Annotated in this window: 35 protein-coding genes and 1 pseudogene (1 of these 36 running past the window's edge); 12 read left to right on the top strand and 24 right to left on the bottom strand. The window is 62.1% G+C overall.

Features of this window, described 5'->3' with window-relative positions; all coding sequences use genetic code 11:
• Together G3N98_RS04885 and G3N98_RS04890 are read right to left on the bottom strand one after the other, a co-directional pair.
• On the bottom strand, positions 1-996 hold the 5' portion of the coding sequence (locus G3N98_RS04885; RefSeq protein ID WP_206147436.1) for an efflux RND transporter periplasmic adaptor subunit. The gene continues 123 nt to the left of window position 1, outside the view; the window shows 996 of its 1,119 coding nt (coding positions 1-996); its start codon is at positions 994-996; its stop codon lies off the left edge, out of view.
• A gap of 29 nt (positions 997-1,025) precedes the next feature.
• Positions 1,026-1,613 carry a TetR/AcrR family transcriptional regulator gene (locus tag G3N98_RS04890; protein ID WP_206147437.1) on the bottom strand — a complete coding sequence of 196 codons (588 nt, stop codon included), beginning with the start codon at positions 1,611-1,613 and terminating at the stop codon, positions 1,026-1,028.
• An 81-nt stretch (positions 1,614-1,694) separates the two neighbouring features.
• On the opposite strand from G3N98_RS04890, the gene G3N98_RS04895 reads away from it, so the two are divergent.
• On the top strand, positions 1,695-3,095 hold the full coding sequence (locus G3N98_RS04895) for a TolC family protein (RefSeq protein ID WP_206147438.1): 1,401 nt from the start codon (positions 1,695-1,697) through the stop codon (positions 3,093-3,095).
• A gap of 99 nt (positions 3,096-3,194) precedes the next feature.
• On the opposite strand, the gene G3N98_RS04900 is transcribed toward G3N98_RS04895, so the two are convergent.
• Positions 3,195-5,615: an AsmA family protein gene (locus G3N98_RS04900; protein WP_206147439.1), complete on the bottom strand. Its 2,421-nt coding sequence runs from the start codon at positions 5,613-5,615 to the stop codon at positions 3,195-3,197.
• 255 nt (positions 5,616-5,870) lie between these two features.
• Between G3N98_RS04900 and G3N98_RS04905 the strand changes: the two genes are divergently transcribed.
• On the top strand, positions 5,871-7,676 hold the full coding sequence (locus G3N98_RS04905) for an alkaline phosphatase D family protein (RefSeq protein ID WP_206147465.1): 1,806 nt from the start codon (positions 5,871-5,873) through the stop codon (positions 7,674-7,676).
• A 16-nt stretch (positions 7,677-7,692) separates the two neighbouring features.
• On the opposite strand, the gene G3N98_RS04910 is transcribed toward G3N98_RS04905, so the two are convergent.
• Entirely contained in the window at positions 7,693-7,839 is a 147-nt protein-coding gene (locus G3N98_RS04910; protein ID WP_076841491.1) for a DUF3096 domain-containing protein, read from the bottom strand.
• A 927-nt stretch (positions 7,840-8,766) separates the two neighbouring features.
• Here G3N98_RS04910 and G3N98_RS04915 point away from each other — a divergent pair.
• A complete protein-coding gene (locus tag G3N98_RS04915) occupies positions 8,767-9,642 on the top strand; it encodes a phytanoyl-CoA dioxygenase family protein (protein ID WP_206147440.1) in 876 nt (291 codons plus the stop codon).
• An 831-nt stretch (positions 9,643-10,473) separates the two neighbouring features.
• Entirely contained in the window at positions 10,474-11,811 is a 1,338-nt protein-coding gene (locus tag G3N98_RS04920; RefSeq protein WP_241025744.1) for an aminotransferase class III-fold pyridoxal phosphate-dependent enzyme, read from the top strand.
• Between the two features lie 305 nt (positions 11,812-12,116).
• Here G3N98_RS04920 and G3N98_RS04925 read toward each other — a convergent pair whose 3' ends face one another.
• The 5 genes from G3N98_RS04925 to G3N98_RS04945 form a co-directional block, all read right to left on the bottom strand.
• Positions 12,117-12,413, bottom strand: a complete 297-nt coding sequence (locus G3N98_RS04925; protein WP_206147441.1) for an EthD family reductase — start codon at positions 12,411-12,413, stop codon at positions 12,117-12,119.
• Positions 12,414-12,464: 51 nt separating this feature from the next.
• Complete coding sequence (locus G3N98_RS04930; RefSeq protein ID WP_206147442.1) at positions 12,465-13,154, bottom strand: hypothetical protein; 690 nt, start codon at positions 13,152-13,154, stop codon at positions 12,465-12,467.
• Positions 13,155-13,358: 204 nt separating this feature from the next.
• The gene (locus G3N98_RS04935; protein ID WP_346779064.1) at positions 13,359-14,507 is read right to left on the bottom strand and encodes an MFS transporter; all 1,149 of its coding nucleotides are present in this window, start codon (positions 14,505-14,507) and stop codon (positions 13,359-13,361) included.
• 244 nt (positions 14,508-14,751) lie between these two features.
• A complete protein-coding gene (locus G3N98_RS04940) occupies positions 14,752-15,630 on the bottom strand; it encodes a phytanoyl-CoA dioxygenase family protein (RefSeq protein ID WP_089429440.1) in 879 nt (292 codons plus the stop codon).
• A 21-nt stretch (positions 15,631-15,651) separates the two neighbouring features.
• Positions 15,652-16,509, bottom strand: a complete 858-nt coding sequence (locus tag G3N98_RS04945) for an NAD(P)-binding domain-containing protein (RefSeq protein WP_241025745.1) — start codon at positions 16,507-16,509, stop codon at positions 15,652-15,654.
• 778 nt (positions 16,510-17,287) lie between these two features.
• Between G3N98_RS04945 and G3N98_RS04950 the strand changes: the two genes are divergently transcribed.
• Together G3N98_RS04950 and G3N98_RS04955 are read left to right on the top strand one after the other, a co-directional pair.
• The gene (locus tag G3N98_RS04950; protein WP_089476732.1) at positions 17,288-17,917 is read left to right on the top strand and encodes a TetR/AcrR family transcriptional regulator; all 630 of its coding nucleotides are present in this window, start codon (positions 17,288-17,290) and stop codon (positions 17,915-17,917) included.
• Positions 17,918-18,497: 580 nt separating this feature from the next.
• Positions 18,498-19,097: a TetR/AcrR family transcriptional regulator gene (locus tag G3N98_RS04955; RefSeq protein WP_206147444.1), complete on the top strand. Its 600-nt coding sequence runs from the start codon at positions 18,498-18,500 to the stop codon at positions 19,095-19,097.
• A 142-nt stretch (positions 19,098-19,239) separates the two neighbouring features.
• On the opposite strand, the gene G3N98_RS04960 is transcribed toward G3N98_RS04955, so the two are convergent.
• Positions 19,240-20,700, bottom strand: a complete 1,461-nt coding sequence (locus tag G3N98_RS04960) for an aldehyde dehydrogenase family protein (RefSeq protein ID WP_206147445.1) — start codon at positions 20,698-20,700, stop codon at positions 19,240-19,242.
• 566 nt (positions 20,701-21,266) lie between these two features.
• Here G3N98_RS04960 and G3N98_RS04965 point away from each other — a divergent pair.
• The 5 genes from G3N98_RS04965 to G3N98_RS04985 all read left to right on the top strand — a co-directional run bounded on the left by G3N98_RS04965 (position 21,267) and on the right by G3N98_RS04985 (position 29,088).
• On the top strand, positions 21,267-22,247 hold the full coding sequence (locus tag G3N98_RS04965; RefSeq protein ID WP_089429436.1) for an aminotransferase class IV: 981 nt from the start codon (positions 21,267-21,269) through the stop codon (positions 22,245-22,247).
• A gap of 400 nt (positions 22,248-22,647) precedes the next feature.
• Complete coding sequence (locus G3N98_RS04970) at positions 22,648-23,967, top strand: DUF1329 domain-containing protein (RefSeq protein WP_241025746.1); 1,320 nt, start codon at positions 22,648-22,650, stop codon at positions 23,965-23,967.
• 16 nt (positions 23,968-23,983) lie between these two features.
• Positions 23,984-25,690 carry a DUF1302 family protein gene (locus G3N98_RS04975; protein ID WP_206147447.1) on the top strand — a complete coding sequence of 569 codons (1,707 nt, stop codon included), beginning with the start codon at positions 23,984-23,986 and terminating at the stop codon, positions 25,688-25,690.
• A 7-nt stretch (positions 25,691-25,697) separates the two neighbouring features.
• Positions 25,698-28,097: an MMPL family transporter gene (locus tag G3N98_RS04980; protein ID WP_206147448.1), complete on the top strand. Its 2,400-nt coding sequence runs from the start codon at positions 25,698-25,700 to the stop codon at positions 28,095-28,097.
• A 16-nt stretch (positions 28,098-28,113) separates the two neighbouring features.
• Positions 28,114-29,088, top strand: a complete 975-nt coding sequence (locus G3N98_RS04985) for a YCF48-related protein (protein ID WP_241025747.1) — start codon at positions 28,114-28,116, stop codon at positions 29,086-29,088.
• 195 nt (positions 29,089-29,283) lie between these two features.
• Here G3N98_RS04985 and G3N98_RS04990 read toward each other — a convergent pair whose 3' ends face one another.
• From G3N98_RS04990 to G3N98_RS05055, 14 genes are all read right to left on the bottom strand, one after another.
• A complete protein-coding gene (locus G3N98_RS04990) occupies positions 29,284-29,973 on the bottom strand; it encodes a response regulator transcription factor (RefSeq protein ID WP_206147449.1) in 690 nt (229 codons plus the stop codon).
• 563 nt (positions 29,974-30,536) lie between these two features.
• A complete protein-coding gene (locus G3N98_RS04995; RefSeq protein ID WP_206147450.1) occupies positions 30,537-32,165 on the bottom strand; it encodes a choline dehydrogenase in 1,629 nt (542 codons plus the stop codon).
• 222 nt (positions 32,166-32,387) lie between these two features.
• A complete protein-coding gene (locus G3N98_RS05000) occupies positions 32,388-33,338 on the bottom strand; it encodes an alpha/beta hydrolase (protein WP_206147451.1) in 951 nt (316 codons plus the stop codon).
• Between the two features lie 32 nt (positions 33,339-33,370).
• A complete protein-coding gene (locus tag G3N98_RS05005) occupies positions 33,371-34,861 on the bottom strand; it encodes an NAD(P)/FAD-dependent oxidoreductase (protein WP_206147452.1) in 1,491 nt (496 codons plus the stop codon).
• A 339-nt stretch (positions 34,862-35,200) separates the two neighbouring features.
• Entirely contained in the window at positions 35,201-36,184 is a 984-nt protein-coding gene (locus G3N98_RS05010; protein ID WP_206147453.1) for an alpha/beta hydrolase, read from the bottom strand.
• Between the two features lie 12 nt (positions 36,185-36,196).
• Positions 36,197-37,660 carry an NAD(P)/FAD-dependent oxidoreductase gene (locus G3N98_RS05015; RefSeq protein WP_206147454.1) on the bottom strand — a complete coding sequence of 488 codons (1,464 nt, stop codon included), beginning with the start codon at positions 37,658-37,660 and terminating at the stop codon, positions 36,197-36,199.
• A 52-nt stretch (positions 37,661-37,712) separates the two neighbouring features.
• On the bottom strand, positions 37,713-38,879 hold the full coding sequence (locus G3N98_RS05020) for an iron-containing alcohol dehydrogenase (protein WP_206147455.1): 1,167 nt from the start codon (positions 38,877-38,879) through the stop codon (positions 37,713-37,715).
• Positions 38,880-38,908: 29 nt separating this feature from the next.
• On the bottom strand, positions 38,909-40,390 hold the full coding sequence (locus tag G3N98_RS05025; protein ID WP_206147456.1) for an NAD-dependent succinate-semialdehyde dehydrogenase: 1,482 nt from the start codon (positions 40,388-40,390) through the stop codon (positions 38,909-38,911).
• A gap of 1,078 nt (positions 40,391-41,468) precedes the next feature.
• Positions 41,469-43,184, bottom strand: a complete 1,716-nt coding sequence (locus tag G3N98_RS05030; protein WP_241025749.1) for an AAA domain-containing protein — start codon at positions 43,182-43,184, stop codon at positions 41,469-41,471.
• A 37-nt stretch (positions 43,185-43,221) separates the two neighbouring features.
• Positions 43,222-43,596, bottom strand: coding sequence for a hypothetical protein (locus G3N98_RS05035; RefSeq protein WP_206147458.1), 375 nt, complete (start codon positions 43,594-43,596; stop codon positions 43,222-43,224).
• A complete protein-coding gene (locus tag G3N98_RS05040) occupies positions 43,593-44,828 on the bottom strand; it encodes a hypothetical protein (RefSeq protein ID WP_206147459.1) in 1,236 nt (411 codons plus the stop codon). Before G3N98_RS05040 ends, G3N98_RS05035 begins: the two co-directional genes overlap by 4 nt.
• 5 nt (positions 44,829-44,833) lie before the next feature.
• Positions 44,834-46,849 carry a hypothetical protein gene (locus G3N98_RS05045; protein ID WP_206147460.1) on the bottom strand — a complete coding sequence of 672 codons (2,016 nt, stop codon included), beginning with the start codon at positions 46,847-46,849 and terminating at the stop codon, positions 44,834-44,836.
• Between the two features lie 475 nt (positions 46,850-47,324).
• Positions 47,325-48,554 carry a hypothetical protein gene (locus G3N98_RS05050; protein WP_206147461.1) on the bottom strand — a complete coding sequence of 410 codons (1,230 nt, stop codon included), beginning with the start codon at positions 48,552-48,554 and terminating at the stop codon, positions 47,325-47,327.
• A gap of 157 nt (positions 48,555-48,711) precedes the next feature.
• Complete coding sequence (locus G3N98_RS05055) at positions 48,712-48,978, bottom strand: hypothetical protein (RefSeq protein WP_206147462.1); 267 nt, start codon at positions 48,976-48,978, stop codon at positions 48,712-48,714.
• A 1,039-nt stretch (positions 48,979-50,017) separates the two neighbouring features.
• Here G3N98_RS05055 and G3N98_RS05060 point away from each other — a divergent pair.
• Positions 50,018-50,734: pseudogene (locus G3N98_RS05060) on the top strand (hypothetical protein); the annotation flags it as partial.

Here is a 50,734-nt window from a genome sequence, read left to right on the forward strand (position 1 = left end):
GACCCGCCCATCCGGCAGCAGTTGCCCGCCCGTGCGGATCGCGCGGCGCTTCAGCGTCTGGCTGGCGCCGTCGATGACGAAGACGCTGCCTCGGCCGGCTTCCGTGCCGGCCATGACGGCCGTCGCCGGCAGCGTGATGTCATGCGCTTCACCGCGCGGCAGCGCCACGGACAGCACGCCGCCACTGCGCAGCCCGGAAGGGGTGCCCTGGACCCGGAAGATGGCTTGCACCAGCGAACCGTTGTCGCTCCGGCCGGACAGCCGTTCCATGGTCAGCGTCACGCGATCCGTGCCGCTGACCGCGTGGGCTTCGGCGCCGGGTGCAAGCGTCGCGGCGATCGTGTCCGGCAGCATCACGACGGCTTCCAGCGCGCGGCCGGCCTCCATCTGCAGCACGCTCTGGCCTGCGGCGACATCCACGAACGGCTGGACCTGACGCGCCACGATTTCGCCGTCGAACGGGGCCGTGATGCGCGTGAACGCGAGGTCGCGCCGGGCGCTCGCCACCGCGGCCTCCGCGACACCCAGCTGGCTCGCGGCCTGCTGATGCGATGCCTGTGCGGCCTGCAACGCGGGCGCGGAAATGATTCCGTCGCGGGCGAGTTCCTCCTGCTGACGCAGGTGGGTACGACGCTCGGCCAGGGTCGCGGCGGCGGCCGCACGATCGGCCGTCGCCCTGTCGAGCCGCCAGCGTGCCGGCGACTCGTCCAGGCGTGCGAGCACCTGCCCGGCCCGGACGCGATCGCCCACGTCGACCAGCATCGCGACGACGCGACCCGACGACTCGAAGCCGAGGTCGGTGCGCTGGCGCGCGCGCAGCGTCGCGACGAAGGTGTCGGCGTGCGCCTGGCCGGCACCGCCGGCCACTTCGACCTTGACGGGCCGCGGTACGTCGGCAACCGGCGCGGCGGAGGGCTGACATGCCGACAGCAGCGTTGCCGAGACGAGCGCGCAGAGTACCAGCCTGCCCGCTTGAGGCATGGAACGGGAATGCATCGTAAAACCTTCGAAATGAATGAGGGAGCTCAGGGAAGCTTGCGAATCGCGCTTTCCAGCGTGTCGCGCAACACTTGGCGCTGCTCCGGCGTAAACCGGTGCAGGTTGAGCACTTCGAGCAGGGCGATGCCGTCGAGGGCGACGACCAGCGCGAGCACCTGCCCCGCATCGGGGCCGCTTTGGGCAACCCGTGCATAGCTGCGCGAGTAGAAATCCCGCACGGGACCGGCCAGATGCGGATACGACGACGTGGCGGCCAGCAGGTTGGCCAGCAGCAGGCGGCGGTCTTCCGGCATGTCGAAGGTCAGCTTCGACAGCTCGGCCATCGACGACTTCAACGGCTTCGCGGCATCGTCCGCCTCACGCGTGTCACGTGCCTCCTGCGCCCGCAGGTCCAGCATGTCCAGTTCGCCGACCACCCGCTCGATCAGCGCAGCCAGCAAGTCGTCGCGCGTTTTGAAATGGTAGACAAGGCCTGCTTTCGTGACCTTCGCGGCAGCGGCCACGGCTTCAATGGTCAGGTTCTGGATACCCTGGCTGGCCACGAGCTCGGCCGCGGCATCGAGAAGACGGTCGCGCGAACTGCTGCGGCCGGCTCGTCGCTCGGAAGTCGACATGGTGCATCTCCTTGGGATTGAAACTAAACTATACGTACAGTATAGTTTCACGAACTCCATGTCAAGACTCAAGGTAAATCCATGACGACCGTTGTTTCCCGCCCTGTTTCCGCGCACCGAGCGCTGACCTGTCTTGCTCTTGCCGCGACACTCGCCCTCGGCGGCTGTGCGATCGCCCCGCCCAGCCACGTCGCCACGGCGCCCGCCGTTGCGGCGCCCTCGCAATGGGCCGAGACATCGCCCGGGAAGCAGGGCACCGTCGGCGACATGTGGTGGCGGGATTTCGGCGATCCGGTGCTCGATCGACTGGTGGACAGCGCGCTCGATGCCAATCGCGACCTGAAGATCGCCGCGGCGCGCCTCGCGCAGGCGCGCGCGCTCGGCGACAGCGCCGAGGCGGAGCGCCGCCCGCGGCTGGATGCGATGGCGCGCGGCGAGCGCGGACGCGAAAACAGCGTCGATCCGCGTGCGGAGCGCAGCGGCGTCGGCTTGCGTGCCGCGTGGGAAGTCGATCTGTTCGGGCGCGGTGCGTTGCTGGTGGACGCCGCACGGTCCGACAGCGCCGTCGCTCGCGAGGCGCTCCGTGCGACCCGCATTGCGCTGGCCGCGGACGTCAGTACCGCCTACTTCGAATTGCGCACGCTGGAGCGGCGCTCAGCGCTCAAGCGCGAGGCGCTCGAGGTTGCGCAAAGGCAGGCGGTCGTGGCGGAGCGCAAATTCGCCGCGGGCCAGGTGACGGCGCTGGACGTCGAACGCTGGCGTGCCGAACTGGCGCAGGAACAGGCGTCGCTTGCCCAGCTCGACGGCGAACACCGGGTACGCTTGCATCAGCTCGCGCTGCTCGTCGGCAGCCCCCAGGCGCCCGAGCTCGGCGCGCAAGCCGTGCCGGCCGCACTGCCCGCGCCGCCCGCGACGGTGTTGCCCGCCACGCTGCTCGAGCGCAGGCCCGACGTGCAGCGTCAGGCGCGCGCACTCGACGCCGCGCTCGCCCGTGCCGGCGCCGCCCGGAAAGAGGTCTATCCGCGCCTTCAGATCGAGTGGGCGGGGACGAAGGAAAGGCTGGCCGCGGTCGGCGATGGCGCCGCGCCTCGCGTGGCCGTCGGCTATGGCGTGTCGGTGACGCTGCCCATCCTCGACGGTGGCCGGATTCGCGCCAACGTCGCGGTACACGATGCGCGCGCGCAGGAAGCGATGGCCGAATACGAAAAGGCCATGCTGGCGGCGCTCGTCGACGTCGAGACGAGCCTGGCCCGGTGGTCCGCATCGGATCGCTCGATGCAGGAGTGGCAACGCGCCGAGGCGGCCGGAAAGGTCGCCGCACACAATGCGGCCAGACTGTATGACGCAGGCCAGGCCGATATGAGCGATGTGCTCGCCGCGCGCCACGCGCACCTGCGGTCCCGCGACGCGCTGGAAACGGCAATCGGCGCGCAATGGGAAGCCGCGGTCGGCCTGCGCCGCACCTTTGCCGGGGCCGTCTAGGCGGCCCGGCCGACGCGGCCGCGACGCTTGCGTACCGGCGACGCGTGGTGGGGCACCCGCGTCGGCGCGAAGCGTCCGCGTTGCTACCGCACACCTCACTCACTTCCCATGCCGAAGTTCGCCACCCACCGGCGCGGAAGCCGAAGAAGCCGCCGACGGCGCATTCATGTACGCCGGCGCCGCCTTCGTCTTCTGCCGGACGCCCGGCGGTGGCGCGACCGGGCGCCGCTCCATGTCGGCCAGCATCTGCCCGCACGGCAACGGGCGGCTGCGCCCCGGCTGCAGCAACGCGAGCAGACTGGCGAGCGGGTTCAGCAAGCCCAGCCCGACCGCGGCCCCGCCCCGCGCGATCAGCGCGCCCGCCTTCACCCCGACGTGCGGTTGCTTGAACGATCCGGTGACGTACAGCGGCGAGCGTAGCGATATCACCCGGAATCCCTTGGTATGCGGATGGATCGTCAGGTTCATGGTCTCGTCCCGCAGGTTCACGTTGCCGTCCATTGCGATCACCGCATCCTCGGTGTCGAGCGCGAATACGCGCGAGTCGAGCACGCCGTTGGTGGCCACGAAGTCGGCCACGCCGCAGTTGATCTTCACGTCGCGTGTGCCGAACAGTTTCTCGTACACCACGTTGGCGACGTTCAGCCCCGCGGCTTCCATCAGCAAGAGGCTCACCGTGCCGTCGGTCACCAACGTCTTCACCTCGCCGTTGGAAGTCGCGGCAAGCGCCGCCGGCGAATTGCCGGTGGCCGACAACGCGGCATCGCCGTTGACCTCGCCGAGCGCCGTTTGCATCACCGGGAAGGTCGGGAACAGTTGCTTGAGTTTCAGATGCCGCGCCTGCAGCGAGAACCGCCCTTTGAGCGGTACGCCGCTGCCGTCCAGGTGGATGTTCGACGCGAGCGTCCCGCCCGCGACACCGAAGTTCAGCGGGTTGAGCGTCAGCACGCCGTCCTGCATCACGATATGGGTCGACAGGTCGGTGATCGGCAGGCTCGCGGTCTTGACGATGCGCCGACCGGTGAATCGAACGTCGGCATCGATCTTCTTCCAGCGGTCCGTGCGAAATGTCTCGACCGGCAACGCCTTGTTCGCGGGCTGGGTGGGCGCGGCCCCCCGCCGCGCCTTGCTGGCATTCGTGTCGGCGCCGATGAGCGGCGCGAGGTCGGAGAACTGCAGCAGCCTCGACTCCAGCGTGCCGGACAACAACGGCCTCGGTTCGCGCGACACGTACACCAGCGTGCCGCCGAGATCGCTGCCGCCGACGCGTCCCGTGAAGTTCTCGTACTTGAAGACGTTCCCGGACGCCCGGAACTGGCCGACCAGCCGGCCGTCGGTCGCATAGGGCGAGGTTTCGGGCAGGGTGATGCCCGTGACGTCATACAGCTTGGCCATGCTGGTGCCCGCAAGCCACAGCCGGAGATCGACCGCGGCCAGGTGAGACGGGTCCGTCAGCGTGCCGACGAGCGCCAGGTGCGTATCGCCGAAGCGCAAATCGGCCTGAACCGGAAACGGACGTTGCGCGCCCCGCACATCCAGCAAATTGCCGATCTTGCCCGTGCCGGCGACCTTGCCCTTCTTGTAGGTTCCCTTGACGGACCAGCCAATCGTGTAAGTGCCGACGCCGGTGGAGGCCGCGGGCGCCGAGGCCGCCGCGCCCGATGCGGCCGCTGCGGGGGCGTTCGATACCGCCGCCGGGCCTGACGCAGCCGGGGCGATCGCGGTGCCGGAAGTCGTCGCCGCAGCATGCGAAGCAGCGGCCAGGGCTTGCGAAGCCGCTGCCGATGCGCGTGACGCCGCTTCGGCACCCGATGCAGGCACCACCGGTTGCGCCGCACCCGCGTGCGCCTGGGCCGCGAGCTTCTTCTGACCCGCCGGGCCGACGGCCCGTGCCGATTCGTGGTGCGCCAACGCCTCTTGCTGTTTCATCACCGCGTCGAACGGGATCGGCTGGCCAAGCGTGTCGATCACCGCGCTCAGGTCGAACTGCTTCTGCTGGTCGTAGTACCCGAGATTGCCTTGGGCAAACGCGATCTCATGCAGGTCGAGCGCCCATCGGCCCGACTGGGCGGGCTGCTTGAACTTGAACGTCCAGTTGGCTCGCCCGTCCTTCAGGCGCTCGAGGTCGACGGACGGATTGACCAGATCGATTGCCGGAATCACGATGCGGCGCGCCATCAGCGGCAGCGCCTCGACCTCGAAACTGATCGCATCCAGCGTGACGAAATACTTCGTGCGCGCCCAGTCGGGGTTGGCGATCGTGACATTACGTGCGACGAATCGTGGCCAGGGCACCCATGCGCGCCAGCCGTGCTCGCTCGCGGGCCGACGCCACCCGACCTGCAGGTCGCCGTTGATGGCGAACTGCCGTCCGATCGCGTCCGACACCTTGTCATCGATCCAGGGCCGGGCTCGATTCCAGTCGAACGTCACGATGACGATCACCAGCGCGGCAAGCGCCAGGGTGACGCTCACGGCAAGCCACGCGGCCGCCTTGCCGACGCTGTGGCCGATGTGCATTGCTCACTCCCCCAGTTTGCTGCCCGGTATCCAGCAAGGCGCGTTCCTGCATACACGCGCCTTCCGCCGGATGGCGTGCGGGAAGTCGAAAATGGGGTTCGCACGACTTTTCAGTCGTCGCTCTTCGCAGTAATGTTCCGGATCGACTGCTCCCCTGCCGCGCGCTGCGGGGGCAGTGGCAAGCTTGTCCGGCGCGAGAAGCGGGCGCCTGCCGCAGCGCTTCCCGCATCCACGGGATGTCGATCGGGAGGATCAATGGATCGTCGCCATTTCCTCAAGTCGTCGGCTTTTTTTACCATTGCGGCCGCCGCCGCCGTCACGCACGACGTTTCACCGGCGGCCCTGCCGGGCAGCCCTGCGCGCAAGAACCTCCATCGATTCCCGCAAGGTGTTGCAAGCGGTGATCCGCGCGATCACTCCATCGTGTTCTGGACGCGATGCGTTCCGGTATCCAGCGGCGTGCAGCACGACGCAAAAGGCGCCGCGCGCGCAGTACCGCTACGACTCGAAGTATCGACGCGGGCGGATTTCTCGACGCTCGTCGCCCGCGTCCCGTTGCGGGCGCTGGCCATCCACGACTTCACCGTGCGCGCGAAGGTGACGGCCTTCACGCCGAAGACCACCTACCACTACAGGTTCGTCGCCGGCGACGACGTCAGCATGACGGGTGTCGCGCGCACCGCGCCGGCGGCAAACGAGGCCAACGAACGGGTTCGCTTCGCGTGGCTCACCTGCCAGGACTGGAGCGTCAACCACTGGCAAGCGATGACGCTGCTGGCCGACGAGCGCGACCTCGATTTCGTCGTGCACGTGGGCGACTACATCTATGAAACGGTCGGGACCGCTCCCCCCGGCCGCGCCGAGCCGGCGCATCCTCCGCTGCACCTGAGCGGCGGCAAGCTGCTCGCGGACGGCCGCGCGTATGCCGAGACGCTCGAAGACTACCGGACGCTCTATCGCACCTATCGAACCGATCCGCGCCTGCAGACGCTGCACCAGCGCCTGCCGATGATCGCGATCTGGGACGACCACGAATTTTCCGACGACTGCTGGCAGGACCATCAGGTCTACACCAACGAGGAGCGGCAGGAAACCGGGCGGCGCCGCAGCGCCAGTCGCGCGTGGGCGGAATACATGCCGGTGGATTGGGACGATGTGCGCTTCGAGCCGGACAATCCGTCGTACACGAACATTCGCATCTACCGCGATTTTCGTTTCGGCATGCTGATGCATCTGGTGATGACGGACGAGCGGCTGTATCGCGACGACCACGTCGTGAGCGAAGCCGCTGTCGCACGAGCGCACGGGCACGACCCGGTGCATGGGGACGACGCAGCCGGCTCGCGCTACTTCGTCAAGCAGGACGTGCTGCAACGCGACGAGGCGCGCGACACCCGGCAGCTCGGCCGCCCGCCGTCGATGCTCGGTCCGGAACAGACACGATGGTGGAAAACCTTGATGAAGGACTCGCCGGCCACCTGGAAGGTATGGGGCAACGAAGTGATGTTGAACCGTCTGTGGTTCGTGATGCCGGGCGCACCCGGGACACCGGCGGCCCGCCTCGTGGTGGATTGCGACGCATGGGACGGCTATCCCGCGCACAAGCACGAACTGCTCGCTTACTTGCGGGAGCACGGGATCCGTAACGTCGTGGCGATCACCGGAGACCTGCATGCCTTTCAGGGCGGCGTCGTGCGCGACGATCCCGATCCCGCGACGGGGGTGCCGGTCATCGTCGATTTCGTCTGCGCCGGCATCAGCAGCATGTCCTTCTACACCTACCTGAAAGCCGCGTGGAACGGGACACCACTCGCGTCGATCGTGGCGACCTCGGCCCGACTCGACCGCTTCCTGATGGCGAACAACCCCGATCTGTGCCACGCCGACCACGACGCGCAGGGTTATGCATCGGCCACCGTCACACCGGAATCCTTTTCCGTCACGTTCAACAAGGTGAAGCCGTTGAACCCGGACGGCACCGCGCCCGCGGATGCACTGCTTGGCCGCACGCGATTGACGGTGCCCAGGGATTCAGTCGAGGTACGCGTCGACCCTGTGTAGACGCCGACGCGGCGCGTCAGTGGAAATGTCCGCCGAAAAGCCCAAGCAATCCAATGACGATGAGGTAGATTGCGACGATGTAGTTCAGCAGGCGCGGTACCACCAGGATGAGAATCCCGGCGATCAGCGAGACCAACGGGCTCCAGTTCGTGAATGTGTGCATGGCGTTGCCCTCATGACAATAGATCGCGAAATCGCTGGGTGAAGCGCCTCGCCGAAACACGACGGGCATGTGTCGTGCAGCGTTTCATTGCGGGGCGGAGCGATTTCCGTGCCTGGCTCAGCGCGCGAGCTCCTGTGAAAATACCGGCATGCGTTCGAGCCATGGCGCTCGCGCATCTCTCACGGCGCTTCGTCGTGCAGAAGCCGTCACGCGTCGCGATGCCGGGACAGAATTGACAAGGGCTTGAAAAATCGTCCGCGGATCCTGCGTCGGTCGCCGCGCAGCGGCGCCGGGGAAGGATGTCGATCGTGGCGCACGCAACGGCACGGGATGCGACTCCGTACGCGAACGCTTATGACGAGCAAGCAGCTTGCGTGCCCGATCGCCTGGTTCGCGCCACACCGGGCCCGTATGCGCGAGCCCGAGCGTAAGACTGAACGTGTCGAGGAACGTCGTCGCCGGCGTGGCCATTCGATTCCGAATCACGTCTCGCCACACCGCGTCAGGCGTGATCACAACTTTCGCATGCACGCCGGAACGACCGCTCTCCTTTCATCCGCTACACCATTCAAACGCGACGGGTTAACCATGATCGACCGTCGAAAAACGCCATGTTAACTTCCTCGATCATAAGACTTGGTCAATTGACCTGATTCGTCGCGAATACTCCGGCTCACCGGAAAACCCGGCGAATGCGTCCATGTCTGTCGCTTCCGGGATCATGTACTGGACGACCCGGAGGTCGCGACAACGTCGGGAACACCGTGCGTGCTCCGTCAACGGGCGTGGCAGGAACGTATAGCAGAAAGCGAAGGCATACGCAGTCAAATGACTCAGTCAAAAATTCGACTTGAGGTCTGGATCACCACCCGAATCAGAACGTGACGCCGCGTCTGATTTACCCGTCCACGCAACTTTGAGGCAAACATGAACGCCAATATTCAGAACATTCAGGACGCGCTCCCCACCGTCCCCAAACAGACCAGCGCGCAAGAGATCGTGTCGCTCATGAATCAATATGGTGGAGTCCGGATCAAGAATTATCTGACCCGGGAGCAGGTCGCGAACATCAATCGCGAGGTCGATGCGCCGCTCGAGCGGCTTCGCGAAGGGTCGTCGCACGACAACGAACTGATCAAGGAATTCCACGGCACCTATACGAAGCGCCTGACGAACATGGTCACGCACAGCAAGACGTTCGGGGATGTTCTGGATGACGAACTCTTTCATGAACTCGGCGAGGTGCTCTACCGTGAAGAGTCCGGCGACTGGTGGCTTTCGACCGCGCAGGTCATCGACATCGGCCCGGGTAACACGGCACAGATGCTGCATCGCGATGTCGGAAATTTTCCGCCCCTGTGCGCGCTCGGCGTCAACGGGCCTACGGTATTCACCAACCTCATGATTGCGCTGACGCGCTTCACCGAGGAAAACGGCGCCACCCGAATCATTCCGGGAAGCCAGAACTGGGACGAGGATTACTTCAACAGCAAGGGCACGCCCGACATGACCATTGCAGCCGAGATGGACGCCGGCGACGCATTGCTGTTCAGCGGCAAGGTGATCCACGGTGGCGGCGCGAACGTGACGAAGAACGAGCGCCGGCGTGGGCTCACGATTCCGATGCAACCGTCCTACCTGACGCCGGAGGAAGCGTATCCCTTCATCGTCGAGATGGACACCGTACGACGCCTGTCGAAACGCGTTCAGCGAATCATCGGCTTCCGCTCGCAATATCCGGCCGGCACGCCGGGCCTGTGGCAAGTCGACTACGACGATATCGCGACGCATCTTGGCCTCTGAGCCACGAACAGACGCCTGCATCCGTCCGGGAGGGGGATCCCCCTCCACGGATTCCGTGATGCGCATGCGCGGGCCACGACAGCATCATCGCCAGCGAAACACCCCATGAAGATCGACCTGACGAATCGCGTTGCGATCTTGAGAACAATGCGGGGATTGCGCGCCTTTCCGGGGATGGCCCTCAAGAATCGACTTTCTATTGCACCTCATCCAACTCAGGAGCGTGATCATGGTGAAGCGTTTATTTGTCGCAATCTCCCTCGTTGCCGGGTTACTTCTCGTACTCAGCCCGGGATTCATGGTTCTCTACCATATCGAGCACTACGACTCGAGCCAATAGGCGCCATCCGGAAAGATCGAACATGCGGGCGTAGCCTCGTGCGCGGATCGTGTCGAACGCGATCCGCGTAGCGCACTGCTCGTGCTTCGGATGCTCCGACTGCATGGACCCGTCTGCCCCTGCCATGCGCGCACCGTGCGCCTGGACACGCCTGTACACACCGCTGTCTCCCGCGGCGAAATCTTCTCGCGGAAGTCCACCGCCGCCGCCGCCTCGCCTCCTCCCCCATCGCCGTGGCATGCCCGGCATGACATTGATCCACTGCCGCGAAGCACTAGTGGAAAACGCCAATTTCAGTCTGGACGACATTTATGGACACTAGACTCGGTCAAATGACCAAGTCTCGTGAAGCGACGACAGGCACCCAGGCGCGTAACGCAGCGTGGCTGCATTCGCGAAGCGAGGTTGGTCGGCGCGTCGATCCAACAACGAGACGCGAGATTTCGGATGCGGCATTCCCCAACATTCCATGGGTTCAAATACCAGGTCAAATGACTCAGTCAAAAGACTTGATATCGGGTCTGACGTTCCGTAAACGAATTTTTCACAAGGAGTCGAGCATGGACAGGCTGGCAAGGAAGAACGAGTGGTTCGCAAGAGCCGAAAAGGTCATCCCGGGCGGGATGTACGGTCACCAGAGCGTCAAGTATTTGACGGAAGATTTCCCGCTGTACTTCGCGAAAGCGAAAGGGTCCCATCTCTGGGACGTCGACGGCAACCAGTACATCGACTACGTATGTGGCTACGGCACGAACCTGTTCGGCTACGGCAACGAGCGGATCGAGCAAGCCGCGGCCCTCCAGTTGCAGAAGATCGACACGGCGACGGGCCCCAGCGAGGTGATGGTTCAGCTTGCCGAGGCGCTCACTCAACAGGTCAGCCACGCCGATTGGGCGATGTTCTGCAAGAACGGCTCGGACGCTACCTCGATGGCCATGGTGATCTCGCGCGCGTATCGCGAGAAGCGGAAGATTCTCGTGGCGCGCGGCACGTACCATGGTGCGTCGCCGTGGAACGTGCCCTATATGACGGGGATTACCAAGGAAGACCGCGCTCACGTCGTCTACTTCGAGTACAACGATCTCGAGAGCCTCAATGCCGCCGTCAAGAGCGTCGACGGTGACGTAGCGGCCATCTACGCGACGCCGTTCCGGCACGAAGTGCTCTACGATCAGTTTTTCCCGTCGATCGAGTACGCGAAGGAATGCCGTCGCCTCGCGGACGAGCAGGAAGCGCTTCTGGTCGTCGACGAGGTCCGCACGGGGCTGCGCCTGTCGCGTGATTGCTCGTGGTCGGACTGGGGCGTGCACCCGGACCTCAGCTGCTGGGGCAAGGCCATCGGCGGCGGCTATGCGATCGCGGCGGTGCTCGGTTCGGACAAGGCACGAGAGGCCGCGACGAACATTTTCGTCACGGGCTCCTACTGGCTCTCGGCCGTGCCGATGGCCGCGGCCATCGAAACGCTGCGCCTGGTACGAGAAACGGACTACCTCGAACACACCAGGCGGTTGGCGGACACGCTGCGCGCGGGCCTCGCCGAGCAAGCCGAGCGGCATGGCTTCGAACTCAAGCAGACCGGGCCGAGCGTCATGCCCCAGATGCTGTTCGCGGGTGACGACGAGCTCGTGTCGCGCGGGCGGGCGTGGACGTCGGAAGTCATCAAGAACGGCGCCTATCTCCACCCGTGGCACAACATGTTCTTCACGGCGAGCCATACCGACGAAGACATCGCGCGTACGCTCGAGGCGACCGAAACGGCGTTTGGCGCGATCAAGCAGAAGGCGGTGGCAGTGAGCCGCCTGGATATCCTGGACACCGTGCAGCGTTGATGCCGGATGCTGGATGAGCCTTCGGCCTGCGGCCGAAGGCTGTATTGCCGAGCGCATTCGTCCGGCGTCAAAACCCTGAGCGGCCGCGCGGGCAATCGATACGCCCGGCCTCAGGCCAGGCTCGATCCACTCCCGAACCGCGTCTTCGTCAAGTTCCAGTCGGTCTTCCCGCCCGCGGCCCACCGGCATTCTGCTTCTAAGGTCTTGTTGCTTCGTCGTCAAGGCCCGAGTGCATCGGTCCACGCGGACACTTTGTCTCAGACCTTCTTGCCCTCGTAGACCAGGTTCGGTCGTCGACGACTCGGTCAGTCGCCGGCGCGGAAGATCGCCGGTTGAACGTTGGTGAAGTTCCGCACATCGCCGACCACCTCGGCTGTTCTGGCCGAAGCCAGCGCGGCGTCGATTCCAGCCTGATCGCTGAAACGCAATAGCGTGACGCAGGCAAAAGGCTGCGGACCCGGCGCCGGAAACAGCACCTCCACCGACTGCAGCCCACATTCGCCCCACGCCGCCCGTACGAGCGACGCGTGGGTGGCGAGATAGTACTCGCGGTCAAATTCCATACCCGCTACAGCGGGATAACTCACGATCAAGGTAGCCATATCCGATCTCTCGCATGAAGAATCAAATACATTCCCGCAGGAACGCGACAATTACTGCGGCTTTCGCTCCAGGCGACCAAGGGTATAACCTCGAATCAGATTCCCTTCCTTTTCCTGCACCCGTTCCAGCGCACAATAGGCGTAATACAACGAGACTGACATATAAGACCAAGAAAGCAATGCAAATATATAGAAAATCATATGGTCGCCGTCGCCAGGGATAGGGTAAAAGTCGTAGACGCTCGCAATAATCTGCGTGGATACGAGTGTCAGGATCACACCCGCAGCATTACGATACTCTCCGGCATTCGCCAGTTTCTTGACAACGTAAATGAGGTAAAGCGAGAACAACGACCACATCACCAGATAGAAATACGGCTTGGGCCCAACCATGAAATCCGCGGTCCACAAAATAACCGTCCCCACCAGCGCCCCCACCGCATACGCCACGTCGCCGACCATCGATGGTTTATATCGATGCGTAACCGACATCATGCCCGCAACGATGATGATCGGCACGCCGAAGCCTCTTGAAAAGGCGTCGCAGAAAAGCGAGATACTGAAAAAGATCGCCTTGCCGGTCAAGGCATTGATCATCAAATTCGTTGCCGAGAACGTCACGACCAGCGACTCGAATCCGAGAAGGCCGTTGCGCTTCCCGAAATACTTCACGCCACAAATGAACGAGGTCACGATCAACGCGAGATCAGCCAGGCAATAAAGATAGAATTTGAGTTCCATGAAAAAACTCCGTGATCGTCGAGATATTTGTCTGCCGCCATGTTCGTCATCCACGTTCACGGCAGTTTTTTGCGCTGCCTGTCGACGCGAGAGGACGCTTCCGGGAGATGCCTGCTCCGCACCGGCATGTCAGGCATGCTGGCGCCGCCCAGGTACCGGTGCGGTCAGTGCGGCCACGCTCGGTTGATCGCTTCGCCGCGCACGTCAGGCGACCGCGGCTTCGGCATGTTTTGCCTTGAACTGCCGGATCGCCACGCTGGCCAGAAACATCGGCACCACCAGCAACCCGACGGAGAGCCAGCCGACCGCGCGCAAACCGGCCACGCTGAACACCGTGCCGGCAATCGCGGGGCCCACTGCCAGGCCAAGATTGATTGCCGACGCACAGGTCGCGGTGCTTCTTCCGCTGGCATCCATTTGTGAAAGTGCCGCCACCATATAAGGAGCCACCAGCGTGGCGCCGGCACTGACGAGCGCCGTCGACACGAGAAACGCCCACTTGCCGCCCACGCAATACATGCCCAGGCTGCATGCGATCAACAGCGCGAGTCCAAGGGCGATCGGCTTGAACAGACCCAAGCGATCGCCCAGCCAGTTGACCGCCACCCCCACCGGCAACTGGAGGGCCGCATTGAGCATGAACAGCATGCCGAGTTGCTCCGCTTCGACGCCCCGGGTTGCAGCGACCTCAGCGGCAAATCCCATGAGGGCCGTCTGCGAGACGTAGATGAAGAATGCGCTGATCAGCATCCCTCGGACGTCACTGGATTTGATGGCGTCCTTCGCGACCGCTTCCTCGCTTGCGTTGACGGCGGGATGCATGAACGCGCCGAAAAACAGCGCCGCAACGACCACGGCGAGCTGGACGGCATCCACCCCGATATGACCCATCTTCACATTCAGGATCGGTACGACGTACATCGCACAGGAAAATATGATGGCCATCGCAACGGCGACTTGCGCCGCGACCTTCTCCGGATGCTTGACGTGTGCAATCACCCCATACGCGCACACGCAGCTGACGCCCAACGCGGCGCCGAGAACCAGCTTCGCGGCGACGAATACATGGAAATTATGTGAAAACATCGCACACGTCGACAGGACGGCAAGCGCTGCCGCAGCGAGCGCGCCCGTCCGCTTGTTCAACGTCGCCGTGTGACGACCGAAAACGATGATGGAAAGCGAAAGACAGAGCAGCACCGCGGACGCGAGCCAACCCGCGGTGCTTTCGGACAGCCCGAACCGGGCCATCGATTCCTCGATGCTGAATGGGAGCAGGTAGGTGGGCGTCCAGACCACGGCTCCTGTATAAAGCAGCGCGATTTTTCGGATTCCCTTGATTTCGACACTCACGATCGACTCCTTGTCGTTTGCACGAATGCGAGATCGCGACGAGGCATCGAATCGCCCTCTTGCTCGCATTCATACCGGCACTGTTTCGAAGACTGCTGCATCCAACCGAAAAATCGCGCTATCGGAACGGCTCGCTGTGCACCGATCCAGGCATCCCGTCGAGCGACCGCGATGCCTCCAGATGATGGAATCGCCCGATTTCCACGTGAAAACCGGGCCAGGATTCCATCACCCATCCCGTCCGTTAATCGAAATGCCCGACCTCGAGGAAATCCTTCATCTTCAACAGGTCGTTCGGATCCGACATTTGACCGTTGCGCTCGACGAAGCCGGCAAAGGTCGTGCCGTACGTCCAGCCGAGCAGGCGCTGCAGCTCTTCCGGATAGCGCTTCACGCGTTCAATCGGCAGCGTGAGGTACTGGTTTTCTTCCTGCCGGAGGATCGCCAGGTCATACGACATCGTCAGGCCGGTGCGCGGGGCATCGCTGGTGTTCTTGCCGCCGCCGTGATAGGTGGAGCCGATGAAGAACAGCGCATCGCCGGCCGACATGGTCGCGGGAATGGCTTCCTCCTGCGTCGGCATGCGCTCGTCGTCCCACTTGTGGCTACCCGGGATGACGAGCGTGGCGCCGTTTTCCGCCGTGAAGTCCGATACGGCCACCATCACCTGGAACCGGGCCTCGCGCCCATAGTTCGGGTGCCGCCAGAGCCATACGGAATCGTCACGATGCAACGGCTGAAGGCCCTGACCCGGCAGGATCTGGATCGCTTGCGTCACCCCCACCTGAATATCGGGCGCGACATCGACCTGGTTTTCGCCGCTCCAGATCTTGATCGGCGTCTGCAGGATGCTGCGCGCCGCGCCCAGATAGAGCGGGTGCAACGCAACCTCGGCCATCCAGTCGGTACGCGCGAAGAGGCGCGAGACGCGACGCGTCTGTGTCCCGGCGAAGTAATCGTCTACTCCGTTCGGAGCCGACTCGAGCGTGTCGAAGAGCGTACGCTGGATTCGCGCGAGCAAATCGGAATCGAGAAAGTTCTTGACGATCGCTCCACCATCCTGCCTGACCGCATTGGCAAGATCTTCAGGAGTGCTACCACTTGAAAGGCGCTGCAACGACATGATGATTCCTCCAACAAATTGTCAATGATTGAAGAGTGCGGCGTACCCTCGGTCACCACTGCCTTCTGCAATGGATGACAGGATTCGCTCGCGTAGCGCCTTCAGGATTCGCGGCGGCTGCCCGATATCTTCCTGCGCCTGCTGAAACAGTTCGGTTGCTCGTGCGTAGATGTCGAGGTCCGCTCCGCGCGGTTGATAGTCGGACGCCGCCACGAATTCGAACAGACCTTCGATGAAGTGAGTCTGACCGGCGAGATAGGTTGGAATCAGGTCGCGAATCTCGTCGATCGAAATGCCCGAGTTCACCACGAATCTGAGACCTTCCAGGAAGGCCGCGCCCGCCCCAAAAACGAACGTGCCCGTCAACCCGGCATCGAGCACGTTCGGCACGTCGGGGCGTGCACTGACGTAGGTGGATTGCGGAGCAATCTTCCGGAGCAGCGGCTCCACTTCGCTCCAGATCTTCTCGTCGCCGCCAAACAGGATGACGGCGTTCTCGCGGCCGATATCCGGCGGGAAGCACTGGATCGTTCCGCTGATGAATTTTGCGCCGGCGCCACGCACGATTTGATCCAGTTTCTGGACTTCGGACGGGCGCCCCGTGGCCAGATTGACCACCGTTTTCCCTTTCAGGCGCTCGCCCAGCGCCTCGAAGTCCGCCGCGAGGTCAACCGGCGTTGCCGTCACGACGACGATGACGTCCGCCTCATCAAGGGCGGAGGTGGCACGCTCGGCAACCCGGGCGCCCAGTTCGCGCAGAGGCTGCGCCTTTTCAGCCTTCCTGTTCCAGACGACGACTTCCGCACCGTCGTCAATCAGGGTGGCGGCAATGGCGGACCCCATCACGCCCAGGCCCAGGACAGCAATCACATTGCTCATTCGTATTCCCTATCGTTGTCGTTGACCACACTACCGAGAAATATCCTTCGTTCAAGTCAACCATACGATTCATTTGACTTGGTCATACGACTATCAAGCAAGCCGTATGCCAATCGGATCCAGGTGTTCGCGCTTCGTGAAGTGCGGCTGACGCGCGCGGTCGTGATGCGCATGCCCCGGCGCGGGGAATTCGCCGCACCAAGTGATGCTCGGCGTCACGATAGCGGTGCAGACAAGTTGACTTGATCAAATGACCACGAATCTACAGGCACGAGTCTTATGCTTCGACAGGACATTGGGAATACGGAGTTTCCATTAGCCTCGTCATGAAGGCACCGTACGCGCCAACGCAGTGGCATCCCTTCCACGACACGCACGGCTGCCTTATCGTGCACGTGCGACGATCACCGTCCCTGCGCCTCTCTGCAACGGCCTCATCGAAGCAGGAACGCGAGCGCCGCTCGACGAGCGGAGCACCGCTTGATGCCCGGGCCGATCCACGATGTGCGAGTCCGTCTTCTGGTTCAGCGAGCCTGCCGCCGAGTCGCATCGCTGCCGCGAGGTTCGTCCGGCGCCGCGGCGCATCGACGCCGTCACCATGCCCGGCACGTACCTGCGAACGGCACGTCTCACGACGCCATGGCGGCGCAATATCCGTGCGGGACAATGCCTTGTGTTGCTTGCGAAATGCCGCCCATCGTCATGCTAATATCCGAGGATTCGACTACCCTGCGCGGGTAGCGCCTTTGGACGAAGACATAAAACGGAGCGCTGGCCTATGCAGCGAGTACGGGCTGAAGTCCGCCGCCAGGACCTCGTCGCGGCGACTGTCGCGGTGATTGCAGAGCACGGTGTGAAGGGTGCCACGACCCGTCGCATCGCCGAGGCTGCAGGATGCCCACTGGCGTCCCTGCACTACGTGTTTCACTCAAAGGACGAGCTGCTGTTCGCCGTCTACGAGTCCCTGATCGACTTGATCCGCTCGGATAGCCCCGAGCCTCCGGAGCACGGCACCCTGTCGGACCTGGCGGAGTTCAACCTGCGCTCCGTCATGACCTGGTTCGAAGCCAACCCGACATACGCGAAGACCCAGTCGGAGTTGTATACGTGGGCGCTCAGACACCAGCCCGACATGGCCACTGGCGCGCTTCGCATCTCCCAGGAAGGTGCCCGCGCCAATCTGGCGACCGCCGAGCCGCGTGCAGATGCCAAGGTGCTGGACGCCATCGCGCGGCTGACCATCGTCCTGATCGACGGTTTGCTCTTCTCGTGGTTTGCCCAGGAAGATTCGAAGCGTCTGGCAACCGATGTCGACCACGCCTGCAAGATGCTGGCCGCCTACGCAACGACACTGTCGGACGCCCGCCCTGCCGCCAAGACCCCTCGCAAGTCGGTACGGAAGCACTAAGCCGCTGCCACCTGCCCGGTGCACTGGCTCCCCCGGTGCCCACAAAGCGGTAGCGTCGCCGCTTCAATTGACCGCTCGGCTCGCGGCGCATGACGTTTGCAATTTCGCCCATGCGCCGCCCTGCGCGCACGCTCTGCCCGAAGGTGCTTTCAGCAACCGTTTCTCGCGTCCGACCGCGACACGTGCGACGTGAAGTCACCGGCGCCGCCGAGCATCCACATCGGCCGCGGCCAAGCACCCTGCTTCCATTCGCCTGAAAACCTGACGCTCCCGGCAGGCCGCCCTCGGTCTTGCGTTGCAGTGCTCGCGCTCACGGGTTTACCTCCATCGACAGCGCATCCTTGTCTGCTTAACGTTGACCGATCAAATGATCAAGTCATTCGATCTGATTTTCCAGAATCAGCTGAAACAAGCGAACTGAACATTCAGGGCACCCGCGGCCCGCCCCATTCATGGACAAACTTTCAAGAAGCCGACATAATTCACGATCGTTATGGTCACTTGACCATGTATCACGGATAAACACTACACCTGTGTACGACGTGAACGGAAGTGGATTTTCGGGTACCGGAGTTTACCAATGACAAGAGTTCGCGCTGCGTTGCGGCGACAGGATTTTGTTGACGCTGCCGTTGAAGTCATCGCCGCGCACGGCGTCGCTGGAGCCACCACGCGGCGAATCGCCGAAGCCGCATGCTGCCCACTGGCATCGCTGCATTATGTATTCCATACCAAGGACGATCTGTTCGACGCGGTTTACGAATCCCTGTTCGACCTTCTCGGCGCGAATGCCCTCGCTGACAGGGAATTTCATTCTTTCGGCGAACTCGCCGGATGGCAGCTGCGCAAGAATGTCGAATGGCTCGTGCAGCATCCGTCGTACGCCCGAGCCCAGTCTGAACTGATCCAGTGGGCAGAGCGCCATCGCCCCGAATTCGCGTTGAAGACCTATGTCCAGACCATCGAGCGAACGATCGCTTACCTCGGCAAGTGCGCGCCGCAAGTCAGCCATGACGCGATTGAATCCGTCGCAAGAATGAGCATCATCCTGATCGATGGATTGCTGAACAGTTGGCAAGGCGACACGAATATCCGCGAGCTCAGGGCGAACCTGGATAGTGTAAGTTCAGCGTTGGAGGCGTTTGCCGCCTCCCTCTCGAGCTCGACGGTACAGGCTTGAGCGTCGACGCGGCGTGCCATTGTGCCCATCGCCGGCAACCCGACAGAGCCCGTCAGCGCGACGCCTCATGGCTGGCTTCGATGTTGCCGCCTTTCCGTAGACGGACGTCCGCATACCGCCGGACGCCCGTCGTCGATTCCCGCTAGCTGACGGCGCCCGGCGTCGCGCCGAACATCGACTTCGTCTCCAGGAACTCCTCGATGCCGGCGTAGCCCCACTCTCGTCCGTTACCGGACTGCTTGTACCCACCGAACGGCGCCGCGATGTCGACGGGCGCGCCGTTCAAATGCACCATCCCGGTCCGCAACTGTCTGGCGACGCGCTCCGCCTGTTCGATCGAGTCGCCATAGACATAGCCGGACAATCCGTACGGCGAGTCGTTGGCAATGGCGACCGCGTCCGATTCGTCCTGATACGGGATGATCACCAGGACGGGGCCGAAAATCTCCTCGGTTGCAATCTTCATGCGATTGTTCACGCGGCTGAAGACCGTCGGCTTGACGTAGTAGCCTCGTTCAAGCCCCGGGGGATTGCCGAGCCCACCAGACAGCAGCACCGCGCCCTCGTCGATGCCCGTCTGGATCATGTCCTGCACCTTGCGATGCTGGCGCTGGTTCGCCATCGGCCCCATGGTCGTACCGGGATCGCGCGGATCTCCGACGACGACCTGCCCGCATGCGGCCACTGCGATCTGCTCTGCCTCCTCGAGCCGATGCGCCGGCACCAGCATCCGCGAAGGCGCGGTGCACGTCTGACCGGAGTTGGCCATCATCTGGAGCACCCCATGGGTGACGCCCTGCTGAAAGTTTTCGCTGTCCAGAATGATGTTCGCGGACTTTCCGCCTAGCTCGAGCGTCACCCGCTTGATCGTCGTCGCAGCGGCCTGAGCGACTTCCACGCCGGCGCTCGTCGAACCCGTCAGCGACACCATGTCAAAGAGCGGGCTGGACGCGATGGCCCTGCCCAGGCGCTGCCCGGAGCCCTGCACGAGATTGAAGACGCCGGGAGGGACGCCGGCCTTCTCGATGATCTCGGCGAGCACGATGGCCGAGTACGGCGCATTCTGACTGGGCTTCAACACGATCGTGCAACCCGCCACCAGCGCCGGCGCGACCTTGCACATGACCTGGTTCATCGGCCAGTTCCATGGCGTGATCAACCCGCACACCCCCACCGGCTCCTTCACGATCCGCGACGTGCCCTGGATGCGTTCGAACGGATACTGCTTCGCCACTTCCAGCGTCGTATGAAGGTGCCAGAGCCCCAGTGCCGCTTGAAGCGGGCGAGAAATGGCGTCCATCGGCGCGCCCATCTCGAGCGTGATGGCGTCCGCCATGTCCTGCAGCCGCTCGGTGTAGGCACCGATCACGCGCTCGAGCATCGCGAGCCGCTCGACGAGCGGTGTGTTCGAGAACGCCGCGAACGCGTCGCGCGCCGCCTGCGCGGCCAGGTTCACATCGGCTTCGTCGGAGAACAGCAACACGCCGGAGACTTCGCCCGTCGCCGGATTGATGATGTCGTGCTCCACGCCACCGTTCACCGGCTCCACCCAACGGCCGCCGATGAACGCCTTGCGGAGATGGTCTGCTTCGAAAATCGGCATCTGCTCGCTCCATGTCATTTGGTATCGAGGGCGAGTCTTCAGCCTTCTGGATCGCCCGGGAAGATCCATACTAACGTCTTTTTTGATCATTTGGCCAAGTCACATGACTCGGTAATAATCAGTATTGCCACCGGCAAGCCAAAGTAAGACGCTTCACGAAACGAACCGTCATGCTGCTGCGAAAGATTTGCAGCGCGGGTGACCGGATGATGAGGGAGACGAAATCACGAGGCGGCTTCCGGCGAAGCGCGCAACACGACGAAGCCTCTTTTCTCAGGCGAATCGGTTCGGCTATCGAAGCGGACATTCGACGATCAACGGCCGGCAAGCACAGGGCTGCTCGCCGCTCGCGTATCCAGGCAGGCATCACAGAGGGTTAACCTTCATCGACAAGGAATTTTTCGAGCAATACTTTCTACTACACGGTCAATTGATCAAGTCATATGGCAGACTTCACGCCGGATAGCCAGGAAGCAAGCAATCCGCAAGGAAGCGCGCCGGGATCCGGTCGCTTTTGACGTCAACATCGAACGACAACTCTCCCTCGGGAGCGAAGGGTAATTACCATGGCAATCATTCAAGTCCAGCAGATCATGCACGAGAATCCGCTGCATGCTCGCGCGCCGCATGAACCCCGCTATGAAGATGGCAGCGCCTTCTGTGACGGCAAGTACGTTCCCATCACCGAAGCGACCGTTCCGCTCGTCGACGCCGGGTTCCTGCACGCCGATGCGGCCTACGATGTCGTCACCGTCTCGCGGGGCAACTTCTTCCGGCTCGACGATCACCTCGCGCGCATGGAAGAGTCGTCGGCGAAGTTCTTCCTCGAGAATCCGTTCAATCGCGACCAGGTCCGGGAAATTCTCCACACGCTCGTGCGCAACGCCGGCCTGAAGGACGCGTACGTCTGGTGGTGCGTCACCCGCGGCCCGCTGAGCGTCGACCGCCGCGACCGCAGCGCAATGAAGAACGCGATGTTCGCCTTCGCCGTGCCGTTCTTCTTCCAGGCCGACGACGAGGTCCGCACGCGCGGCTCGAACCTGCTGATCAGCAAGCGATACAACCGCATTTCCGCGAAGGCGGTCGATCCCACGGCCAAGAACTTCCACTGGATGGACATGAAGCTCGCGCTGTTCGAAGCCATGACGCAGGAAAAGGACTGGGCGGTGCTCGTCGACGAACACGACAACCTCACCGAAGCAGCCGGTGCGAACGTCTTCTTCGTCAAGAACGGGGAGCTCTACACCCCCGCTGAAGGCTGCCTGCTGGGCATCACGCGCCAGAGCGTCTTCGATATCGCCGCCGAGCTCGGCATCAAGGTGAACATCGGCACGTACACCGCGACCCAGTTGCGCGAGGCTGACGAAGCATTCACGTCGTCGTCGGCGGGCGGGATCATGCCCGTCAGCGCAGTGGACGACCAACCGCTTGGCAAACACAACGGCCCCGGCCCGATCTCCGAGAAGATTCACAACCTCTACTGGGAAAAGCGCTGGGCAGGATGGCACGCGCAGCCGGCTGAGTACTTCTCGTCGGTCCCGGCGTAAGCCGGAAGTCACTCAGAAGCGGCGCGCGTACGGAGCCGGCCCGGTCTAACGAGCCGCATCCGGCCCCGGTGGGCGCCCAATAGCTGCATGCATTGACGAACCGTCCGGCGCCCCACCCAGGCGCCGGTCGATCCGAACTTCGACGTTATAGCGATGACCTGGAGTTCGGTGATTCAGTAAAACCAAGCACGAACACACCCCAATTCATTTCGCATAGCTAATAAACGGAAAGGACTATCGGACCCTTCATCCGTTTTCACCCATGCACAACCCTTTGGCGGGCGCACGTCAGCTGGTCAAGGTCAAGGAGATAGCCGTGGTCAAGACTCATTCTTTCAAGAAATCCGCTTCGCTCATCCGATCGGCAGCGAAATTGTCCGTCATCGCTACCGCCGTCGCGATGTCCTTGACCGGTGCGCTTGCGGAAGGGACGGATGCCTCACATACGCCGTCGGGCGCCGAAATCGCCGGCACCGCGGGCGGCATTCCCGCCTGGGCACCCGTGGGCAACGTCGGGGCGGGCTGGAGCTACGGCAAGCGCCGCGCGGATTTCTTCAAATACAAGTCCGACAAGCCGCTGTACACGATCGACGCCGGCAACGTCGACAAGTACGCGGACAAGCTCAACCCGGGCCAGATTGCGCTGCTGAAGAACCTGAAGGGCTTCACGATGCCGGTCTATCCGTCCCGGCGCACGTGCGGCGTCCCCGATTTCGTCGCGGAGAACACGAAGAACAACGCGGGCTTCGCCAAGATGTCGGCCGACGGATCGGAACTCACCGATGCCCACCTGCCCGGCTACCCGTTCCCTGCGCCCAAGACCGGCGCGGAAGTGATGTGGAACGCGAAGCTGCACTACCGCGGCGCCGGTGTCGAGATGCGCGACATCATCACCGTCGTCTCCCCGCGCAAGGGCGCGTCCGACTGGATCAAGAACGTGTCCGACGCGTGGATCTACCAGCCGTGGGGTGACAAGGCCGGCACGACGTTCGCGAAGGTCAACCAGGTCGAAGGCAACGCCTACTACGCGTACAAGTCCCCGGCGGCGATTGCCGGCCAGGCCGCGATCTTCACGACCTACGCCGGCAAACCGACCGAAGTCTTCTACTACTTCCCGGGGCAGCGCCGCACCCGTCGCATGCCGTCGTATGCGTACGATGCGCCCCAGATCGGCTTCGACAACCAGTACAACATGGACGAAGCGCTGGTCTTCTCCGGACAGACGGACCGATTCTCGTGGAAGCTGCTCGGCAAGAAGGAAATGATCGTTACCTATAACGACCTGGGCATGTACGACTTCTCGGACAAATTTGAAGATGCGTACGGCCCCGACTTCGTGAACCCGTCGAAGCGTCGCTACGAACTCCATCGCGTGTGGGTCGTGGAAGCCACGGTCAAGCAGGGGATGCGCCATACCGCGCCCAAGCGACTCTTCTACGTCGACGAAGACAGCTGGAGCTACCTCGGCGCGGTGGATTACGACGCGCAGGGCAACATCTCGAAGGTCCGCGAGGGCTACATCATTCCGGTGTACGAAACGGGCAGCTGCGACACGCTCGCATTCGCGCAATACAACCTCGTCGACGGCCGGTATCTCGTGGACGGTTCGATGCTCGCGGCCGGACGGGACGCGAAGTGGTCGGTCGACTCGTCGGCGGACCAACACTACAAGCCGAGCTTCTACAACGCCGATAATCTCCGTGCGTTGAGCGAGCGTTGACAGGGGCCGAGACAAAATGGCTAGCACCTCCTCCTTACAGCCCCGCTCCAGCGTGGTGCTCGTGCGCGCGGCGATCGCGGCGCTTGTCGCCGTCGGGTGCGGCAGCGCGCACGCCTTCACGTTCACGATCGGCAACGTCGAAGGCAGTTTCGATTCGACGATATCGGCGGGCGTCGGCATTCGCACCGCGTCGCCGAGCAGCAATCTCGTGTCGCCGACCTACAACGTGGCCACCGGTGCGCAGACGGGTGGCGGCCGGCTCGGTCAGTTGAGCGGCCTCTCCGATCAGGGCGACATCAACTACGGCAAGGGCGATCCGTTCACGAGCTATCTCAAGGGCAACCACGAGCTGGTCCTGAAGATGCCGTCGCAAGGGCTCACGTTCATGGCGCGGGGCACCTGGCAGTACGACTACTCCGGCACCCGCACGACCGGCGCGACCAGCGGACAGGACCTGTTCTACAACCCGTCGCCCAACCTGAGCGGCGGGCTCCCGTCCGATGCCGAGAAGAACATCCGCTTCAAGCCACGCCTGCTCGACCTGTGGGTCAGCAAGCAGTTCAACGTCGGCGACCAGATTGCCCGCGTCCGCGTGGGTAACCAGGTCGTCAGCTGGGGCGAAAGCATCTGGGAAGTCGGCGGGGTCAATGCGACGAACGCGATCGACGTGAATCGGGCGTCCCAGCCCGGCGCGCAGGTCAAGGAGATCATCCTGCCCGCGCCGATCGTGAGTGTCGCGTCCGGCGTCGGGCACGGCGTGAACGTCGAAGGGTACTACCAAAGCAACTGGAACCAGAATTACCTGCCGCCGGTGGGCAGCTATTGGTCGAACCAGATCGTCGGTCCCGGCAACAACACGTACGGCGTCTCGACCATCCATCCGAAGAACGGCGGGCAGTATGGTTTTTCCATTCGCTACCAGCCGGCGGGAACGGACCTGAATCTCGGCTTCTACACGATCGCGTACCACGACAAGTTCCCGCAAGTCTCGCTGAGTTCGACGGGCGGGACGGTGTTCCGGTTTCCGGAAGACCGCCACATGATCGGCGTCAGCGCCAACTTCCCGGTGGGCGACTGGGCGATCGGCACCGAACTCTCGTACCGGCCGCGAGACGCCGTTCCACTGAATCCGGCCAGTGGATGCGTCGCGCAAGGGGGGAACTGCTGGGTCGACGAGAAGCGCTTCCAGTGGCACCTGACGACCCTCTACTCGCTGCAGCCGGGCAATTCGGGCGCCTTCCTGAAACTGCTCGGCGCCCAGACCGCCACGCTGACGACCGAGACGGTGATCATCGCTTATCCGGGGCTTCACAAGAGCTACGGCGGATCGCCGATTTCGCCTGGCGCGCTTCTGTGGGGGAACGAATTCAACGACTTGTTCGCGACCGGTGCACTCAACACGCCGGGTAGTGCCCAGGGAACGAAATACTCCGGCGGGATCGACGTCGATTTCAACTGGGTTTACGACGGCACCGTCATTCCCGGGTGGCAGGTCAATCCGGGGATATTCGTCCGGTACGGCCTCTTCGGCAATACGCCGAACGTGAATGCCCAGTTCATGCGCGGCGTGACGGCCATGAACCTGTATGTGAACTTCATACAGAACCCGGCGAACTGGCAGGTCGGATTGAACTACACCCGTTTCATGGGCCCGACCAACCCGCTGGCCAACCCGCTACGTGACAGGGACTTCGTGGCAATCGTCGCATCTCGCAATTTCTGAGGTCAATATGAATCAACCGCCTGTTTCCGACGCAGCCCGACCCGGCAAGCTGCTTAGAATTCTTCATTCGCTGGAAAATACGCTGTTCGGTCACAGGCGTCTCGTGCTGGGGCTCCTGGTGCTGTTCACGGTCGTCATGGCCTGCTTCGCCGTCAAGCTGCGCATGGATGCCGGGTTCGAGAAGCAGCTGCCGCTGGGCCACGAATACACGCAGACATTCAACGAGTATCGCGGTGACCTGCTCGGCGCCAACCGCTTGATCGTCGTCGTCAAGGCCCGCAAGGGCAGCATCTGGACGCCGGCGGCGTTGAAGCGCCTGTATGAAGTCACCCAGGCGGTCACCTTCCTGCCGAACGTGTCTCGCAGCAGCGTCCAGTCGCTCTGGACACCGAATTCATTCGTCAACGAGATCACCGAGGACGGATTCCGCGCGGACCCGCTCATTCCCGGCACCGTGACGCCCGATCAGCTCGACGGCAACACGGTCGGCGCCATTTCGCGCTCGACCGCCCAGGGCGGATTCGTCGGCAGCCTCGTGTCGCGCGACCAGAGCAGCGCCATGGTCACCGCCGATCTCAACGAGCTGGATGCCAAAGGCGAGCGGGTCGACTACGTGGCATTCGACAAGGCGCTCGAATCGCAATTGCGCGCCAAGTTCGAGGATGCGAACTATGAAATCCAGATCATCGGTTTCGCGAAGCAGATCGGCGATATTGCAAACGGCGCGTCGTCCGTCCTGAAGTTCTGCGCGATCGCCCTGCTCCTGACCGCGTTGGCCGTCTACTGGTACTGCCGCTCCGTTCGCCTGACGATCCTGCCGCTGACCTGCTCGCTCGTCTCGCTCGTCTGGCAGTTCGGCACGCTGCATCTGCTCGGCTACGGGCTCGACCCGTTGGGCGTGCTGGTTCCGTTCCTGGTGTTCGCGATCGGCGTTTCACACGGCGTCCAGCAGATCAATTTCATCGTGCGCGAGATCTCGCACGGGAAGTCGGTGGAGCAAGCCGCCCGGTCCAGCTTCAGCGGGCTGCTGATTCCCGGCACGCTCGCCCTGGTGACCGCTTTCGTGTCCTTCGTCACGCTGATCCTGATTCCGATCCCGATGGTGCGCGAGCTCGCGATCACCGCTTCGCTCGGCGTGGCGTACAAGATCGTCACGAATCTGGTGATGCTGCCGCTGGCCGCGTCGTTGCTCAAGGTCGACGGCAATTATGCAAAGAATGCGGAGCTGCATGCCGTTCGTCGTGGCCGCGTGCTCCGCGTCCTCGCCAAAGTCGCCGTTCCGCGCAATGCGGCGATCGTCCTGCTGGCCGCCGTCGTGGTGTTCGCCGTGGCGGCCTGGGAAAGCCGGGACCGCGTGGTCGGCACGCTGCAGGCCGGCGCGCCCGAGCTGCGTGCCGACGCCCGGTTCAATCTGGATTCGGTTTCGATTGCATCGAGCTACGACGTCGGCCTGGACTGGATTTCCATCGTGTTCGAAGCGCCGCCCCAGTCCTGCAACAACGTGGAGGTCGGCGCCTACCAGGATCGCTTCGTCTGGTCGATGCGTGCCGTCCCCGGCGTGTTGTCGGTCGTTTCGTTCTCGTCGTTGCTGCGGCAATACAACGAGGGATACAACGAAGGCAATCCGAAGATGTCCGCGATCCCCATCGATCCGGATAACTATTCATCGCTGGCCGGCGAGGTGGCCCGCACGCCCGGCGTCATGCGCAAGGACTGCAGCATGACCGCGGTGAACATCTATCTGGCCGACCACAAGGCGACCACGATCACCCAGGTGATCAATGCCGCGAAACATTTCCGCGACACGAACAAGCTGCCGGGCGTGAAGATCCGGCTCGCGTCCGGCAACGCCGGCGTGCTGGCCGCGGTCAACGACGAAATCGAGCGCAGCGAATTGCCGATGATGCTTTACGTCTATACGACCATCGTCCTGCTCGTTCTCGTCACGTACCGCGACCTGCGCGCGGTCCTCGCCTGCTGCCTGCCGCTGACGATCGGCACGTTCATCGGGTATTGGTTCATGAAGGAGCTGCAGATCGGCCTGACCGTCGCCACGTTGCCCGTGATGGTGCTGGCGGTGGGCATCGGCGTCGACTATGCGTTCTATATCTACAACCGGCTGCAGCTGCATCTCGCCAACGGCGTCGGCATCGTCAAGGCGCTCGAACAATCGATCCTCGAGATCGGGACGGCCACCATCTTCACGGCGATCACGCTCGCGATCGGCGTCGCCACCTGGTCGTTCTCCGAGCTCAAGTTCCAGGCGGACATGGGCAAGCTCCTGGCGTTCATGTTCATCGTCAACATGGTCATGGCCATGACGGTTCTGCCCGCCTTCGCCGTCTGGCTCGAGCGCATCTTCCCGCGGCGCAAGCCCGCCCGTGCCCCCGGCCTGCTCGCCCATTGAAGAAGAAGAGGATTCCATGACCCTGTATCGCAAGGTTCTCTCCCTGTCGGCCGGCGCCGTCGTCTATGGCGCGCTGCTGGGCAGCATGCCAGGCGCGGTCGCCGCACCGGAACTCCGGCCCGTTCCGGCCGTCCAGTCCAGCATCGCCACCCAGTCCCCCGTGCTGGATGCGACCTGGGCCGGCCAGCGGGTCGTGAGTGTCGGCGCGAACGGCGTCGTCCTGCTGTCCGACAACCGCGGTGCGACGTACCGCCAGGCCAAGTCCGTGCCCGTGAGCTCGACGCTGACGTCCGTCAGTTTCATCGACGCCAGGACAGGGTGGGCAGTCGGCCACTGGGGCGCGATCCTGAAGACCACCGACGGCGGCGAGACGTGGGAGATTCAACGTCTCGCGACGAGCGAGGATCGCCCGCTGTTCGGCGTGCACTTCATCGATGCCAACCACGGCGTGGCCGTCGGACTCTGGTCGCTCATCCTCGTCACCGATGACGGCGGCAAGACCTGGACCAAAAAGGAAGCCGTGCTCCCGAACGGCAAGAAGTCGGACCTGAATCTGTTCGGCCTTTTTTCGAACGGCAATGGCGAGATCTTTGCCACGGCCGAGAAGGGGCAGCTCCTGATTTCCCGCGACAAGGGCAACACGTGGGAAAGCGTGGAGACCGGTTACAAGGGGTCGTTCTGGTGCGGCGTGGCGCTGCCCAACGGGGTGCTGCTGGTCGGCGGGCTGCGCGGCACGCTGATGCGAAGCGAGGACAACGGCCATACCTGGTCACGCGCGACGCTCGACACCCGGAACTCCATTACCGCGCTTGCGTCCCGAGGCGCCACGGTACTGGCGGTCGGGGTCGACGGGCTGCAGGCTCAAAGTACCGATGACGGCAAGACGTTCCAGCGCCTGCGCACCCAGACCGGGACGACGTACACCGCGGCGCTTCCCTCGACGGGCGACAAGTGGCTGATCTTTTCTCGCGACGGGGTCATCGCGCAGTAACGGTCGGATGTCTGAAGCGCGCAGCGGGCCGCGATCGTGAATCGCGGCTCGCGGTGTCGAAGCCTGCCTGACCGCGGATGGAAGGCGGGGCCAAACGGCGAGCAAGTTCTCCCGCCCTGGTGGCACGGATCACCCGAAGAGGAAGCGGCTCACGGACGAGCCGCCGTGTCACGCCACGCGCGACACCCTCCCCCGTCAGCCGGATTTTCGCAGTCGATAGCCGATGCCGTGCACGCTTTCCACGATGCCCGACGCCCCTGCGGCCGCCAGCTTTCTCCGTAGCCGGCTCATGTGGCTGTCGACGGTGCGCGTGGATGCGCTGACGTCCGCCATGCACGCATCGAGCAATTCGACGCGCGTAAATGCGCGATTCGGCAGCCTGGCCATGTGAGCCAGCAGGCGGAATTCGACGAGTGTCACGGAAACCGGCGCTTCACCGGAGGACGTTCTCACGCACGCCATGTAGCTTTCCGTATCGACTTCGAGCGCACCCACCCGGAGGCGACGTTCGGGCGCGAGCGCACCGGAGCGGCGAAGAATCGCGAGCAATCGCGCGACGACCACGTCGGGGTTGAACGGCCTGACGATGTAGTCGTCGGCGCCGGCGTGCAGTGCGCGCAGTTGCTCCCCGTCCCGGTCACACGCCGACATGACGACGATAGGGGCATCGCTTTGCCGTCGAAGCCTGGCGAGCATGTCCAGGGTGTCCGCACGCAGTTCACGGACGTCGAGAATGACCAGATCCGGCTTCAGGTTCAGTTGCGTGGCCAGCACGGTCTGGGAGGGGTGGGTCTGGAATGTTCGAAAGCCGTTGCGCGTCAGGCAGGTATCGAGCGTCGACGACATTTCCGGTGCGTCATCCGCGATGAGTATGAGCGAGTGCATGTTTGAATATCCGGGTCGTTGCCTTTCGTGCACGCGGCCACCTTCCGGACAGCGCTCAGGCGCCGCAAAGGGGTCCCCGTTCACGGGCATCGCTCGTCGAATTGAAGACGGCGTTCGGCATGACACATGCCGAAGCCATCGGGATGGTGGCCGGTGAAGAACATTTCCCGCACCCGGACCGGGCCGGACGCCGCGCAAGGTCGATCGGCTGACGGGTTCACTGGTTGATGCGGCTCGTCGCCGCGAAGCAGGTTCCGGTCTTTCTCCGGTTGCTGACGCACACAGGTCGCCACCCGGCATCGGCGCGTCGAGGGGCGAGCTCTCTTTCCTCGTGCTCGCGTTGCCCTTCAAAGCGCAAGGATGCGTTCATGATCGGCGGCTGGCTGCGTCAGCAGACCTCACCACTCGAGCGCGCGATGCCCCCGGCAACGTCCAGTCTTGCCGCAACCGGCCGGCGAGCCCTTGCCTTCGGGTGGTAGACGTCGCCGCACACATCATGCTCGCGACGTCCACGTGCGGTTGAGGCCTTCGTGCCGACGAGCGTCGGCACGAGAGAAGGCCACTCACACCGCGTTTTCCGGTATCGCGGACGGGAATCGGGAGATCTTCCGGATCAGGTCCGAGGCTTTCTCACCGATCATGATCGTCGGCGCGTTCGTGTTCGCGCCCACCAGCGTCGGCATGATCGATGCATCCACCACGCGCAAGCCTTCTATTCCCCGTACGCGCAACTGGGAATCGACGACGGCGAGCGCGTCGTTCCCCATCCGACACGTTCCGACCGGGTGGTACACGGTGTCGGTCCGCTCGCGCAGCAACGCACGAATGTCGTCGTCCGATCGCGAGCGGGACGCGAACGGGTCCTCCGTCACGAACCGGGCCATGGACGGCGCCGCCATCAACCGCCGGGTCAGCTTGTATCCGTCGACCAGGACCTCGAGATCATCGTCGTGATCGAGGAATGCCGGGTCGATCAACGGCGCATCGAGCGGATCGGCGCTTCGCAGCTTGACCGACCCACGGCTTTTCGGCCTCAGCAGGCACACGTGACAGGAAAGACCATGTCCGAGCCGCACCTTCCTGCCGTGATCGCTGACGGGCCCGACGACGAAGTGCATCTGAACGTCCGGTCGATCCAGATCGGGACGCGTCTTAAGGAACGCGCCGCCCTCGGCGAAGTTGGTGGTCAGGGTGCCGGTTCGCGAGTTCCGGTATTGCCGGATGTCGCCCAGCGTCTTGATCGCGCCGCGTACCGATACGCCGAGCGCATCGAGGCTGTTCGTCTTGTAGCTGACGACGAAGTCCGGATGATCCTGCAGGTTCTCACCCACGCCCGGGAGATCGGCGACGACCTGGATCCCGTGACGCTCGAGTTCGTCCTTCGGCCCGACGCCGGACAACATCAGCAACTGCGGCGATTGAAGCGCGCCCGCGGACAGGATCACCTCCTTCTTCGCCCAGACCGTCTCGACATTCCCGCCACGCGTGACCTCGACGCCAACGGCCCGCTTGCCGTCGAACACGATGCGCCTGACCTGCGCGCCCGTCTCCACCGTCAGGTTGCCGCGCGTCTTCATGTGCGGAAAAAGATAGGCACGTGCCGCACTCCAGCGCTCGCCATTCTTCTGGGTCACCTGGTAAATGCCGACGCCTTCCTGCTCCGCACCGTTGAAATCGTCCGTGACGTGCAGGCCGCACTCTCGTGCGGCATCCAGCCAACGCGCCTGGAATGGATTGTCCGTCCGCAGGTCGCTGACCCACAGCGGGCCGCCGCGCCCGTGCCATTCATTGCCCAGCCGCTCGTTGTGCTCGCTTCGCTTGAAATACGGGAAGACGTCGTTCCAGCCCCAGCCTTCGTTGCCGAGCGCGGCCCAGTCGTCGTAGTCGGCATGATGGCCGCGCGTGTACACCATCGCATTGATCGCGGACGATCCGCCCAGCGCCTTGCCACGCGGCTGGTAGCCGCGTCGCCCCTGCAACCCCTTCTGCGGCACCGTCTCGAACGCCCAGTTGTTCAGCTTGGACGGGATCATCAGCACCAGCGCGGCCGGCACGGTGACGGGCCAGCCATCGCCCGTGCCGCCGGCTTCGAAGAGGCACAGCGTCACATCGGGATCTTCGGTCAAACGCGAAGCCAGCACGCTGCCTGCCGAGCCGCCGCCTACAACAAGATAATCGAATGAGTTCTTCACGGGTCTGTGTCCTGGATAGATGCCTGAACGCTTCACAAGCAACTACCTGATGCATCGATTCCGCCACGCGCGTCGCGGCCTCAGCGAGCCGTCGCGCAATCGGCTTCATGCCGTCATGCATCAGCACTGCGTGGCCGCCTCGGCAACGTTGGAGGTCATCCATCGAACCGCGTGCGGCCACGAAATGGCGAAAAGCGAAATCAGGTCGCTTCCGCCAACGTTTCAATGGTGCCGCGCGGCGCCGAGTAACTTTCGAAAGCTCGCGATGCCCTTCTCGATCCACGCCTGGGCGCCCGGGGAAATCGCCCCCATGTCGAAGAACCCGTGAATCATGCCGTCGCACCGGATCGTGTCGACCTTGACGCCGCTCGCGTGGAGCAAGCGGCCATAGGCCTCGCCCTCGTCGCGCAGCGGATCGAATTCGGCGGTCAGGATGACCGCGGGCGGCAACCCGGCAAGGTTCTTCGCACGGATCGGCGCCAGTCGCGGATCCTCCCGGTTGGTCCCGTCGGGCACGTAATGCCGCTCGAACCAGGCGATCGTCTCGAGGTCGAGAAAGTAGCCTGCGCCGTTTTCCCTGAAGGAAGGAAAGCCGGCGCGATCCTGCGCGACCGCGGGGTAGATCAGGAACTGGGCGGACAGCGCAATGCCGTCGGCGTGCAGTTGCTGGGTCACGACCGCGGCCAGATTGCCGCCGGCGCTGTCTCCGGCCACCGCCACGACGTCGCTGCCGCCCAGCTCACCCGCATTCGCGATCACCCATTGGGTCGCGGCGATCGCATCGTCCGCCGCGGCCGGATACGGATGCTCCGGCGCCAGCCGGTAATCCACCGAGACGACGACCGCGTTCGCGCCGCGCGCCAACTCGCGGCACATGTTGTCGTGGGTATCCAGATCGCCAATCACGAACCCGCCGCCATGCAGATAGACGACCGTCGGCAGATTGCGCTCGTGGGTCGGACGATACAGCCGCGCCCGCAGCGATCCGGCCGCGCCGGGAACGGTCAGGTCTTCCACGCCGTGAATGTCGACCACGGCCTCCGGTGCGCGAACGGCGCGCGCCAGATGCTGCATCAATCCGCGAGCCTCTTCCGGGCTGGACTGCGGCAGCGGTTTCGCGCCGGACCCGGCAAGGGATTCGAGAAAACCAGCGAGGTGCAAATCGAGTGCCATAACATCACCTTTATTCGAACGTTGCGCGGAGATCAGCGATACACGAGGACTTCGGCATCCGGGCTCAATTCCGGAATGGTCTGGCGCTCCTCCTCGTACTCGAAGTGGTGCTGCCACGGCATGCGATCGCCACGCAAGTGCATCTGGTGTTGCGAGCGCATCACGTACCCGGCATTGAAGTTGTTCGGGTCGGTCCACGGCAGCCGCTGCATGTCGGCGTCTTCGGCGCGCAGGCACGGCTCCACCGTCTTCGCGCCCACCTTCTCCATATGCGCGAGGACGCGGCAGGTGAATTCGCAGACGAGATCGGCGCGCAACGTCCAGCTCGACCGGTAGTAGCCGTAGATGAACGCCATGTTCGGGATACCCTCGATCATCATTCCCCGATACGAGACCCGCTTGGTCATGTCGACCGGTTCTCCGTCGAGGTGGAACGCGATCTGGCCGAACGCGCTCATGTCGAAGCCCGTCGCCGTCACGACGATGTCCGCCTGCAGGTGCTCGCCCGACGCCAGCACGATGCCGCTTTCGTCGAACGACTCGATGGTGTCCGTCACGACGGATGCCTTGCCGTCCCGGATGGCCGTGAAGAGGTCGCCCTCGGGCACCGCCGCCACGCGCTGCTGCCACGGGCGATAGCTGGGATTGAAGTGCTTGTCGACGTCGAACCCTTCCGGCAGCTGTTGCCGGGTCTCGTTGATCAGCCAGTCGCGAACGGCGTCCGGGTTCGCCGCGGACAGGTTGATCAGGTCGAACGTCTGCTTCAGGTGCGCACGCCGCAGAATCTCGGAGCGCCACGCCTCGGGCAGGCTCAGTTCGCGAAGCGTCGCGTCCAGCTGGTGGGTCCACGGAACCGCCGTGAAGAACGTCGGCGACCGTTGCAGCATCGTCACATGCGCCGCGGTGCCGGCCATCGCCGGAATCAGCGTCGCGGCGGTCGCGCCCGAGCCGATCACGACCACCCGCTTGCCGGCATAGTCGAGGTCTTCCGGCCAGTGCTGCGGATGCACGACCGTTCCCTTGTAGCGGTCGAACCCGTTCCACTTCGGCGTAAAGCCCTTGCGATGGTCGTAGTACCCCGCCCCCAGCCACAGGAAGTCCGTGGTGATCGAGAAGTGTTCGCCGGTATCCTTGCGCGACACCTCGACCGTCCAGCGCTTCTGCTCGCTCGACCAGCTCACCGTTTGAACACGATGCCCGTAGTGGATCTTCGAGCCGAGGCCGTATTCGTTGATGACATCGCCCAGATAGCTGTGGATCTCCTCCGCCGTGGCGATCGAGCGGCCCTGCCACGGGCGGAATCCGAATGCGTACGTGTACAGGTCGCTGTCGGAACGCGCGCCGGGGTAACGATGGGTCCACCACGTCCCGCCGAATCCATCCATCGCTTCCAGGATCGCGAACGAGCGGTCCGGCAAGTTCATGCGAAGATGACAAGCGGCATCGAGCCCCGAGATCCCCGCCCCGATGATTAGTACCTCTACGTGCTCAGGCAAACCCGAATCTGCTTGATTCTTAGTCATGAGATCCCTCCGATGACCCGTTATTGAAAATATCCGTAACGCCGCACGACTAGATCAATAGACTTGGTCATGTGACTACGAAGAAAAAAGACGCTCGCATGCGCATACCGGCGACAACGCTTCAAACCCGCACGCGACAACCCGCCCTGCACCCGGCCGGACATGCAGGCGGGTCATCGAGGTGTGCCTTCCGGTTTGACCGGTCACCCTGAACATGATCAATTGACCAAGTTACACGGTTCCCAGTCTATGCAGTCGAGGGACAATTTGAATCAGGAGTTTCCATTACCCGATCGGTCGCGACGGTGGAATGCGCCGGCCCGCGCGGCGATCGACGCGTCAAACCTCGAAGCCGTCGGTTTCGGCAAGCCGCCGGACAAAGGATGCAGCGCGATCCAGCAGGTATCTCGCTGCCGGGATCGTGCGGGCCGCGGTGATGATGCCGTGATGATGCCCGGGTAGATGGAGATGCTCGACCGTGCTCCCCGCGCGAGCCGCGCATGACGCGTAGGCAATGCCTTCGTCGCACAGCGGATCCAGCCCCACCGTGGCAATGAACATCGGCGGCTGCCGCCTGCCTTCCGCATGCAGCAGCGGGGACAGGCGTGGAAGATCGAATGGCGTGCCGGCCGGCACGTAGTGTTCCCGGAACCAGCGCATCGACTCGGCGACCAGCGGAAATCCGCCTTGGATGCGCTGGTAGGACGGAAGCGACGCCGTCAGGTCCGTCACGGGATAGAACAGGACCTGCCCGATGATGGCGGGTCCCGCCGCCGATGCCGCATTGGCGATGAGGGTCGCCATATTGCCGCCGGCGCTGTCGCCCGCCAGGATCATCCGGGACGCATCGATGGCGAGCGCGGAAGCGTTGGCCGCGAGGTAGTCCAATGCCCGCTCGCAATCGTCGAGCGGAACCGGCCATCGGTGCTCCGGCGCCAGCCGGTACTCCACCGACGCGACGGCACACCCGCCATGTCGCGCGAGATGACGGCAGATGCCGTCATGCGTGTCCACGCTGCCGATCACCCACCCGCCGCCGTGAATGAAGACGACCAGCGGTTTATCCTCGACGCGCTCCCCGCCGGGCGGACGATAGAGCCGCACCCGAATGCTGCCGTCCGCGACGGGAACATCGATATCGTCGTGGGCGACCGCTTCGTCGGCGGCGAGGCCGTTCAATTCGCAGGCCCGCACGAAGTTCACGCGCGACTGGTCGACGGAAAAGCTGCCGTAGTGTCGCCCGCCCAGTTCGCGGAACGCCCGAACGGCGTCCCGCGCATCGTCAGCCACCTCGGTCAGCGGCAACCAGTGCACCGATGTCATGGGCATCCCCGCTCAGATCGCCGCGAACACGCTTTGATCCCATTGCGTCGCGGCGCGGTATTCGTCCACCGTGCCCGGCCAGTTGTTGATCACCTTGCCTTGCGCGTTCTTGTACCAGCTCGAACAGCCCGCCGAAAACGCCGAGCCGGCCATCGCCGCTTGCAGCTTGTCGTTGTATTCGTCGAACACGGCCCGATCGACGTCGACGGCCTTCACGCCGGCCGAAGCCATGCCGCCGATCGCGTCGATGATGTAGTTCTGCTGGATCTCGAGCATCGATACGATGGAGTTGTGATTCAGGTTCGTATTCGGCCCATACAACATGAACATGTTCGGAAAACCCGGCACGGTCATGCCGAGATACGCTTCCGGGCCGTCTTCCCACGCCTGGGCCAACGTGCGGTCCGTGCCGCGCACCTGCAGGCTGCCCTGGAAAGCCTGACTCTCGAATCCGGTTCCGAACACGACCACGTCGAACGGAAGCAGGCGGCCGTCCCGCGTCACGATGCCCTCGTCGACGAACGATTCCACCCCCGCCGTCTCCAGCGCGACGTTGTCGCGCATGAGCGCCGGGTAGTAGTCGTCCGATCGGAGAATCCGTTTGCACGCGTACTCATAGTCCGGCGTCAGCTTCTCGCGCAGTACCGGGTCGGGCACCTGACGATGAAGGTGGGCCAACGCGAGACTCTTGCCTTCCTGCTGCGCGTTGGAACCCATCCGGGTCCGCTCGAACCCGGACTCGCGGAAAGCGTGCAGCGATTTCCGGCTTTCTTCGAACAGATGGGGCTCGCGCTCGTAGGCATCGAGCTGCTCCGCCGAGAAGACGATCTGGTTGCGCGGCATGATCCAGTTCGCGCTTCGCTGGAATACCGTCAGGTGATCGACCTTCGGCGCGATGAGCGGCACATACTGCACGGCGCTGGCGGCGTTGCCGATGCTTGCCACCCGCTTGCCGCTCAGGTCCACGTCGTGCCGCCACTCGGCGGAGTGGAAATACTCGCCGTTGAAATCCGCCAGGCCGCGAACCGCGGGGATCATCGGCCGGTTCAGTTGCCCCCATGCCGGCACGAAGAATCGTGCGGTCATCCGGGAGCCGTCACTCAGTGCGAACCGCCAGAGGCTTGCCTCTGCGTCCCATTCGGCACTGCGAATCTCGAGGTTGAATCGCAGGTGTTCCGCGAGGTCGAACCGCGTGGCGAGCGATTTCAGATAGTGCAGCAGCTCGTTGCGGCCGGCATACATCGCGCTCACGCGCAAATGCGGATGGAAGCTGTAGCAGTATAGGTGCGATTCGGTATCGCATGCCGCGCCGGGATACGAATTGTCCAGCCACACACCACCGAGATCGGGACGCTTCTCCAGCACGACGAAGTCGTCGATGCCCGCGATTTTCATGCGAGCGGCCATGCCGAGGCCTCCGAAGCCTGCACCCAGGATAACGATCTCGTGGTGCTCAATCCTTTCTACATTGTTCACGGTGCATTCTCTCTATTTACGTTACGGCGACTGCGGATTGGCCGGCGTCGGTTCAGTAGGCCTGTTCGTACAGGCGCAATGCGTCCGACTCCGTGACGACGACCGGATTGTTCAACAGCAAGCGCTGCTGCTTCATCGCATCGGCCGCGAGGGTCGGCAGGCTCGATTGCGTGACACCCACGTCGCGCAGTCGTCGCGGCGCGCCGGAGCGGTCCATCAGGTCTTCCAGGAAGGTGATGAACGCCGCCGTGCGCGCCGTGGCGTCGCCCGTTCCACCCGCGCCGACGACGTCCGCCAGTTCCGCATAGTGCGAAGCCGCCGCGTCGGCGTTGAAACGCAGCACGGGTGCCAGCATCAACGCGTTGGACAAGCCGTGCGGGATATGGAAATGGCCCCCCAGCGGATACGCCAGTGCATGGACCGCGGCCACCGGGGCATTGGCGAAGGCTTGCCCCGCCAGCGTGGCGCCCAGCAGCATGGCCTCGCGGGCGCGCCGGTCCGCGCCGTTTTCGCAAGCCGGGATCAGGCTGCTCACCAGCAATCGCAGCGCCTCACGTGCGAGCGCGTCGGAGAGGGCATTCTTCTTGTGCTTGCTGGTATAGGCCTCGATGGCGTGAACCATCGCGTCGATGCCCGTCGCAGCGGTATGGCTGCGTGGCAGGCCGACCGTCAATTCGGCGTCCAGGATCACCTTGTCGGCATACAGCTGACGTGCAACGATGCCCATCTTGGTTGTTTCGTTAACCGAAACGATGGAAATGTTGGTGACTTCCGACCCGGTACCCGCCGTCGTCGGGATCTGCACCAACGGCAAGCGCGCACCCTGAACGTTGCCGATTCCGTACATTTCCGCGATCGATTGCCGCGACACGGTGAGCACGGCGGCCAGTTTTGCGATGTCCATCGACGAGCCGCCGCCCAGGCCAATCACGACGTCCGCCTCGGCACTGCGTGCAAACTCGACGCAGCGCAACACCACGTTCTCCGGCGGGTCGGCCACGACCTCGTCAAACACCGCCACGCGGAATCCCGCGGCCGCCAGCGACGCTTTCGCCGGTTCCAGCACACCGGCCTTGTGCAGCCCTGCATCGGTCACGATCAGGACATGGCGGCGCTCCGTCCATGCCGCCATCACCTGACCCAGGCGGCGCGCACAACCCCATTCCTGGAGAATGGACGGAACAGTTTCGAAGAGCATCGACTGCGGGAGCATTTCCATTGACGTTTCCTTGATGCGGACGTTGGCCGTCAGACCTGGGTGCACAGGTACTTGATTTCCAGGTATTCCTCGATGCCGTAACGGGAACCCTCACGGCCCAGGCCCGATTGCTTGACCCCGCCGAACGGCGCGACCTCGTTGGAAATCACGCCGGTATTCAGGCCGACCATGCCGTACTCGAGTGCCTCGCCCACACGCCAGATGCGGCCGTGGTCGCGTGTATAGAGATAGGCGGCGAGGCCGTACTCGGTGTCGTTGGCCATCGCGATCGCTTCCGCTTCATCCTCGAAGCGGAACACCGGGCCGACGGGCCCGAAGAGCTCCTCGCGCGCGACGCGCATGGCCGGCGTCGCATCGGCAATGACGGTCGGCTCGAAAAACGTGCCCCCAAGCGGATGGCCTTTCCCGCCCGTGACGATTCGTGCGCCCTTGCTCACGGCATCGTCGATCAGCTGATTCAGGTGGTCGCAGGCGGACTGCTGGATCAGCGGCCCCTGCTGCACCCCCGGTTCGACGCCGTTTCCTACCTTGAGCGCCTGGACTCGCCGGGTGAGCGCGTCGACGAAGCGGTCATGAATGCCGGCCTGGACGAGAAAGCGATTGGCGCATACACAGGTCTGGCCGCTATTCCGGTACTTCGACGCCATCGCACCTTCAACCGCGGCGTCGAGATCCGCGTCGTCGAACACGATGAAAGGTGCGTTGCCGCCGAGTTCGAGAGAGAGCCGCTTGATCGTCGCGGACGACTGGCTCATGAGCACACGGCCAACTTCGGTCGAGCCGGTGAACGAAAGCTTGCGCACGACCGGGCTGGCCGTGAGCACCGCGCCGATCTCGCGCGACGGGCCGCACACCACTTGAAGGACACCGGCCGGAATGCCCGCGCGCTCGGCCAGGACGGCAAGCGCAAGCGCCGTGAGCGGCGTCAGGTCCGCGGGGCGCACGATGATGGAGCAGCCTGCGGCCAGTGCCGGCGCGACCTTGCGCGTGATCATCGCGGCAGGAAAATTCCACGGCGTGATCGCGGCACACACGCCGATCGGCTGACGAATGACGACGATGCGCTTGTCGCCTTGCGGGTGCGGAATGACGTCGCCGTAGACTCGCTTCGCTTCTTCGGCGAACCATTCCACGAAGGAAGCCGCATACATGATTTCGCCGCGGGCCTCCGCCAGCGGCTTGCCCTGCTCCGACGTCATGATCAGTGCGAGATCGTCGGCATTCGCCACGATCAGGTCGTACCAGGCGCGCAGGAGCTTCGCGCGCTCGTGGCTGGTCCGCTTCTGCCAGGCTTGTTGGGCAAGCGCCGACGAGGCAATGGCTTGCTCGACCTCCGCGGCGCCGAGGCTGGCCACGCGGGCCAGGATGTCACCCGTGGCCGGATTCGTGACGGGAAACGAACGGCCGTCCGTGCCCTCCGCCCATCCCGACGCAAGCCACGCACGCGTCTCCAGCAGCGCGCCGTCTCGCAGTTGGGCGCGTAGCGCCGAGGGATCGATCGTTTGGTTCATCCTGCTGTGCATTTCATTCACGAGCACCGTCTCCAGAAATTCTTGTTTTTCAACCTCGCGCTTTCAGCCGACAGGCGAAAGCTGCCCAGGCGTCAACACGCGGACGCCTGCTTCATCTCCCGGGATTTCGCCTGACTTCCTGTGGCCGATGCGCGCCAATCTCCGCGCCGCCCCAAAGCTTTCGCAAAACGTTGTCCGGCCTGGGACAGTCCGCGCTTGCGCAGCGACGTCCAATTGGGGATGAAACAGATGTGTAGATCATTTGACATGGTCATTTGACCATAAACCATTTTTTGCGGCAACTCAGTAGTTGCACGGGCCTTCCGTGACTCGTGGGGAGATGGCTACGCCAGGCCGGGGAGTCGCTCGGTGAATGCAATGGCAAGGAGAATCCGGCAGATGCACTCGGCGGCGTATCAAGCCAATGCGACGCCACGTGCCGTCAACGGCGCGGGGATATTTGCCCTACCTGACTGCAACTCGATGCACAGGGGAATCAGATCGCGGAATGGCGGCTGCGGTTGCACGGTCGAGCGGCGCAACGACTGCCCTGAAGGTGGCGGCCTGGGGCATGACGCCAACGGGAATCGGGTTCCGAAGTGCGCGGGTGAGACCTGCGTGGCGAGATTCACGCAACTTGGTTTTGACCCGCTGGCCGTACACTGCCTACCGGCAAACCCGCTCATTCAATGTTGAATTCGCGGTTCACTCAACGTTGAACTATCTGCCTTGCCGTTCATTCAACCTTGAACCTTCAAGGGCAGCTTGGCCCGTTCGCGCACGGCCGACCGGCTCTCATCGACCCACAAGAGCCAGTCGCCTCTCTCCAAAGCGGTCGCTCTCGCCGAGATCACTGGATCGCTTACGAGCCAGCGTGCAATGACATGTCAGATATGTTCATCGATGAGGGGGGTTTCTTGCCACTTCAATATTTCCGTTACCGCCCCACGGTTTCAGATTCTAACGAGGCGACATCCATTCCGACTCAGGGGGAACAGCCTACGGCAAGGTCAGCATCTCATGTCCGTGAAAATGGGTGCATTCTTTAGAAGCGAATCGTCTGGAACTCTGCACGTAGTTATTCAACTTCCACTACGCCAAGACTCAGCAGCGTGTTCAGCACATTGATATTCTTGCTTTTAATGTACTTTCGATCCCCAATTAAATAGGCGGCATCACGTGCGCGAGATATGGCCACGTTCATTCTGCGTGAATCGGCATAGAAAGTTGCTGGCCCGGTTGTGCGTACGAATGAGAAGAAAACTATGTCAGCTTGGCGCCCTTGGAATGCATCAACTGTATCGACTTCGACGGCCAAGTACTCTCTGATTTCTAGCTTGTTGATCGCTTCTCTCAGCGCCCGGCACTGTGCCCGATAAGGCGTAATCACAGCCACGCTGAGTTTGCGTTGCGTGGATTTAGCTGCCTTGAGCTTACGGCGGGAACACATCTCGACCAAGCTGTGTGTGATGATCTCGATTTCGCGATGATTTTCAAGCACACCACCGTGCTCGTTGGGTACCCGATAGCCGCGAGAATCGTATGTCAACCAGCCAAAGTGCGTGAAATCGTGATCGGTATCCTCACGGTGGTGTCTGAGGTTTCCGTTGTAGAAGTTCTCTGAAATGAAAGAGCCGATGTGAGGCAACATGCGGTACTGCTTGCTCAGCTGACCTTTCATGGTGATCGGAAGGTGCTCGAAGATCTTGTCGATCACCCCGTCCTTGATTAGCCGAGCTTTTGCCTCAGCCAGGGTATCCAACGCGTCACTCTCTTCTTCGCAGAACGTCGGAGGCAGTTGCTTGTGATCGCCTACTAAGATGCACTTGCGACCAACAGACATGGCCATAATCCACTCAGGCAAGGTCGCCTTGGAACATTCGTCCACGATGACCAAATCAAAGTCTTCGCTATCCTCATCGAGCAAGTGATCGATCTGGTTGCAGGTGGCGCCAATGATCTGATGGTTGTCAGCCAGGTTCTTGAACTGCCAGCGCGGGACTTTCACCTCACCGTTCTGGAGCTCACCTTGTTCAAGGACGTTGTAGAGCACGTTCGTGAGTTGGGGGGCGAACTCCAATGCCTGATTCCACACTTCGTTCGCGCGGATCTCCGCTGCCGTACCAGCCGTGTGCTCCGATTCGTACTCGGTGATGGCGTAGCGCGGATAGCGCATCGTCTTCGAGTGAATGGATTCGTCCGCGATGAAGCACAGGCGGTCCAGTGCGTTATCGACAGCCACGTGCGTCTCCGAGGCCACCAGAATGCGCGCATTCGGTTTCGCTTTGAGCGTCTGCAGAATTATCTCCACGATCGCGGTGGTCTTACCCGTTCCCGGCGGGCCCTGCAGGAAGTACAGGTCTTCAGTGGACATCGCGCTCTTGATGACCTCGAAAGCGTTGTCACGGGGGTCGTTGTAGCCCTTCTGAATGGGTGCGCCGATCTTCAGCGCCATATCGTCGAGAGCCATAACCTGACTCGCTTCGGCGATGATCTCTTTGACCTTCTGCTCGGCCTCTTTGTTCAGCTGGCAGCGCTGGCGACTGTCATCGCGCTTGTTGAATCCGATGTCATCGCCTTCCTTCAAGCTCTTGTTGCTGTAGTAGTGGTGTAGCAGCCGGTTGTGGATGATATTGCTGTTGGCGCCTTGGCGGAAGCGGATCAGGTACTTGATTTGACGCTCGTACTTGACGCACGTTTGCCGGTCATCTTTGGACAGCTCAAGTACTTTGGTTAGGTACTCCAGCCAGTCATCAAGGTGGTCAATGAAATCGAAGACGCGGCCTTCGGGCATAGATTTGGGCTGCTTGTGGTTATTCGCGTGATCCATATCAGTTGACCGTAGCTTTCAGGAGAGTTTCTACACCGGCTGGATTGTTCAAGCCGAGGTTGATAGTGATGCTGCGGATCAGCTTGGGCTTGTCCTCATCTTCCACTACTGAGATGGGAAGCACGATGGGCTTTCCGATGATCTCTTCTACGATGGCCATATCTGAGTTGATGGAGAGCACGCCCATGTTCACGTCGGCCATGTTGGCTGAGAACAGCGCATCGAGGGACAGCAAAATTCTGGATTTGGAGAACTGAGGTAGCGCGCTCAGGATCTGGTCACGGGTGGTGTAGCCAAGGCGCACAGCGTAGCAAACAGCCAGAATCGACTCTTTGAGATTGCGCTTGCGCCAATGGAAAGTGATTTCAGTTTTCATGTGGAGGCTTGTCTGTTCTGGTTCTTGATCTCATAGTGCTTGCGGCGGTCCTCTCGCGTGCTGACCCCGATGGCGCGATGCACATCGAAGTCCTTGCCCATGCGGAAGATCTCCACGATGCGGCGAATGCTCTCGTCCGGCTGCAGTGAGTCGAACTTGCCCAGCATTTCTTTCAGTTCATTGCCACGCTCATAGATCATTTTTCTGGCTGTGCTGATCTCACGTCGTCTCTCTCCGACTTCTTGGCGTTCGCGGAACAGCCTATCCCGTGTAGCCTTGTCTTCGTTGAAGGTGGAGAAGTCACCGCTCTGGCGGTTTGCATCAATCCTGGAGCGAATATCCTGGAAGTCATTGGCCAGATTATTGAACTCATCTTGGACTTCTCTTTGAATATCAGCAGTCCCTTTGTGCATTGAGAACAGCTTTGGCAGGGTGACGGCACCCTCAATCTTGGCGATCCACGAGTCAGCAAGACTGCTTCCTGTGGCGGCGGAGCCAAAGTGGTCACTGAACCTATCTTTGATCTCGCAAAAGAGTTCACTGCACTTTCTGTACTGGTCGTTGAGCTCGGCCTTGTGGGCTTTGTGCTTCTCAATGAGCTCTCGCGAAGAGGCAATCAGCAGGTCGCGTTCATGGCACAGCTCCTTGGTCTCCGTCTGGAGCGTCATAGAATGGCTCTTTAAGCGGCTTAGGTCATGACGGATCGACTCGCTGCTGCTCTTTTGGTTGTTGCTCACCTGGCGCACGGTGCGCTCAATGAACGTGGAGCTAACGAGGATGGGGCGCTCTTTGATCATGTGGCGCCACTCGTTGCGTTCATTACGCTGGGTAAGCTTGTTCAGCTCCACCTGCAAGGCAGTAATGAAGTCCAGCATATGGTACTTGGTGGTGATTCGTTCCGAGAGCAGTTGAATCTTCTGCTCAGCGATGGACGTGTCCATCCAAGAGTCGAAGCAGACAAACATCTTGTCTTGGAAGTCACCCAAGTGGGGTACATAGACTTCCGCCAACGCAAGCTGCTTATTCACGAACGCTATGAATTCCTTGAGCTCGGCATCGCGCTTCTTCTTGTACGCAACGACCTGGGCCCGGTAATCATCGGCCTGAGCCTTCAGGCGCTCCATTGCAGCCTTCTCGTGCCGCTCTACTTCGCGGATCAGAGCATTTGTCTTTGCCGTTTCTTTTTCTAGCGACCGACCGCAGAAAAAGTGCATTATTTTCTTCAAAATCATAGTGATTACGCCTGCAGCAAGAACTCGTAAGCCTGGTCGAATCCAGTGGTTGCGGGAAGGATCAAGTCGACCCGGTCTTTCAGTGCTCCATCTAGCTGCAGCTTGAGCTGGCGATCTTCTGCGCTGTTGGTCAGACCTTGATCGACCATCGCGTTCAGGTGTTCGATCTCCTTCAGGTAGGAGTCGATTCGGACCTGAGCCTGCTCTTCTTTCTGCTTTTCGGCGGTGATCAAGTTGGTATCGTCTTGATACTGCTTGATCACAGGGGTGAAAAGCAGGTAGTTTAGCTCCAGATGTTTGTCTAGGCTGGTGCGCATCTCGCCGAATTTGTCCGCAGCTTGGTTGATAACTTCGCGTTTCGCTTGCTCGTACTGCAGGTCCATTGCGTGGATCTGGTACTTGAACTGCTCCATCATCTCTTCCATCTGCCTGCGCTCTGCCTGATCGATCTGATCGAAGCGGCTGTACATGTCAGCCTGGATGGATTTGAGCTGGCCCTTGCGGGTGCTGTACTCGGAAAGTACCGAGATCGCGCCGGCGAATGGGATGCAATCGGTCCAGGCGAATTTATTTTCCGACAAGGTGCCAACCGAAGTTGCGTACTGGGTCAGGGTAATTTGCCCAGATTCAAGCTTGGCAGCTGCGTCCGTGATGTCCTTGATCGCGATCTTGGACCCAACGCTTTGGAAGTGGCCAACAAACGATCCAATCGCCAGCGAGAACCCGATTGCGAACACCGCGCCGAGAGCGATAGGGCCGAGAGCGCCCAGAGTCGTCCCCAGTACCGCTGTCGATGACACGCTGGAAGCGATGAACTGCCCAAGGAACGCCGACGCTGGCGCTGCCAGTCCGGTGGCGCAGGTAGTGCCAACGATTTGAATGGTGCTACCGATGGAGAACGATGCGAACTCGATGCTATCGATTTCGCTGTTGCAGAACTTGTAGAGGTTTTCGCCAAGCGAGATCGCGATGGCCACAGTTGCTGCAGCCACGTTTCCTTTTGTCAACTGCCGGCCAATACTCCCACCCATAGACGAAGCACCGGCCTTGGCAGCAGCCCCACCTGCAACTTTAGCGGCGGTTTTGGAGGCTGCTTGTGTCGCGGCATCAGTCATCATCTGGCCGAGGTGCTGCACGCCGGTTACAGCTACAGCACGGCCAGCCCCTTTGAGTGCGCTGAACACGATGTTCTGTGCCGCCTCCATGCAGCGCTCTTTGGTCATCCGCTCGTTGCTGCTCAGAATGCCGTACAGCTCGCCTGCAGCGGCAAATGTGGCTCCCGACAATGCTCCAGACTTAGCGGCATTACGGTACTGCATGCCATTGAACTCTGCCCTGACCCGTGCTGTTTCCTTGTAGCCAGGCCCCTCACCATTTTCCTTTGCATCCTTGGCCAGCTCTTCAGCGCTGCCCTCGCCCTTGCGATTGAGCCCTGTGCTTTGGATGTTCTGGTCGTCGTTGGAGGAAATCTTGTCGGTAGCCTTGTCTGCGGTGTCTTTATAGCTATCGGCGACTTCAGGACGGTTCCCCTCTGCCTTGGCTGCGCGCTTAGATGCGGCGTCCTTTACATCCTGGATCTGATCCTTGGGGACCACCTTGCCAACGGTGTCGTACTTCTTTGGGGACAGTGCTGCAGCCGTGGAGTCCCCATCTTTGTAGAACTTCACCTGATAATCGTGGCTACCTCTTGGAGTGTTCACACGAATATCGGCCACAGGGTCATTGACTTGGCCGACATCGAGCGTAGCGTTGTGGTTGAGCTGCCCTTTGGCGGCTGCTTCAATGTTGAATGAGCCCACATGGTGAGCTTCAGCAGTGAACCCCTGCTGAACATCTAGAGATTGAGTTGTCAGGTCACCGCTTTTGGTCGTGACCGAATTCATGATCCCAGTCTTGTAATCAGCGAGTGCCTTGCTAAGTGCCTCGCCCTGGAGCTGGTTGAAGCAGCCAATAGCAAAGGAAGAACCAAAATCTATACTCTCCGATTTTCGCTTGGAGTTTTTATATTTTGAGGGAGACATAAATCTCTTAAATAGAGTTGATTGACGGAGTGACTCGGCTGCGATCTGTAATACTCTTAAGTTTTCGGACGAAGCTTCGACGTCAGCTATCAGACCGGAATCAAACGCCTGCTACCTCGCAGTCAAGTGACGCTTAACACCATTGATCGTCAAGGACTTGGATACACGGGTCATTGCGACGTACAGATCCTTAGCATCCAGTGCGTCTGTGTCAAGAATTACCGCATGGTCATAGTCCAGCCCCTTCACTAACAGCGTCGTTCCTATGAGCTTTCGGTGACTGATCGGTCGTCCCGTGTGCCTCATGTCGCGCTGATAATTGTTCGCGGCCTCTGTCAGATACTGTTGGCATTCCTGTTCTCCCGCAGTGTGGAGCAAGCCGGTTATGCCATGCGACGCAGTCTCCTTGCTCGCTTGGCGGGTATAGTCGTAGGTACACTTGGTGTTTCTTTACTGGTTACCGCCACTTAACGCGTCACGAGAGATACCAAGCGAAACGCATCCAGTTGGGAAAGCGGCGGTATTGACGAGTGGTGAGCTCAAGGCTCTTCATTTCTAATGCGAGGGCTTTCATGTGAACGCCAATGTCGTCGAAGCGTGAAACCGATTCCGGTATGGAAATTCGTTCCAGCGCGCGGTCTAGCGAGGAAACAGGAGCTTTGTCAGTCGGAATGTTGGATGCGGCGGGGGCACCGCTACCTTCCGCGATCAAGCGCTCCATCGAGATCACCATGTCGATTAATGCGGCCGCAATAAGAATCGCATTAGTCATGTTTTCTCCACCGGAGTTTGCGGTCTCGAGTTGTCGGTCGATATGTAGCAACGTCAGGATTCGAGCGGGGATCGGCGGATGCGTTGATACATCAAGGTTTCCGAGCTCTTTCAGTGCAAAGTCCGGTAATAGGGAAAGCAGACCTATTACGACGCCAATGCATACAACCAAACCTCGATTCGCGCCAGAGGTCAGCAACGCCTCCCAGACCACTCCCATCGAGTCGTCGCACGCTACTGTCGTGCTTTGAAACTTGCGGGCTTGCTCTTGCATTAATTGCCGCGTGTAAATCAGTCCGTTTACGTCGGCGTCGGCCTCAAGGGCCTGACTTCTGATCCTTCGCTCCCGTGATAAGTCACGCTCTGCGGCAGCTGCTGCCCACTCATCGAGAATGTCCAACCCGTCAAATAGTGCATGATCGTCTAATCTCGCCGCAGATCGCGTGTACGCGGCTTTATCCGCGCCCTCATGCCCGAGTCCGGCATGGGCCAACTCATGATGAACAACAAATGCAAACGCGACATGGGCGAGCAGCCCCCCGAAGGCCGCGCGGTGATCTTCATCATTAGGAAGCTTGCCCCATAGATCCGACAAGAAGTTTCGCGCCTGACCTTCTCGAAGTGCGCTGCCCAAAAGCCGCTCTGCCTGTCCGCACGCGACCTGAATGTTTTGCACCAGGCCACGGGTTAGAAGTACGCCGTAGCACTGAGCGGGCCAAATCACCCATGCGCCGGATTCATCGCGGTCAAGGAGGTGGAACTCGATCGGTTTCGCGTGCTCCATGGCGAGAAACATCCGCTTCACAAGCATTTCGCCAAGCTGATGGAACTCCTCCTGTTCGGCTAGCGCGGTGGCGCGACGCCCAAGGATCCGGGGCGCCGTAGACGAGTTGCGCCAGATCTTTGAAAAATTCTCACTGAGCCACTTGTCCAAGTATTTTGCAGGGTGCATAGGCCTAAATCTGACTGATCAATAAAATCGGTTTTGTGGCCGTTGTCACGGGTAGAACGTCCATTCGAACAATGCTGTCACGCGAACTTGAACGTCGCCTCTTGGCCGAATGTGGAAGTTTCTCGTTGGAGCGAATGCATCAAAATACCTCGAACGAACACCAGTCGGGCACAAACCCTTCAAAAATAAAAAAATCGTCGACGTATGTGAGACCGCGGCTTTCCAGTGACTTCATGCACTCGTCGGCTGCATCACTTCCAAAAAATGGCCCGAGCGATATCAGACTATCGGATTCGTCAAAGTACGTCTGCAAATTGAATTCGGCCATGACCGTTGCCAGGTCGACAAGCTTGGCCGCGAGCGCCGCCCGTCGGACAACAATTCCGAAATCCCTAGATACTTTCATCGATATGCGGCTAGAGCGAATGAGCGGCTCTGATTGTCAACGATCTCTGCACCGAGGTCGAGTGTCCCTTCCTGGCCGAACCGAGCCACAGAGCACCCCTAAAGCTGGCGGACCGGCTTCGACCACAACCTTGAAGTAACTTCAGATGTCAACATTGAGCGAAGGAAATTCCAAGTAGCGTGAATCTCGACACTGCGTGCGCCACGGCAGGCAGGGTAACCGCCTGGTCACCGCGATGAACACACCACCAGGCTGGTGACGGTGCGCGCGGCGCATCCGGTCAGCTTTGCACGCGAAAACGCGCTCCGTCACGCGCCTTCCGGATGGCAAAACCTCGTAATTTCAGTGTAATATCCGCTGCAGAAGACCATTTGTATTATCAATCGAAATAATGAAAACAGTCAGCCGGATTCAATCCGGCGACTGATACGGGGAAAGCTTGAACTCGCCATTCAATACCGGTGCATCCGGATCCGTTGGGCCGTCCGTGCCAGTTCACGTCGGCCGGATCTCTTCTTCTCTACGCCGGCACTTCCCGCGCGGCCGACCCCATTCCGACTGATATCCCGCGCTGAACGGCCCGTTCCGCGTCGCCCGCCTTCGTAGCACGCGGCCGGTACGCCGCCATCCCGCGATTCGGACACACGTGCGCATGCCCGCGCGGCGCCGTCACGTCGAACGATCAAAAGAAGAGGATTACTGAATTATGACTGCGTGTACCCACTGCGGAACCGATCTGCCCGGCGGTCTCAAGTTCTGCAAGCAATGCGGAACCCCGGTTGCGGCCATCCGGACCGAAGCGGCCAGCGCACCGTGCCGGAACTGCCACGCCGCGCTGACGCCGAACCAGCGTTTCTGCAACAAGTGCGGGACACCCGTCGCATCGGTCAATGACGCCGGTGCGATCGAGGCGGAGGTGCCCGCGTCGCCGGCCGAGCCCGCACTGCAACCCGCACACGTGGCCGCGGAATCCGCTCACGAATCTGCATCCGGCACCGTCGACGCGCAAGATACGCAAGCGGACATCAGCGGCGAATCGATGGCGGCGAACACCGCGGGGAACGACCTCTCGCACGTCGCGAACACCGACGATCCGGTATCGGGTCGTGCGAACGCACCGCTGCAATCGCACGACGCCGCGGCAACGGCCATGCACATCGCAGCGGCAGATCATCGGGGCGATGCAGTTGCTGCGTCGCAAGCCTCGCCCGTCGTCACGGATGCGCAATCCGCGCCTGCAAGCGCATCGGCGAATGCCGCAGCGGCACTCGCCGACGGCGAAACAGACGGGGTCGATGCGGCTGCCAAGCCTCACGACGTACCGGATGACGATGTAACGTCGGCGTTGGCCGAACCCATGCGCCCGGCATCCGGTGTCGTGCCCCCGCCGATACCGCAGCCCCCGACGACGAACGACGCTACGTCGGCAAGACTCAAGATCGTCGCAGCCGGCGTCGCGGTCGCGATCGCCTGCGCGGGTGGCGCGTTCTGGTGGCACGGCCGCCAGGCGAGCGCACCTGCAACGCCCGAGCCGGTCGCCGCATCCACGGTTCCTGCGTTCACGGCCAACGCCGCATCGGACATCGCGGGACCCGGTTCCGCCACCACCGGCGCGGCGGTTGTGACGACACCGCCCGACGCACCGGCGTCCGCGCCGACCGATACGGCCGCCGCAGCGATGACCGCGCCCGCCTCGGGCCCGGCCGTCGTGCCCACTGTTACGACGCCTCCGCTGCCCGCGCATGCCCCGGCCGTA

The sequence above is a fragment of the Burkholderia sp. Tr-20390 genome, assembly GCF_017104595.1.
Taxonomy (GTDB): domain Bacteria; phylum Pseudomonadota; class Gammaproteobacteria; order Burkholderiales; family Burkholderiaceae; genus Burkholderia.

Coding starts and splice junctions, on each gene's coding strand:
- G3N98_RS04930 (WP_206147442.1), bottom strand. CDS start 13,154: ATGGAACTCAAATTCTATCTTTATTGCCTGGCTGATCTCGCGTTGATC.
- G3N98_RS05055 (WP_206147462.1), bottom strand. CDS start 48,978: ATGAAAGTATCTAGGGATTTCGGAATTGTTGTCCGACGGGCGGCGCTC.
- G3N98_RS04920 (WP_241025744.1), top strand. CDS start 10,474: ATGACTCAGTCAAAAGACTTGATATCGGGTCTGACGTTCCGTAAACGA.
- G3N98_RS04990 (WP_206147449.1), bottom strand. CDS start 29,973: ATGCACTCGCTCATACTCATCGCGGATGACGCACCGGAAATGTCGTCG.
- G3N98_RS05030 (WP_241025749.1), bottom strand. CDS start 43,184: ATGCCCGAAGGCCGCGTCTTCGATTTCATTGACCACCTTGATGACTGG.
- G3N98_RS04960 (WP_206147445.1), bottom strand. CDS start 20,700: ATGCCGATTTTCGAAGCAGACCATCTCCGCAAGGCGTTCATCGGCGGC.
- G3N98_RS04910 (WP_076841491.1), bottom strand. CDS start 7,839: ATGCACACATTCACGAACTGGAGCCCGTTGGTCTCGCTGATCGCCGGG.
- G3N98_RS05025 (WP_206147456.1), bottom strand. CDS start 40,390: ATGAACCAAACGATCGATCCCTCGGCGCTACGCGCCCAACTGCGAGAC.
- G3N98_RS04980 (WP_206147448.1), top strand. CDS start 25,698: ATGAATCAACCGCCTGTTTCCGACGCAGCCCGACCCGGCAAGCTGCTT.
- G3N98_RS04940 (WP_089429440.1), bottom strand. CDS start 15,630: ATGTCGTTGCAGCGCCTTTCAAGTGGTAGCACTCCTGAAGATCTTGCC.
- G3N98_RS04925 (WP_206147441.1), bottom strand. CDS start 12,413: ATGGCTACCTTGATCGTGAGTTATCCCGCTGTAGCGGGTATGGAATTT.
- G3N98_RS04900 (WP_206147439.1), bottom strand. CDS start 5,615: ATGCACATCGGCCACAGCGTCGGCAAGGCGGCCGCGTGGCTTGCCGTG.
- G3N98_RS05035 (WP_206147458.1), bottom strand. CDS start 43,596: ATGAAAACTGAAATCACTTTCCATTGGCGCAAGCGCAATCTCAAAGAG.
- G3N98_RS05045 (WP_206147460.1), bottom strand. CDS start 46,849: ATGTCTCCCTCAAAATATAAAAACTCCAAGCGAAAATCGGAGAGTATA.
- G3N98_RS04965 (WP_089429436.1), top strand. CDS start 21,267: ATGGCAATCATTCAAGTCCAGCAGATCATGCACGAGAATCCGCTGCAT.
- G3N98_RS04895 (WP_206147438.1), top strand. CDS start 1,695: ATGACGACCGTTGTTTCCCGCCCTGTTTCCGCGCACCGAGCGCTGACC.
- G3N98_RS04905 (WP_206147465.1), top strand. CDS start 5,871: ATGGATCGTCGCCATTTCCTCAAGTCGTCGGCTTTTTTTACCATTGCG.
- G3N98_RS05010 (WP_206147453.1), bottom strand. CDS start 36,184: ATGACATCGGTGCACTGGTTGCCGCTGACCGAGGTGGCTGACGATGCG.
- G3N98_RS04955 (WP_206147444.1), top strand. CDS start 18,498: ATGACAAGAGTTCGCGCTGCGTTGCGGCGACAGGATTTTGTTGACGCT.
- G3N98_RS05020 (WP_206147455.1), bottom strand. CDS start 38,879: ATGGAAATGCTCCCGCAGTCGATGCTCTTCGAAACTGTTCCGTCCATT.
- G3N98_RS05000 (WP_206147451.1), bottom strand. CDS start 33,338: ATGGCACTCGATTTGCACCTCGCTGGTTTTCTCGAATCCCTTGCCGGG.
- G3N98_RS04945 (WP_241025745.1), bottom strand. CDS start 16,509: ATGAGCAATGTGATTGCTGTCCTGGGCCTGGGCGTGATGGGGTCCGCC.
- G3N98_RS04975 (WP_206147447.1), top strand. CDS start 23,984: ATGGCTAGCACCTCCTCCTTACAGCCCCGCTCCAGCGTGGTGCTCGTG.
- G3N98_RS05040 (WP_206147459.1), bottom strand. CDS start 44,828: ATGATTTTGAAGAAAATAATGCACTTTTTCTGCGGTCGGTCGCTAGAA.
- G3N98_RS04970 (WP_241025746.1), top strand. CDS start 22,648: ATGTCCTTGACCGGTGCGCTTGCGGAAGGGACGGATGCCTCACATACG.
- G3N98_RS04950 (WP_089476732.1), top strand. CDS start 17,288: ATGCAGCGAGTACGGGCTGAAGTCCGCCGCCAGGACCTCGTCGCGGCG.
- G3N98_RS04890 (WP_206147437.1), bottom strand. CDS start 1,613: ATGTCGACTTCCGAGCGACGAGCCGGCCGCAGCAGTTCGCGCGACCGT.
- G3N98_RS04915 (WP_206147440.1), top strand. CDS start 8,767: ATGAACGCCAATATTCAGAACATTCAGGACGCGCTCCCCACCGTCCCC.
- G3N98_RS04985 (WP_241025747.1), top strand. CDS start 28,114: ATGACCCTGTATCGCAAGGTTCTCTCCCTGTCGGCCGGCGCCGTCGTC.
- G3N98_RS05005 (WP_206147452.1), bottom strand. CDS start 34,861: ATGACTAAGAATCAAGCAGATTCGGGTTTGCCTGAGCACGTAGAGGTA.